At 71.2% G+C, this 57671-nt stretch carries 50 protein-coding genes and 1 other RNA gene (2 of these 51 cut by a window edge); 30 read left to right on the top strand and 21 right to left on the bottom strand.

The genetic code is table 11. The features are described from left to right. The 8 genes from IU476_RS29625 to IU476_RS29590 all read left to right on the top strand — a co-directional run. Positions 1-580: the 3' end of an AAA family ATPase gene (locus tag IU476_RS29625; RefSeq protein ID WP_195105583.1), read on the top strand. It extends 911 nt beyond the left edge of the window; only the last 580 of its 1491 coding nucleotides appear in the window; its start codon lies beyond the left edge, outside the window; it ends in the stop codon at positions 578-580. Next, on the top strand, positions 577-2100 hold the full coding sequence (gene eccD / locus IU476_RS29620) for a type VII secretion integral membrane protein EccD (RefSeq protein ID WP_324194416.1): 1524 nt from the start codon (positions 577-579) through the stop codon (positions 2098-2100). The genes IU476_RS29625 and eccD overlap by 4 nt, the downstream gene beginning before the upstream one ends. Then, complete coding sequence (mycP, locus tag IU476_RS29615) at positions 2100-3458, top strand: type VII secretion-associated serine protease mycosin (protein ID WP_195105582.1); 1359 nt, start codon at positions 2100-2102, stop codon at positions 3456-3458. The genes eccD and mycP overlap by 1 nt, the downstream gene beginning before the upstream one ends. Next, entirely contained in the window at positions 3455-5224 is a 1770-nt protein-coding gene (gene eccE, locus IU476_RS29610) for a type VII secretion protein EccE (protein ID WP_195105581.1), read from the top strand. Before mycP ends, eccE begins: the two co-directional genes overlap by 4 nt. Next, positions 5224-5577 (top strand): helix-turn-helix domain-containing protein, encoded by a 354-nt coding sequence (locus tag IU476_RS29605; RefSeq protein WP_187684188.1) that lies wholly within the window; start codon positions 5224-5226, stop codon positions 5575-5577. Before eccE ends, IU476_RS29605 begins: the two co-directional genes overlap by 1 nt. Positions 5578-5652: 75 nt before the next feature. Further along, the gene (locus tag IU476_RS29600; RefSeq protein WP_195105580.1) at positions 5653-6726 is read left to right on the top strand and encodes a discoidin domain-containing protein; all 1074 of its coding nucleotides are present in this window, start codon (positions 5653-5655) and stop codon (positions 6724-6726) included. Beyond that, complete coding sequence (locus IU476_RS29595) at positions 6723-7481, top strand: hypothetical protein (RefSeq protein ID WP_195105579.1); 759 nt, start codon at positions 6723-6725, stop codon at positions 7479-7481. Before IU476_RS29600 ends, IU476_RS29595 begins: the two co-directional genes overlap by 4 nt. Positions 7482-7622: 141 nt before the next feature. Next, positions 7623-12515, top strand: a complete 4893-nt coding sequence (locus IU476_RS29590) for an NAD-glutamate dehydrogenase (protein ID WP_195105578.1) — start codon at positions 7623-7625, stop codon at positions 12513-12515. Positions 12516-12694: 179 nt separating this feature from the next. On the opposite strand, the gene IU476_RS29585 is transcribed toward IU476_RS29590, so the two are convergent. Continuing rightward, positions 12695-13753: an SPFH domain-containing protein gene (locus IU476_RS29585; RefSeq protein ID WP_195105577.1), complete on the bottom strand. Its 1059-nt coding sequence runs from the start codon at positions 13751-13753 to the stop codon at positions 12695-12697. Between the two features lie 143 nt (positions 13754-13896). On the opposite strand from IU476_RS29585, the gene IU476_RS29580 reads away from it, so the two are divergent. Further along, positions 13897-15426 (top strand): amino acid permease, encoded by a 1530-nt coding sequence (locus IU476_RS29580; RefSeq protein WP_195105576.1) that lies wholly within the window; start codon positions 13897-13899, stop codon positions 15424-15426. A 124-nt stretch (positions 15427-15550) separates the two neighbouring features. Next, positions 15551-17983, top strand: a complete 2433-nt coding sequence (locus tag IU476_RS29575; RefSeq protein ID WP_195105575.1) for a serine/threonine-protein kinase — start codon at positions 15551-15553, stop codon at positions 17981-17983. A 7-nt stretch (positions 17984-17990) separates the two neighbouring features. Here the strand turns inward: IU476_RS29575 and IU476_RS29570 are convergent, their stop codons facing one another. Next, positions 17991-18344: a DUF1707 SHOCT-like domain-containing protein gene (locus IU476_RS29570; RefSeq protein WP_195105574.1), complete on the bottom strand. Its 354-nt coding sequence runs from the start codon at positions 18342-18344 to the stop codon at positions 17991-17993. Positions 18345-18541: 197 nt separating this feature from the next. Between IU476_RS29570 and IU476_RS29565 the strand changes: the two genes are divergently transcribed. Further along, positions 18542-19273, top strand: a complete 732-nt coding sequence (locus IU476_RS29565) for a MerR family transcriptional regulator (RefSeq protein ID WP_195105573.1) — start codon at positions 18542-18544, stop codon at positions 19271-19273. Positions 19274-19537: 264 nt separating this feature from the next. Here the strand turns inward: IU476_RS29565 and IU476_RS29560 are convergent, their stop codons facing one another. Further along, entirely contained in the window at positions 19538-20578 is a 1041-nt protein-coding gene (locus IU476_RS29560) for a lysozyme family protein (RefSeq protein WP_324194412.1), read from the bottom strand. A 294-nt stretch (positions 20579-20872) separates the two neighbouring features. On the opposite strand from IU476_RS29560, the gene IU476_RS29555 reads away from it, so the two are divergent. From IU476_RS29555 to IU476_RS37145, 3 genes are all read left to right on the top strand, one after another. Further along, on the top strand, positions 20873-21415 hold the full coding sequence (locus tag IU476_RS29555; protein WP_195105572.1) for a hypothetical protein: 543 nt from the start codon (positions 20873-20875) through the stop codon (positions 21413-21415). Between the two features lie 125 nt (positions 21416-21540). Next, entirely contained in the window at positions 21541-22107 is a 567-nt protein-coding gene (locus IU476_RS29550; protein WP_324194411.1) for a dihydrofolate reductase family protein, read from the top strand. A gap of 148 nt (positions 22108-22255) precedes the next feature. Beyond that, positions 22256-24754 (top strand): ATP-binding protein, encoded by a 2499-nt coding sequence (locus IU476_RS37145; protein ID WP_195105571.1) that lies wholly within the window; start codon positions 22256-22258, stop codon positions 24752-24754. Between the two features lie 155 nt (positions 24755-24909). On the opposite strand, the gene IU476_RS29540 is transcribed toward IU476_RS37145, so the two are convergent. After that, positions 24910-25359 carry a hypothetical protein gene (locus IU476_RS29540; RefSeq protein WP_195105570.1) on the bottom strand — a complete coding sequence of 150 codons (450 nt, stop codon included), beginning with the start codon at positions 25357-25359 and terminating at the stop codon, positions 24910-24912. A 326-nt stretch (positions 25360-25685) separates the two neighbouring features. On the opposite strand from IU476_RS29540, the gene IU476_RS29535 reads away from it, so the two are divergent. Next, positions 25686-27449 carry a GAF domain-containing sensor histidine kinase gene (locus IU476_RS29535; RefSeq protein ID WP_324194410.1) on the top strand — a complete coding sequence of 588 codons (1764 nt, stop codon included), beginning with the start codon at positions 25686-25688 and terminating at the stop codon, positions 27447-27449. A 16-nt stretch (positions 27450-27465) separates the two neighbouring features. Here IU476_RS29535 and IU476_RS29530 read toward each other — a convergent pair whose 3' ends face one another. Next, the gene (locus IU476_RS29530) at positions 27466-28335 is read right to left on the bottom strand and encodes a DUF302 domain-containing protein (protein WP_195105569.1); all 870 of its coding nucleotides are present in this window, start codon (positions 28333-28335) and stop codon (positions 27466-27468) included. A 215-nt stretch (positions 28336-28550) separates the two neighbouring features. On the opposite strand from IU476_RS29530, the gene IU476_RS29525 reads away from it, so the two are divergent. Next, positions 28551-29324: a sigma 54 modulation/S30EA ribosomal C-terminal domain-containing protein gene (locus IU476_RS29525; RefSeq protein WP_195105568.1), complete on the top strand. Its 774-nt coding sequence runs from the start codon at positions 28551-28553 to the stop codon at positions 29322-29324. Here the strand turns inward: IU476_RS29525 and IU476_RS29520 are convergent. Further along, positions 29282-30130 (bottom strand): sigma 54 modulation/S30EA ribosomal C-terminal domain-containing protein, encoded by an 849-nt coding sequence (locus IU476_RS29520; RefSeq protein WP_195105567.1) that lies wholly within the window; start codon positions 30128-30130, stop codon positions 29282-29284. The two genes, IU476_RS29525 and IU476_RS29520, sit on opposite strands and share 43 nt — an antisense overlap. Positions 30131-30496: 366 nt before the next feature. Between IU476_RS29520 and IU476_RS29515 the strand changes: the two genes are divergently transcribed. The 4 genes from IU476_RS29515 (at position 30497) to IU476_RS29500 (ending at position 34794) form a co-directional block, all read left to right on the top strand. Continuing rightward, on the top strand, positions 30497-30937 hold the full coding sequence (locus tag IU476_RS29515) for a pyridoxamine 5'-phosphate oxidase family protein (RefSeq protein WP_324194409.1): 441 nt from the start codon (positions 30497-30499) through the stop codon (positions 30935-30937). A gap of 165 nt (positions 30938-31102) precedes the next feature. Beyond that, the gene (locus tag IU476_RS29510; protein ID WP_195105566.1) at positions 31103-31999 is read left to right on the top strand and encodes a universal stress protein; all 897 of its coding nucleotides are present in this window, start codon (positions 31103-31105) and stop codon (positions 31997-31999) included. Between the two features lie 87 nt (positions 32000-32086). Next, on the top strand, positions 32087-32881 hold the full coding sequence (locus IU476_RS29505) for a nuclear transport factor 2 family protein (RefSeq protein WP_195105565.1): 795 nt from the start codon (positions 32087-32089) through the stop codon (positions 32879-32881). A gap of 101 nt (positions 32882-32982) precedes the next feature. Beyond that, complete coding sequence (locus IU476_RS29500) at positions 32983-34794, top strand: Eco57I restriction-modification methylase domain-containing protein (protein ID WP_438944084.1); 1812 nt, start codon at positions 32983-32985, stop codon at positions 34792-34794. Between the two features lie 159 nt (positions 34795-34953). On the opposite strand, the gene IU476_RS29495 is transcribed toward IU476_RS29500, so the two are convergent. The 7 genes from IU476_RS29495 to IU476_RS29465 all read right to left on the bottom strand — a co-directional run bounded on the left by IU476_RS29495 (position 34954) and on the right by IU476_RS29465 (position 40620). Then, on the bottom strand, positions 34954-35601 hold the full coding sequence (locus IU476_RS29495) for a TetR/AcrR family transcriptional regulator (RefSeq protein WP_195105563.1): 648 nt from the start codon (positions 35599-35601) through the stop codon (positions 34954-34956). Positions 35602-35724: 123 nt separating this feature from the next. Further along, positions 35725-35904: a hypothetical protein gene (locus IU476_RS29490; RefSeq protein WP_195105562.1), complete on the bottom strand. Its 180-nt coding sequence runs from the start codon at positions 35902-35904 to the stop codon at positions 35725-35727. Between the two features lie 165 nt (positions 35905-36069). After that, a complete protein-coding gene (locus IU476_RS29485; RefSeq protein WP_195105561.1) occupies positions 36070-36585 on the bottom strand; it encodes a gamma carbonic anhydrase family protein in 516 nt (171 codons plus the stop codon). Positions 36586-36640: 55 nt separating this feature from the next. Next, positions 36641-37603: an ABC transporter substrate-binding protein gene (locus IU476_RS29480; protein ID WP_195105560.1), complete on the bottom strand. Its 963-nt coding sequence runs from the start codon at positions 37601-37603 to the stop codon at positions 36641-36643. A 28-nt stretch (positions 37604-37631) separates the two neighbouring features. After that, on the bottom strand, positions 37632-38390 hold the full coding sequence (locus tag IU476_RS29475) for an ABC transporter ATP-binding protein (RefSeq protein WP_195105559.1): 759 nt from the start codon (positions 38388-38390) through the stop codon (positions 37632-37634). A 2-nt stretch (positions 38391-38392) separates the two neighbouring features. After that, positions 38393-39241, bottom strand: a complete 849-nt coding sequence (locus tag IU476_RS29470; RefSeq protein WP_195105558.1) for an ABC transporter permease — start codon at positions 39239-39241, stop codon at positions 38393-38395. Continuing rightward, on the bottom strand, positions 39238-40620 hold the full coding sequence (locus IU476_RS29465) for an aryl-sulfate sulfotransferase (protein ID WP_195105557.1): 1383 nt from the start codon (positions 40618-40620) through the stop codon (positions 39238-39240). The genes IU476_RS29470 and IU476_RS29465 overlap by 4 nt, the downstream gene beginning before the upstream one ends. Before the next feature lie 157 nt (positions 40621-40777). Here IU476_RS29465 and IU476_RS29460 point away from each other — a divergent pair, with 157 nt between their 5' ends. Both IU476_RS29460 and IU476_RS29455 read left to right on the top strand, forming a co-directional pair. Beyond that, positions 40778-41824 (top strand): LacI family DNA-binding transcriptional regulator, encoded by a 1047-nt coding sequence (locus IU476_RS29460; RefSeq protein WP_228824525.1) that lies wholly within the window; start codon positions 40778-40780, stop codon positions 41822-41824. A gap of 190 nt (positions 41825-42014) precedes the next feature. After that, the gene (locus IU476_RS29455) at positions 42015-44129 is read left to right on the top strand and encodes an amylo-alpha-1,6-glucosidase (protein WP_195105556.1); all 2115 of its coding nucleotides are present in this window, start codon (positions 42015-42017) and stop codon (positions 44127-44129) included. Position 44130: 1 nt separating this feature from the next. Here IU476_RS29455 and sigJ read toward each other — a convergent pair whose 3' ends face one another. After that, a complete protein-coding gene (gene sigJ, locus IU476_RS29450; RefSeq protein ID WP_195105555.1) occupies positions 44131-45057 on the bottom strand; it encodes an RNA polymerase sigma factor SigJ in 927 nt (308 codons plus the stop codon). A 111-nt stretch (positions 45058-45168) separates the two neighbouring features. Next, positions 45169-45471, bottom strand: coding sequence for a putative quinol monooxygenase (locus IU476_RS29445; protein ID WP_195105646.1), 303 nt, complete (start codon positions 45469-45471; stop codon positions 45169-45171). Positions 45472-45743: 272 nt separating this feature from the next. Between IU476_RS29445 and IU476_RS29440 the strand changes: the two genes are divergently transcribed. Next, positions 45744-46691 carry a cobalamin biosynthesis protein gene (locus IU476_RS29440; RefSeq protein WP_195105645.1) on the top strand — a complete coding sequence of 316 codons (948 nt, stop codon included), beginning with the start codon at positions 45744-45746 and terminating at the stop codon, positions 46689-46691. A gap of 208 nt (positions 46692-46899) precedes the next feature. Here IU476_RS29440 and IU476_RS29435 read toward each other — a convergent pair whose 3' ends face one another. After that, positions 46900-47781, bottom strand: coding sequence for an SURF1 family cytochrome oxidase biogenesis protein (locus IU476_RS29435; protein ID WP_438944086.1), 882 nt, complete (start codon positions 47779-47781; stop codon positions 46900-46902). 5 nt (positions 47782-47786) lie between these two features. Next, positions 47787-48281 carry a low molecular weight protein-tyrosine-phosphatase gene (locus IU476_RS29430; protein WP_195105553.1) on the bottom strand — a complete coding sequence of 165 codons (495 nt, stop codon included), beginning with the start codon at positions 48279-48281 and terminating at the stop codon, positions 47787-47789. A gap of 361 nt (positions 48282-48642) precedes the next feature. On the opposite strand from IU476_RS29430, the gene cobC reads away from it, so the two are divergent. The 3 genes from cobC to IU476_RS29415 all read left to right on the top strand — a co-directional run bounded on the left by cobC (position 48643) and on the right by IU476_RS29415 (position 51481). Continuing rightward, on the top strand, positions 48643-49710 hold the full coding sequence (gene cobC / locus IU476_RS29425) for an Rv2231c family histidinol phosphate aminotransferase CobC (RefSeq protein WP_195105552.1): 1068 nt from the start codon (positions 48643-48645) through the stop codon (positions 49708-49710). A gap of 159 nt (positions 49711-49869) precedes the next feature. Next, complete coding sequence (locus IU476_RS29420) at positions 49870-51009, top strand: Nif3-like dinuclear metal center hexameric protein (RefSeq protein ID WP_324194406.1); 1140 nt, start codon at positions 49870-49872, stop codon at positions 51007-51009. A 49-nt stretch (positions 51010-51058) separates the two neighbouring features. Next, positions 51059-51481: an SgcJ/EcaC family oxidoreductase gene (locus IU476_RS29415; RefSeq protein WP_195105551.1), complete on the top strand. Its 423-nt coding sequence runs from the start codon at positions 51059-51061 to the stop codon at positions 51479-51481. Between the two features lie 6 nt (positions 51482-51487). On the opposite strand, the gene IU476_RS29410 is transcribed toward IU476_RS29415, so the two are convergent. Beyond that, positions 51488-51922: an OsmC family protein gene (locus tag IU476_RS29410; RefSeq protein WP_195105550.1), complete on the bottom strand. Its 435-nt coding sequence runs from the start codon at positions 51920-51922 to the stop codon at positions 51488-51490. Positions 51923-52100: 178 nt separating this feature from the next. Here IU476_RS29410 and IU476_RS29405 point away from each other — a divergent pair, with 178 nt between their 5' ends. Then, a complete protein-coding gene (locus IU476_RS29405; RefSeq protein WP_195105549.1) occupies positions 52101-52838 on the top strand; it encodes a zinc ribbon domain-containing protein in 738 nt (245 codons plus the stop codon). Positions 52839-52981: 143 nt separating this feature from the next. After that, positions 52982-54100: a bifunctional RNase H/acid phosphatase gene (locus IU476_RS29400; RefSeq protein ID WP_195105548.1), complete on the top strand. Its 1119-nt coding sequence runs from the start codon at positions 52982-52984 to the stop codon at positions 54098-54100. A 67-nt stretch (positions 54101-54167) separates the two neighbouring features. Here IU476_RS29400 and IU476_RS36410 read toward each other — a convergent pair whose 3' ends face one another. Together IU476_RS36410 and IU476_RS29390 are read right to left on the bottom strand one after the other, a co-directional pair. Then, positions 54168-54650, bottom strand: coding sequence for a GNAT family N-acetyltransferase (locus IU476_RS36410; RefSeq protein WP_195105547.1), 483 nt, complete (start codon positions 54648-54650; stop codon positions 54168-54170). A 4-nt stretch (positions 54651-54654) separates the two neighbouring features. Then, entirely contained in the window at positions 54655-55542 is an 888-nt protein-coding gene (locus IU476_RS29390; RefSeq protein WP_195105546.1) for an alpha/beta hydrolase, read from the bottom strand. Between the two features lie 266 nt (positions 55543-55808). Between IU476_RS29390 and rnpB the strand changes: the two genes are divergently transcribed. Continuing rightward, positions 55809-56215: RNase P RNA component class A (rnpB, locus tag IU476_RS29385), an RNA gene on the top strand. 275 nt (positions 56216-56490) lie between these two features. Further along, positions 56491-57189: a phosphoribosylanthranilate isomerase gene (locus IU476_RS29380; RefSeq protein WP_195105545.1), complete on the top strand. Its 699-nt coding sequence runs from the start codon at positions 56491-56493 to the stop codon at positions 57187-57189. Here IU476_RS29380 and IU476_RS37140 read toward each other — a convergent pair. Then, on the bottom strand, positions 57128-57671 hold the 3' portion of the coding sequence (locus IU476_RS37140) for an EamA family transporter (protein ID WP_195105544.1). 323 nt of this gene lie beyond the right edge of the window; only the last 544 of its 867 coding nucleotides appear in the window; the start codon falls outside the window, past its right edge; the stop codon is at positions 57128-57130. The genes IU476_RS29380 and IU476_RS37140 overlap by 62 nt on opposite strands.

Below are 57671 nucleotides of genomic sequence, written 5' to 3'. Positions count from 1 at the left end.
CGCGCCGAATCTCGAGGCGTTCTCGGCGGTGCACTCGTTCACCTCGATCAACGAAGCCGATCTGTCGGTGCTCGCCTCGCCGTGGTCCACCGAGGCCGTCGAGGCCCTGTCGGGTGCGGAGTACGCGAACGCGGTCTCGGTGCTGCGCAAGCACTACAACCTGGTGATGGTCGACTGCGGCACCGGCGTGCTGGACTCGATCACCGGCACGGTCCTGCAGACCAGCGATGCCGTCGTGGTGGTGACGCCCCCGACGGTGGGCGGTGTGAAGGGCGCGGTCGCCACCCTGAACTGGTTCGCGGCGCACGGCCTGCAGCACCTGATCGCGAACTCGGTGGTCGTGATCGTGCACCCGCAGGCCGCCAAGCCGATGGTCGAGGTCGCGCAGATCGAGAAGCTGTTCGCGACCGCGCAGCGGCCGACGTTCCAGCTGCCCTACGACGACCACCTGGCCGAGGGCGGCGAGGTCGACCTGCGGTTGCTGGAGAGCGACACGGCACTGGCGCTGGAGGAGCTGGCCGCGGCGCTCGGTGACGGATTCCCGGGGCAGGTCGCCACGGGTCGTGGAGGACGGTTGTGAGTACAGCGGTGGCCGGGGCGGCGGCGACGACCGCCGCGGCATCGGCGGAGGTGGCGCGGGCCCGCATCGCGGTGATGGTGGCCACGTACCAGGTGGACGTGGTGGTGCCGACGAAGTTCACCATCGAGACGTTCATCGACGATCTGCTGGGTGTGCTGCAACGCGCGATCCGGGACGAGACCGTCGATTTCGCGCCGCCCAGCGGCCAGTGGAGCCTGGCCCGGCCCGGCGAGCCGCCGATTCCGCGCTGGCGCAGCCTCGCCGACCACGACGTCATCGACGGCACGGTGCTGATGCTGGCGCCCGTCGAATCCTCGGAGATGTTCACGCCGGTCGTCGAGGACATCACCGACGCGCTGGCCCTGATCAACGAGCGCGAGTTCAGTGAGTTCGATCCGCGCACCGTCGCGATCACCGGCGTGTCCGCGCTGGGTGTCGGCGCGGTGGCCGCGGCCGGTCTGCTGTCCTGGTCGTGGATGCGCTCCGGCTCGCTCGTGTGGTGCGGGCTGCCGGCGCTGCTGCTCGGATTGGTGTGCTGGATCGGCGGTTTCGCGCTGCGCCGGAGTGCCCAGGGCGCGGTGGTCTGCCTCGGGTTGGTGCTGTCCGCGCTGCCGCTGCTGTTCGCCGGCGGCGCGATGCTGGTGCCGGCCTCCTACAGCGAACCGGGTCCGTTCGCGGCCGCCAACTTCGCGGCCGGCGCGGTCGTCGCCGGCACGGCCGCGGTGCTGACACTGCGGCTGACCAGGGTGAGCACCACGGTGCTGACAGCGGTCCTGGTGATCACCCTCGCCGTCGCGGTGGCGGCGGTGCCGATGGCCTTCTTCGAGGTGTCGGAACGGCACATGACCGGCGGCGCGGTCTTCGTCGGACTGCTCCTGCTGAGCGGCGCGGCGCGGCTGGCCGTGATCGCCGCGCGGATCCGGCCGCCGGACCTGCCCGACCCGGGCACCGAGGTGTCGCCCGGCACGCTGACCGACATCTTCGACGCCGAGACCGTCACCGCCGAGGACCCGGGCCCCGACCGCACCGAGGACGATCGGCGCCGGTCGCTGCGCATCGAGGACCGCGCCCGGCTGGCGGTGACCAGCCTGCGCGGCCTGATCATCGGGTCGGCCACGGTGCTGTCGGTCTCGACCGTGCTGGCGGCGGCCGCGAGTCCCGGCGGCATCCGCGAGATCGTGCTGGGCGCCGCGGTCGCCGGGATTCTGGTGCTGCGCGCCCGCTGGCATCCCGACCGGGTCCAGGCCGTCGCGCTCGCCGTCGGTTCGGCGGTGACCGTGGTCGGAGTGGGCGCGGTGGAAGTGGGCGCGTACGCCACCCCGCCGGCGCGGCTGGTCGTCGTGGCCGTACTGATCGCGGCCGCCGTGGCCGCCTGTGTGGCCGCGCTGCAACTGCCGGGCAAGCGGCTGTCCCCGGTCACCCGCCGGATGATCGACCTGGTCGAGTTCGCCCTGATCCTGGTCATTCCGGTGCTGGCCTTCTGGATCATGGGCATCTACACCGCCATGCGAGGGATCTGATGAAGTTTGCCGGCATCGGTGTCCGGAGCTGCGCGGCACTGATCGCCGGGGCGGTGCTCGCCGTCGCGGCCGGACCGGCCGCGGCGCTGCAACCGCCCGAAATAGTGGTCGGCGCGGCGCCGCCGGACGGCACGCCGGGACCGGAGCTCCCGATGAAGCAGGAACAGGGCTGCGTGGCCACCGGCCTGCTCCCCAACAGCGACATCACCCAGGCGCCGCCGCCGGAGACCTCGCTGGACCTGGCGCGGGCCCGGGCGCTGAGCCGCGGCGCGGGCGTCACCGTGGCGGTGCTGGACACCGGCGTGACGCCGAACCCCAGGCTGCCCAACCTGATCGGCGGCGGCGACTACGTGCAGACCACCGACGGCCTGGCCGACTGCGACGCGCACGGCACCCTGGTCGCGGGCATCATCGGCGCGGCCTCGGATCCGGCGGACAAGTTCCTCGGTGTCGCGCCGGAGGCCACCATTCTCTCGATCCGGTACCGCTCGAACGCATTTCGCCCGGAGCGGCCGGACAACTCGCAGCCGGAGAATCAGTCGGCGCTCGAGATCCGGACGCTGGCGCGGGCGATCACGCACGCGGCGAACCTGGGCGCGGGGGTTATCACGGTCGGTCTGCCGGTCTGCATCAAGGCGGACGCCCGCGTGGACCAGTCCATGCTGGCGGCGGCCGTCGGCTACGCCGTGCACGTGCGCGGCGCGCTCATCGTGGCGGGCGCGGGCAACACGAGCGGCACCAGCTGCAACCAGAATCCCGACATCGATCCCGGCCGCCCCAACGACCCGCGCAATTGGCGTGACGTCGAGACGATCTCGACGCCCGGCTGGTTCGCGCCCGACGTCTTGACGGTCGGGTTCACCACGGCCTCGGGCACGCCGATGTCGGGTTCGCTGATGGGCCCGTGGGTCGGCATCGCCGCCCCGGGCGCCGGAATCGAATCGCTCGGGCCCGGCGGCACGAACCTCATCAACGGCGTCGGATCGGACGGCAAGCTGGTACCGGTGGGCGGCGCGTCCTTCGCGGCGGCCTACGTCAGCGGCGTCGCGGCCCTGCTGCGCTCGCGCTTCCCGACCGAGACACCGGCCGAGATCATGGCGCGGCTGCAGGTGAGCGCGCACGCGCCGGCGCGCGGCGTCGACAATCTCTCCGGCGCCGGCATGCTGGATCCGCTGGGCGCACTGAGCTACCGGACACCCCCGAAGGCCCCCGAGGACCTGTACCGGCGTGCCACGCTGGTGCTCCCGCCGCCGCCGCGGCCGCGTGACCTCAAGCCGCTGGTGGTGGCGGCGGCGATCGCGATCGGCACGGTCCTGCTGGGCGTGGGTGTGGACGGTGTACTGCGGAGGCGTCGGTGAGTTTTCCCAGTGTTCGGGTCGGCGGAGTCGAACGCGGTCCGTTCGCCACGCTGGTGGTCGGAGGTGGTCCGGTGCTGGCCGGTTTGTCCACGCACACCCCGTGGTGGGTGCTCGCCGTGGCGGTCTGTGTCCTGGTGGCCGCGGTCACCGTCCGTTTCGGGCAGCGCACGGCGGTGCGCTGGCTGCTGGACTGGGTGGCGTTCCGGACCGGCCGCGCCGCGCGGGCGCGCCGGCGTGAACAACCCTGGAACGTGCGCGACGTGCAGGTGGCCGCCGGGGTGTGCGGCGTGCACGAGGACGGCGCGACCCTGGTCGCGATGATCCAGCTCGCCCCCGACCTGGACCTGCCGACGGTCATCGCCGAGCAGACCATCTACACCGAGGACACCATCGGCCTCGATGCCCTGCTGCCGCTGCTCGACCAGTACGGCATCGGCGTTGACATCGATATCGTCACCACGGGCCAGCGGGTCCGCCCGGGCGGCAGCTACAGCATGCTCTACGACCAGTTGCTCGGCTCGCATCCCGTGGTCGGCAACCGGATGTCGTGGCTGGTGGTCCGCCTGGACCAGGAACGAAATCTGCACGCGCTGACCCGGCGCGGGCCGTGCGAGGTGGTCGCGCCCAAGGCCTTGGCCAGCGCGGCGCACCGGATCGCGACCCGGCTGCGCGAGCGCGGGATCAACGCCCAGCCGCTGCCGGCCGACGCCCTGTGGCAGGCGGCCCGGCTGCTGCACGCCGGCGTCGAACTGTCGGATCTGCGGGAGAAGTGGAACCACCTGGAATCGTCGGTGGCCAGCCGCAGCATCAGCAGTTTCATGATCGACTGGAGCCGCCTCGGCGACACCGGCCTGGACGACTGCTGGTCGTGGAATCGCGGCCGCACCACCGTGGTGGTGAGCCTGGCCGGCGGCGCGGTGGGCGCGCGCGGCCTGGTGCGCTACGTCGGCCCGGCCGTCACCAGCGCGCCGGTCGACTATCTGCTGCCGCTGGGCGGCCGGCAGTCCGCCGCGCTGCTCGCCTCGCTGCCCACCGGCACGTCGGTGCGGGAGGTGCCGGCCGACGAGCAGGGCCGCGACGTCGCCGCCGAGGACGTGCTGAGCGGTCTCACCATGGCCATCGGACCGAACGGGCAGATCCTGGGTTCGATCAGCGGCCAGCCCCGCCACACCCTGGCCCTGCCGCTGTTCGACCCGTCGCTGTACAACCCGCAGCGGCGCACCATCGACGTGCGCGCCGATCTTCCGGTCGCGCAGCAGATCGTGTTGCGCGCCATGGTCGTCGGGGCCGACGTCGAGGTGTACTCGGCGCGGCCGCAGCGCTGGGAGCAGCTGGTGTCGGCGGTCGGGGACCCGACCTCGCTGCGCCTGGTCTCCGACCAGCCCGGCACCGGGGAACCGCCGGAGTCGTCGGCGACGGTGGCGGTGTTCGACCAGGTGCCGCCGCGCGCCTCGGCCGCGCCCACCACCGTGACCATCAGCGATCCGGGTCAGCCGCGCCGCCGGGCCGCGGATCTGGCCATCGATCAGGTGAGCGCGTCGGCAGTCGACGTGGGCATCCCGATGCGCACGGTCCGGGTGGATCTCATCGAGCCGCGCGGCGAAACCAGATACTTCGACTACCTGGATCAGAGCGGCCCGCCGGCCGCGCCGGAATCGCCGATCGCGGCGCCGGGCAACGGATACGGTCCGGTGCCGCCGGTATTGCCGCCAGGTGACCGGCCGGTAGGCGGAGGCGAAGTAGGCCGGGAAGAAATGGGTCGGTAATGTTTATCGGCGTGGTAGCGGACTCCCAGTCGGAAGGCGATGCTCGGCACGAACCGGACGGGGAGGGTGCGCTCACGCCACGGCAGGCGGCGGCCGCCATCTTTTCCCGGCGATTGTCGGAGCTGATCTCGGAATCGGTGGTGTCGACCGAGGACGGTTCGACGCGGTCGTTGACGCTCTACTCCCTGGCGCAACACCTGGAATTGGCGTATCCGGACGTGCCCGTCTCGCAGTCGGGCCTGTACCGGTTGATCCACGGCGAAGCCATCCCGCGGCTCGATCTGATTATCGCGCTGGCCCGGGTTTTCGATGTGCCGCCCGAATATTTCATCACCGCGGAAAGCAATTCCTGACCTCGCGGGATTGTTCTCACCGGCGGGAAGATCGACGCCGCCGAGGGTGCGGCCGGGACGGATACCATCCTGTTCATGCCCGCCGAGGACCCGGGAGATGTGTTTCTTCGCCACCGCACCGCGGTTCTGGACGCTCTGCTCGCCGATCCCGCGCTGGAGCCTTCCGGGGTAGCCGCGGCGGGTGCGGTGTCGGCTCCCGAGAGCGCGGGCGAGTCACTCTCCGTCGACCACGAATTCTCCGCCGAGCCGGTCGCCGAAACGCTGGTGGGCGAACCTGATTCGGGTCCCGCCGCCAAGCGCCGGGCGAATACCGGCCCCAAGGCCAGTGATCGCATTCTCGCCCTGCTGAACGGCCAGTCGCCGGACGCGGCGGGCGGCCTGGAGTTCACCGCCGACCATTCCGAGGCCGCGGCGGCACGGCTGCGCACGGCCGAGAACGCCGAGCAGCGAGCCGAACCCGTCGCGCCCGCGCAGCCGGAGAAGGCGGCCGCGTCCCGGCCGGGGAGCGTCGGCGAACTCGGCCGGACCGCGGTCGTCTACCTGAAGCGCCCGAAGATCGCGCTGGCGGTGGCCGGCGTGCTGGTGCTGCTGCTGATCCTGGTGTTCGTCACCAGCGGCGGCGAGGACAAGCCGAGCCAGAACGTGGTGGTCACGCAGGCCTCGGGCGGCACGCCGCTGCCGACGTCGGCGGCGCCCGCCACGCCCGCGAGCGCGCCCATCCAGGTGCGCTCGGCGCAGGCGCACTGCCCGCAGGGCAGCAGCGACGCCATGGACGCCTTCTCGGGGGAGTCGGGCAAGGCGTGGAAGTGCGTGCGCGCCTACCGCGTCGACGGCCAGGTGCTGACCATCGATCTGGGCAAGACCTATCAGGTGGATTCGATCGGCATCGTGCCCGGCTTCGACTCCGTCGGCACCGACGGCACCGACCAGTGGAGCAAGTACCGCACGGTCAGCCGCGTCTCCTACCGCTTCGACGACAGCAACGCCACCACCTACACCCAGCAGACCCTCGACCAGCGCAACGTCGTCACCACGGAGATCAAACCGGCGGTGACCGCCTCGAAGATCACGGTGACCCTGCTCGAGTCCAAGGGTGACCCGTCCGCCAACACCACCGCCGTCTCCTCGATTGTGATCACCGGACATTGACCCTGCCGCACCTGATCTGCCAGTACTGTTCGCACCGCAACGCCGGTGCGGAAGCCCGCTGCGCGCACTGCGGCGCACCGCTGTCCGGCGAGCCGCAACCGGCCGCGCGGCCCGCGATGTCGGAGGCGGGCCGGTTGCTCAACGGCGCCGAGCACGTGGCCGCCGACGTGGCGAAGACCGCCGAGAGCGCGGGCAAGGAACTCACCTCCGACGCCGCGAAGATCATCACCGAACGGCTGGCGTCGATGTCGTGGCGCACGGCGGCGGCCATCCTGGTGGCGATGGTGATCGGGGCCCTGCTGCTCATGCATTCCTGCGGCGGTACTCCGGAGCTGCCATCGATGGGCCAACTCGGCGGGGGAGCGGGCGCGCTCGGCGGCGGCTCGTCCTCGGGCGCGGGGCTGCCCGATCCGCTGCGCGGTGCGGCGTCCTGCCGCTCGGCCGATCCGTCCGGGACCACCGAATCCTGTGTGGTCGAGGCGAGTTCGACGCTGCTCGCGGGCGGTATCACGGGCGGTCGCGCGCTGACCGTGTCGGTGCAGCGCGAGCAGTCGAATCGCTTGCCGGACACCATCGCCCGCTGGCGCGCGGCCGGCGCGACGACCGTCGCCGACGGCACCGTCTTCGCGGCGGTCGGTCCGTCCGGCACGGTGTGGTACGCCGACAGCGCCAGCGGCCTGCGCCTCGAGACGAGCGCCTTCTCCAACCAGTCGGGCGCGCGCACCTTCCTGCAACGCTCCGGCCTCCTGCGCTGAGCCGTAACCCCTGTTCCTGCTGGTGGGGACAGCGATTCGCGACCCGAATGTTACAATTTATAACGTACCGCTAAGTAACGTGCCAATCTTTGGTAGACAGATCGGGTCGGCGGGAATTCGCGTCAGGGAAGGCTCAGAGGAATGGTGGCGACCACCCAGCAAACGGTCTCGTGGAAGCGTTTCCGTGACAATCCGACCGATCTGGAGGCGATCTACTTCCGCTGGATCCAGCCCGGCGCCGCGACGCCGGCGATCAGCGATCGCGCCCAGCAGATCTACCGGCAGCATCTCGAACTGGCCGCGATGCGGCGGCCCGGCCGGATCATGGCGCGGGTCTATCGCGCCGGGGACGGATTCGGCCCCGCGATCCAGATCGTCAACGACGACATGCCGCTGCTGGTCGACTCGGTGACGTCCGCGCTGCGCCGGCTCGGCGCGCCGGTCACCGAGGTGGTCCACCCGGTCTTCGACGTGCTGCGCGACAGCCGCGGCCGGCTGCGCGCCCTGGCCCCCGCCGAGGGGGACGGCACCGGCGTGCCCGGGCGCGACGGGCAGGCGGTCCGCGAGTCCTGGATGCACGTGCAGCTGGGCGCCGAGGTAGACGACGAGCTGATCACCCGGATCGAGGCCGCCCTGCCGCGGCTGCTCGAGACCATCCGCCAGGTCGACGACGACGCCCCGGCCATGGTGCGGACCATGCTCGGCCTGGCCAACCGGCTCGACCACGCCTCCGAGTGGCTGCCCGATTCCGAGGTCGCCGAGAGCGCCCGGCTGCTGCGCTGGCTCGCCGACGGCCACTTCACCCTGCTGGGCTACGGCTACTACCAATTCCCCACCACCGCACCGAGTTCGGCACAGCCGGAGCCGGACAAGGTGCCCGGCACCGCGCTCGGCGTACTGCGCGGCGAGTCCGGCGCGCAGATCGCCGTGCCCGCCTTCGACGGCGACAATTCGGTGCTGCGGCTGGCGAACGGGTCGGCGGACGCGGTGATGCCGGGCTCCCCGGACGTCTACTTCGTCAGCGTCGGCGACTACGGCGACGGCGACCCGCGCCTGCACTCGGGCGAGGAGCAGCTCGAAAGGCCCAAGGGCGCACACGTTTTCGTCGGCATGTTCACCGTGGCCGGTTCGCACGAGAACATTCTCGACATCCCGGTCATCTCGCGGCGCGTGCACCAGGTGATCGAGTGGGCGGGCTTCGGCCTCAACTCGTTCTCCGGGCAGGCGCTGCTGGAGATGCTGCAGACCTTCCCGCGGGTGGAGCTGTTCTCCACCGACGCGCGGCGGCTGTTCGAAACCGTCTCCGCCGTCATGAATTTGGGCCTGCGCCGCCAGGTGCGACTGTTCATCCGCCGCGACGGTCGCAGCGGCGCGGTCTACTGCCTGGTCTACATGCCGCGCGACCGGTACAGCACCGAGGTCCGGTTGCGCATGGCCGACGTGCTGCGCGCCGAGTTCGACGCCGAGCAGCTCGCCTACTCCGCGCGGGCCACCGAATCCGAGCTCGCCGTCGTGTATTTCACGGTGCACCGCCGCCCCGGCGCGGACCCGGCCGACATCTCCGAGTCCAACCGCGAGCGCATTCAGGAACTGCTCTTCGCCACCACCCTGACCTGGTCGGACCGCCTGGTGGCGGAGGCGGCCGGGGTGACGACGGTGCCCGCCGCCCGGGTCCGGGAGTACGCCGACGCGTTCCCGCCCGGCTACCAGCAGGAGCACGAGCCCGCCCGCGCGCTGGCCGACCTGCAACGCCTGGACGGCCTGGCCGACGGCGAGATCGAGACGAATCTCTACCGGCGCGCCGACGCCGCCGACGACCAGTGGCGCTTCACGCTCTACGTGGCGGGCGCCGAGGTCTCGCTGAGCCGCATCCTGCCGCTGCTGCACAGCCTCGGCGTCGAGGTGGTGGAGGAGCGGCCCTACGGCCTGGCCATCCCGGGCGGGGTCCGGCGCTGGATCTACGACTTCGGCCTGCGGATTCCGGCCGCGCGCGGCGGTTCCGGCGCGCCCGCGAGTTCCGAGGACGGCCTGCGCCGGCGGTTCGCGGACGCGGTCGCGGCGATGTGGTTCGGCCGCACCGAGATCGACGGCCTCAACGAACTGGTGCTGCGTGCCGGGCTGAGCTGGCGGCAGGTGTCGATGCTGCGCGCCTACGCCAAGTACCTGCAGCAGGTCGGCTTCGCCTACACCTTCGCCAACATCACCCGCGTGCTGCTGACGCAGCCGACCACGGCCCGCGCCTTCGCCGAACTGTTCGAGGCCTACTTCGATCCCGACGGCGTCGGCGCGGTGGCCTCCGCGCGGGCGGCCGCGGCGGCGGAGCGGTTGCAGGCCGAGATCGACGCGGTCGTGAGCCTGGACACCGACCGGATCCTGCGCGCCATTCTCGGCCTGGTGACGGCGACGCTGCGCACGAACTACTACCGCACCGACGCCGACGGCGCGCCGCGCGAGTACCTGTCGTTCAAGTTCGACCCGCACTCGATCACCGAATTGCCCAGGCCCAAGCCGCAATTCGAGATCTTCGTGTACTCCCCGCGGGTCGAGGGCGTGCATCTGCGGTTCGGTGCCGTCGCGCGCGGCGGTTTGCGGTGGTCGGACCGGCTGGAGGATTTCCGCACCGAGATTCTCGGCTTGGTGAAGGCGCAGGCGGTGAAGAACGCGGTGATCGTGCCGGTGGGCGCGAAGGGCGGCTTCGTCGTCAAGCACCCGCCCGCGGCGACCGGTGACGCGACCGCGGATCGCCAAGCGCTGCAGGCCGAAGGCATCGCCTGCTACCGGACCTTCATCTCCGGACTGCTGGACGTGACCGACAATGTCGAGCGCACGTCGGGCGAGGTGATTCCGCCGGAGCGGGTGGTGCGTCGTGATGGTGACGATACGTATTTGGTGGTGGCGGCGGATAAGGGGACGGCGACGTTCTCGGATATCGCGAACGAGGTGGCGCAGTCCTACGGGTTCTGGTTGGGTGATGCGTTCGCGTCGGGTGGTTCGGTGGGGTATGACCACAAGGCGATGGGGATCACGGCCAAGGGTGCGTGGGAGTCGGTGAAGCGGCATTTCGCGGAGATGGATGTCGATACGCAGTCGCAGGAGTTTTCTGTGGTGGGTGTCGGTGATATGTCGGGGGATGTGTTCGGTAACGGGATGTTGTTGTCGGAGCACATTCGGTTGGTGGCGGCGTTCGATCATCGGCATATTTTTTTGGATCCGGATCCTGATGCGGCGCGGTCGTTCGTGGAGCGGCGGCGGATGTTCGAGTTGCCGCGGTCGTCGTGGCGTGATTACGACGCCTCGCTGATCAGTAAGGGCGGCGGCGTCTACGACCGCGGGGCCAAGTCGGTTCCGGTCTCGCCCGAGGTGCGCGCCCTGCTCGGACTCGACCCCAGCACCACCACCCTGTCCCCGCCGGAGCTCATCAAAGCCATCCTGCTGGCTCCGGTGGATCTGCTGTGGAACGGCGGTATCGGCACCTATATCAAGGCGAGTACCGAGTCGAACGCGGATGTCGGTGACAAGTCGAACGACGCGGTGCGGGTGGACGCGAACAAGTTGCGGGTCAAGGTGATCGGCGAGGGCGGCAACCTCGGCGCCACCGCGCTCGGCCGAGTCGAGTTCTGCCGCAACGGCGGCCGGATGAACACCGACGCGCTGGACAACTCGGCGGGCGTGGACTGCTCCGACCACGAGGTCAACATCAAGGTGCTGGTCGACAGCCTGGTGTCGGCGGGCGAACTGTCCGCCGCCGAACGCGGGCCGCTGCTGGCCTCGATGACCGACGAGGTCTCCGAACTGGTACTGCGGGACAACATTTCGCAGAACTTCCGGATGGGCCAGTCGCGGGCGCACGCCGCGCCCATGCTCGAGGTGCACCGGCGGATGATCGCCGAGCTGGAGAGCCGCCGCGGCGTCGACCGCACCCTCGAGGCGCTGCCCTCCGACGCGGAGATCGACCGGCGCGCCGCGGCCGGCACCGGGCTCACCTCGCCGGAGCTGGCCAATCTCCTTGCGCACGTGAAGCTCTCGCTCAAGGACGACCTGCTGGCCGGAAACCTGTTGGACCAGGCCGCCTTCGAGACGCTGCTGCCGACCTACTTCCCGGCTCCGCTGCGGGACCGGTTCGAGGCCGCCATCAAGCGGCATCCGCTGCGGCGGCAGATCCTGGCCACCATGGTCGTCAACGACATGGTCGACCTCGGCGGCACCACCTACGCGTTCCGGCTCGCCGAGGAGATCGGCGCCACCACCGAGGACGCCGTGCGCGCCTACACCGCCGCGGTGGAGATCTTCGACCTGCGCTCGCTGTGGCAGCGGATCCGGACCGCGACGCTGCCCACCGCGGTGCGCGACGAGTTGGAACTGGAGACCAAGCGCACCCTGGACCGCGCCTCGCGCTGGCTGCTGATCAACCGCCCGCAGCCGCTGGCCATCGGCGCCGGGATCGCGCGCTACCGCGACGGTGTCCGCGCCCTGGCCGACGCCGTGCCCGCCTGGCGGCCCGGCCCGGTCGCCGACGATGTGCTGCAACGGTCGCAGGGACCGATCGAACGCGGCGCGCCGCGCGAGCTCGCGGAGGAGGTGTACCTGCTCATCCACCGCTTCACGCTGCTGGACGTGCTCGACATCGCCGACATCTGCGGCCGCGACGCCACCGAGGTCGCCGCGCTGTACTACACGCTCGACACGCATTTCGAGATCCAGCGCCTGCTCACCGCCGTCGCCCGGCTCGACCGCGGCGACCGGTGGCGCACGCTGGCCCGGCTCGCGGTGCGCGACGACCTGTACGACTCGCTGCGCGCGCTGACGGTCGACGTGCTCACCACCACCGAGCCGCTGGAGAGCACCGAGGAGAAGATCGCCTACTGGGAGTCGACCAACCGCTCCCGCCTGGTCCGCGCCCGCGGCGCCCTGGCCGAGATCGACGCCACGGGCAGCTACGACCTCGCCACCCTCTCGGTGGCGGCCCGCCAGGTCCGCAGCATGGTCAGCAGCGGCGAACCCGTCACCGCCGCCAAACCCGCTGCCGCCGAATAGGTTCCAGGGAATAGCCGAGCCGGACCCGACCTGACGCTACAGGCCGGGTCCGGCTCAGCCGTTGCAAGAAGGCGCATCCGAGCCGCAGCGCAGTGCGAGATCGTGCCTGACGCGGGATCGGTTCGGTGGCCGCAAACCTTGTGGCCCAGTGGTTCCGGGCCGGAGTCGGGCCCCCGCGCTCAAGCCTCCGCGGGAGTGCCGCAGGCGGTGCAGAATTGGGCGTTCGCGAGGAGTTCGGCGCCGCAGCCGCCGCAGAAGCGCTGGCTCAGGCGGCCGCCGCAGTTCATGCAGAACTTCGCGTGCGCCGGGTTCGCGGTGTGGCAGGCGGGGCAGCCGACCTGGCCCGCCTCCAGCGCGGCGCCGTTCTGCGCCGGGGCCTGCGGTGTGGTCTGGCTCGCCGTGTGTGCCTGAATGGCGTTGAGGCCCAAGGCCGCCCCCAGCATCCCCGCGCCGGTGTCGCCGCCGGGCCGCGACAGGCCCGCGCTCGCGCCGAGCGCCAGTTCGCCGGCCGCGTACCGCTGGAAGTCGCCGGTCAGCCGGATGTAGGTGACGTCCTTGGCCAGCCGCTTGAGCCGATCGGCGTCCTCGGGCGCGAGGGTGATGTCGAAATTGCCCATCCGCGCGATTCGCAGGCCGTACTCGTAGAGGGTCAGATTGGTCTGCCGCAGCACCGCGTCCTCGATCGGCCGCAGGTGCGCCGGCAGCCCCAGGATCGGCCACTCGCCCCGCGAAATACCCTGCGTCACAGCCACTTTCATCGACTTCATGAGTAGCTCGGCACTCCAGGACTGCACCCCGGCGGGGCTGGCCAGGTCCGCCGTGCCCGCCAGCGAGGTGATCAGCTCGGCCGGGTCCCGCACCGACAGCGCGAATTCGCCGAAGGCCCGCAGTGTCACGATCTGCTCACTGACCGGATCGGCGATATCCGCCAGCCGGCCACCGAACTTGATCCCCGAGAACTCCCGGGTGGAGACGAAATACAGTTCGGCGCGGTAGAAGTTGTTGCCGCTCAGCGAGTCGACGAGCGCACCCAGGACGGGGAGTTCCTGCGCGTCGATCCGGTGCCGCCCCGGCCCGAGCGCGGCGACGACCTGCCCGGTGCGTACGAACAGCGCCACCTCGTCGGCGTTGACGATGGCCCGGGTGAAGCGGCGGATGTTGACATCTGGCCACTTGTAGACGAGTTGATTCTTGCGTTCCTCGGGGACCGCGATGAATTCCCGTTCGAACCATGCCATAACTACGCTCCATCAGGCGATTCAACAGCTAGCGTACCGATATGTGACGAACCGATCAACGAACGGTGTTCCTCTATTGATAGTGCCGTTGTTTGACGGTACATTGGCGGAGGTATGACGGGCGTCACGGGAAAGGCCAGGCGATGACGACAGTTCGACCGCCCTCCGAGGCGTCGGCCGACGCGCTGGCCGCCGAGGACGCCGGCTACCACAAGGCACTGCGGCCGCGTCAGCTCCAGATGATCGCCATCGGCGGGGCCATCGGCACCGGACTGTTCCTCGGCGCGGCCGGCCGACTGCACACGGCGGGCCCCGGCCTGTTCCTGGTGTACGCGATCTGCGGAATCTTCGTGTTCTTCATCCTGCGGGCGCTCGGCGAGCTGGTGCTGCATCGGCCCTCCTCGGGATCGTTCGTCTCCTACGCCCGCGAGTTCTACGGCGAGAAACTGGCCTTCGGTGTCGGATGGATGTATTTCTTCCACTGGTGTATGACCGGGATCGTAGACATCACGGCCATCGCCACGTATGTCCATTACTGGGGAGGCACCCGCAGTATCCCGCAGTGGGCGATCGCGCTGGTCGCGCTGGCGCTGGTGGTCGGCATCAATCTGATCTCGGTGCGCTGGTTCGGCGAGCTGGAATTCTGGGCCGCGCTGATCAAGGTGGTCGCGCTGGTGACCTTCCTGATCGTCGGCGTGGTCTTCCTCGCCGGGCGCTTCACCCTCGACGGTGAGCACACCGGCCCGTCGGTGATCGCCGACCACGGCGGGCTGTTCCCGACCGGCCTGCTGCCGTTGATCACCGTTACCACCGGCGTCGTATTCGCCTATGCCGCGGTCGAATTGGTGGGTACCGCGGCCGGCGAGGCCGAGAATCCCGAGAAGATCATGCCGCGCGCGATCAACTCGGTCATCGCCCGCATCGCGCTGTTCTACGTCGGGTCGCTGGTGCTGCTGGGCCTGCTGCTGCCCTACACCTCGTTCACCTCGGGGGAGAGCCCGTTCGTCACCTTCTTCGACAAGCTCGGCATCGGCGGCGCGGGCTCGATCATGAACCTGGTCGTGCTCACCGCGGCCTTCTCCAGCCTGAACGCCGGCCTGTACTCCACCGGCCGCATCCTGCGCTCGATGTCGATGAACGGCAGCGCGCCGGGCCTCGCCTCGCGGATGTCGAAATCCGGCGTGCCGTATGTGGGCATCCTCGCCACCGGGGCGATCGCGCTGATCGGCGTAGGCCTCAACGCCGTGGTGCCGGACAAGGCCTTCGAGATCGTGTTGAACATGTCGGCGCTGGGCACCATCACCGCGTGGACGGCGATCGTGCTGTGCCAGCTGCAACTGTGGCGGTGGTCGCGCGACGGGCGGGCGGAGCGGCCGTCGTTCCGGCTGATCGGCGCGCCCTACACCTCGATCGCGACGCTGATCTTCCTGGCCGCGGTCGTGGTGCTGATGGCCGCCAGCGACGACGACGTGCAGCGCGGCGCGGTGCTGGCCATGGTGTGCGTCATGCTGCCCGGCCTGATCGCCGGCTGGTTCCTGGCGCGGCGGCGGGTGCTGCGCGTCGCCGCCGAGCGGCAGGGCTACACCGGCCAGTTCCCGGTGCTGGCCGAGCGGCCGCTGCAGGTCGAGGCGGCGGAGACCACCACCGCGACCGACAAGCCGGACACCGAATAGCCCGACGGTCGCCCCGCTCGCCGGGGCGGCTCTCTTCCCACCGAGGGGAATGGCCTATGTCACCCGCAGCGAACGGCGGACCAGAATGAGGGCGCGATTCATCCGCGGGTTCGGGAGGCTCCTCATGTCGGAACGGTCCGGGACGTCCGACCATCCGCTGCCGCACCCCTGGGCCAACCGGCGCATGCGCGGCACGGAGATACCGGTCAAGGGGCATCCCTGGTCGGTCGGGCGCCAGGTCGACCCAGCGCAGCGCTTCGGCGGGCCCCGCACCGGCAAGCTGGTCTCCGAAACCGCACCGGCCGAGGTCTTCTCGCGGGCCGTGGCGCCGCCGACCCAGCGCTCCGGCCCGGCGACGGCGCGCGAGGAGAGGTCCGACACCGAGGCCGAACTGCGGTTGCTGGCCGAGGCCGAATCCGGCTCGGGCCGCAGCGCCCGCTCGCGCCCGAGCCCGCGCCGGCTCGGCGAGGGCATGGTCGAGATGCCCAAGGTGGCGTCGGTGGACCCGCGCTCGGCGGTGCTGGCCACGCCCGAGGTGACCGAGGCCAAGCGGTTCTGCTGGAAGTGCGAGGCGCCGGTGGGCCGCTCGGTCGACGGGCAACCCGGCGCGGTGTCCGGCGTCTGCGCGAAGTGCAACTCCCCGTTCAACTTCCGGCCGCTGCTGGAGCCGGGGGAGTTGGTCGCCGGGCAGTACGAGGTGCAGGGCTGTCTGGCGCACGGCGGGCTGGGCTGGATCTATCTGGCCGTCGACCGCAACGTCAGCGACCGCTGGGTGGTGCTGAAGGGCCTGCAGAACCCGCTCGACTTCGAGGCGCACGTGGTGGCGCTGGCGGAGCGGCAGTTCCTGTCCGAGGTGGCCTACCCGGGCATCGTCAAGATCCACAACTTCGTCAAGCACAAGTCCCGCCGCGACGTCGACGACGGCTACATCGTCATGGAGTACGTCGGCGGGCAGTCGCTGAAGAAGGTGCTCGACGAGCGCGCGCCGGACCGGATCCCGATCGCCGAGGCCATCGCCTACATCATGGAAGTGCTTCCGGCACTGGACTATCTGCACTCGTTCGGCTTGGCGTACAACGACCTCAAGCCCGACAACATCATGGTGAGCGAGGACGAGGTCAAGCTCATCGACCTGGGCGCGGTCGCGGCGATGGAGTCCTACGGCAGCATCTACGGCACGCCCGGCTACCAGGCGCCGGAGATCACCGACACGGGGCCGACCGTCGTCTCCGACATCTACACCGTCGGCCGGACGCTCGCCGCACTCGTGCTCGACCTGCCGCGCGACAAGACCGGCCACTTCCTGCCGGGCATCCCCGCGCCGGAGGACGATCCGCTGCTGGCCGCGCACCCCGCGCTGTACCGGCTGCTGTGCCGCGCGACCCACCCCGAACCGAAACGCCGTTTCCCGTCCACCTATTCGATGTACTGCCAGCTCACCGGCGTGCTGCGGATGGTGATGGCCTGCGAGACCGGTCGCGAGTATCCCCAGGCGTCGGTCGAATTCGGTTCCCTGCGCGGTGATTTCGGCATCGACACGGTGATCGGGCAGACCGACGGCATGGTGGACGGCACCGAGCCGATGCCGACCCTGGAGGCCGACCGGGTGTGCGCGGCGCTGCCGGTGCCGCTCATCGACAGCGAGGACCCCAGCGCCGACCTGCTGTCCACGCTGCTGCACGGCGAACCGCGGCACGCCCTGGACACGCTGCGGCGCACCCGCGACCGGATCGCCGCCGGGACCATCGCCGAACCCGCGTCCTTCCAGCTCGAGGGCACGCTCACCGCGGTGCGCGCGCACCTCGAACTCGGCGAGATCATGCCCGCGCTGCGGCTGCTGGCCGATCTGCGCCCGAAGTACGAGGCGGACTGGCGGCTGGAGTGGTACTCCGGCATCGCCGCGCTGCTGGACAGCCGCTTCGAGCGCGCCTACCGCAGCTTCGACGCGGTCCATTCGATGCTGCCGGGGGAGATCGCCCCCGCGCTGGCGCTGGCCGCCACCGCCGAACTCGTGTTGCAGCACCTGAGCGAATCGGGCGACGTCGAGTTCTGGCACCGCGCCGCCGCCGACTACTACCGGCGGGTGTGGCGGACCAATCACGGTGTCGTGAGCGCCGCCTTCGGCCTGGCCCGCCGGCTGGCCGCCGACGGCGAGATCACCGAGGCCGTCGCCGTGCTCGACGAGGTCCCCGCCGAATCGCGGCATCACAGCGTGGCGCATCTGACGGGTTCGCTGCTGCTGGTGTCGCGGCCGGTCGCCGACGTCACCGAGGAGGATCTGGCCGAGGCGGCCGCGCGGCTGGAGGCGTTGCCGGACGCGCCGCGGGCCCTGCAATTGCGGGTGGTCGTGGTGGGCGCGGCGCTGGAGTGGCTACGGGCCGGCGGTCGGCCGCGCGACCCGGACGCCGAACTGCTGGGCTTCCCGCTCACCGTGCCGGGACTGCGCCGGGGCGTCGAGGCGTGCCTGCGCGACCTGGCCCGCACCGCGTCCGACCGGATGCACCGCTACCGCCTGGTCGATCTGGCGAACCAGGTGCGGCCGCGGACACGCTGGTAGCGCGTCGTCACCGCGCCCGCAGCGCGACGCGGGCGATCAGCGGCAGCGCGGCCAGTAGCACCAGCCACCACCAGTTCCCGGTCACCCAGGCGCAGACGACGGCGAAGACCAGCACGGCGGCGGTGCCCGTCACCAGTCGCGGCAGCACGCCGGCGACGTGCTCGGCGGGCGCCTGTGCCGCGATCGGGAGATCCAGGAATACCTCGGCCAGTTCGGCTTTCGTGGTCGCCGCGGCGGCGGCGGTGCTGCGTTCGTCGAATTCCGCGAGCGACAATCGGCCGGAGCCGAGGTGCGCGGAGAGTTCGCGCAATGCGCGTTCCCGGTCGGCCGCCATCAGCCGTGAATCCGGAATTTCTGTCATATCGAGCAGGATAGCCCCGAGTCGTTCGCTCCCGAATCACGTGAATATCCACGACCGGGAAGGAAATTCCCGGGGGACGCCGCGCCCGCGGAGCGCTCCGGCAGCGCACCCGGCGCGGCCGTCCGGCGACGATACTCTGTGGTAGCTCACTGCCAGCTGCGACGGTCTTCCCTGTTTCGGTGTGGTTTCCTTGAAGTATGACAGCCGGTACCGAGTACACGATCGATGAGCTGGCGCGTGCCGCCGGCACGACCGTGCGCAGCCTACGGGTGTATCACGAGCGGGGGGTGCTGCCTCCGCCCCAGGTGAAGGGGAGGACGGGGTTCTACGGGCCGGACCATCTGAACCGGGTCCGCGTGATCAGTCGGTTGTTGAATCGGGGGATCAAACTCAACGGCATCAAGGAGTTGCTGGAAGCCTGGGACCGCGGTGACGACCTCGGCGATATTCTCGGCGTAGCGGACAATTCGGACGCGGAGTCGGCCGAGCCGGCGGGCGACACGCTCACCGCGACCGAACTCGAGCAGCGCTATTCCGAGGTGCCGCAAGGCCTTTCCCGGATCGTCGCACTGGGGGTGTACGAACCGGTCGACGCCTCGACCTACCGGGTGCGCAATCACAAGGTCCTCGACGCCGCCGAGCGGTTCGCCGCCGCCGGTGTGCCGCCGGACGCGATCATCGACGAGCTGGAGCGGTTGCGGGCCGATTGCGAGCGCATCGCCCGCCGCTTCGTGGACCTGTTCGAGCGCACCACCTGGGCCGACTTCCGCCGCTCCGAGCGCGGCACGACGGATCTGGCCAAACTGGCGGCCGGCGTGTCGGCGACGCGGGTCTGCCCCGAGCAGGCGGCGGGGGAGTTCATCAGCCGCTCGGTCGCCCGCTACCTGGACCAGGACACCGAGCTGGCCGAGGTCGCGCCCGGCGCCTGACCTGCGCCGATGCTTCCCAAGCTTGGGAACGAGATCGATTGTGCGCCAGGTAGTCTCGCAAGTGCGCGCGGCGGCGGCCGCGGACCGGAGTCGCCACCGGTCCGGGTGTCAGGCGGCGCGTGCGTGCCGCGGCGGCGCACCGGTCGTGTGCCCGGTCGGCGCGTCGGGACAACGCGCCGCACCGTCGACTGTTTCCCCGTGGCCGGCCCCGCCCTCGACCCTGGCTTTACTCATACCCTCGCCAAGGTTGGGGGCGGGTCTGTGTCAGTAACCCTTGGGTGAGGCGTTCGGATTCGCCTGCTGGACGTTGGCCGCCAGATTCGACCCGTCGCGCGAGACGTCGTAGCGGTGCATCACGTAATTCATGCTCGCCGCGATATTCGCGGTCGGGTCGGTGATGACATTCGAGGTGCCCTGCACGTGGTACGCCTCGAAAGTGGAGGGAATGGTTTGGGTCAGGCCCTGTGAAGGGTGGCCGGCCGTGGCGTTCGAATCGGTCAGATTTATCGCGCCGGCATTAGCGGTGACCCGGCCCGAGGAGTCCATACTTCCGGATTCGCGGGAAATAAGCGTCAGATAGCCCCTGGTCCAGTTCTCGACCGCCACCGGATCGGTGATCCCGAGCGCCTTCAGGGCTTCCTTGATGTGGGCCCGCAGTTGCTCGTCGTTGAGCATATTCTTTTCGGTGCTGCCGGACACGCTGCTCACACGCTGCGTATAGCCGCCGTCGTAGCCGCCGGAACTGTTGTGCGGTACCCGTGCGGCGGCCGGGGCATAGCCGCCGCCGGTGGTCCCCGAATGCTGCGGCATACCCACCGACTGGTTGGTCAAGCGCTGGTGGGCGTCGTTGACCGTCGACTCGGTTTCCTCGACGACTCCGTCGATGGCGACGATCGCCGAGTACTGACGCTGCAACTTATAGGCCAGGGTGTCGTTCTCGGAGATTTTGACGTCGTCCAGAATTTTCTGGATCTTGCCTTCCATGGCCTTGACGTCGCGATAGGCCTGATCCGAGATGCCGGCCGATTTCTTGGCGATATCCGCGACATGCTTGTCGAGGTCGTTGAGATGGTCCAGGTATTCCTGTTTCCGCTTCTGGTCATCCTTGAGCTGGGCGGCCATCGCGCCGGTGATGTCCTCGGACTTGTCCAGCTTGTCGAGCTCCTTGGTGTCGATGGACGACAAGTCGGCGGAGCCGTTCCCGAGCGCTTTCAGGACCTTGTTGAGCACGTTTTCGGTATGCGTGACATAGGCCGCGAGAATCGGGGCATTCGCGGGCGCTTTCAGCTTGATCTCGTCAGGCACCGCTCACCGTCCGCTGCGCCATGCCAGGTCTCCGTAATCCGTGCCGCTGCTGGAAGATTTCGTCCGCCGACATCCTGTTCGGTGGTCTTCGCAGCATAAACCGGCCGTTGCCGGGCACCGCCGCACTTCTTCCCGTGCCTGGGAACGGGTTTCTCCGCGCCGACCGGCCGCCCGCCATGTGTTCCCAGTAATGGCAACAACTCTACCTCTTCTATGTGCCGTTAGATAACGGTACATTACTTCGTGTGTCGATGTGTTCCACTCGGCATGCGAAGACGAACGGAGACCACGTCGATGATCACCAGCAGGGAACCTCGTAGCGCGCAGCAGTGTCCGACCCGCGGCGTCCGGACCCGGGTGGCGGCCGCGGCCGCCGTGGTGGTCGCCGCGAGTGGACTCGGGCTCGCGGTGGCGGGCCCGGCCTCGGCGCAGCTGCCCGGCGCGCCGTGCCTGTGGGCGGACGCCGCCTATCCGCAGGGTGAGACGGTCTACGCGGGCGGCTGGGCCTTCACCTGCGCGACCGATTTCCTGGGCACCGCGCGGTGGAACCGCGGCGGCATCGCCCAGCATCGCAGCACGGTCGACAACCCCGGCGCCGCGACCAACCCGGCCGGCCGGTTCAGTCCCGGCGCCCGCCAGCCCGGCACCGCCTACACCGACTACTGTGTCGGTGACCAGCTGATCGAGGGCACCGAGGACGTCTACGAGGCCGTCCCGGTGGGCGGCGGATTGTATTGGCGCGCAGCCGGTCCGGTGTCCCAGTGGCGCTTCGACGGCGCGCGGCCCGAGCCGTCGTGGCGCTCGTCGAGCTCCTGCCGCGAGGGATCGCTGCTCTGAGCCGCCGCGGCACGCCGAATCTACTTAGGTAGCTTCCATCCAGAATTACCGATGCGCACTACCGGTGACAGGGTCGAGAATCCCTTTTTCGCACCGTGCCGGCAGATGGGTATGTGATGGGAAGCGTGACGCTCTGGATGCAGATGTCACTCGACGGTTTCGCGGAGGGACCGGATCAGCAAGTGCACTGGCCGGTCGTCGACGAGGAACTCTGCGCGTCGTTCCTCGACGAACTGCGAGCCGCCGATCTGTTCCTCTACGGGCGCAAGACCTTCGAGATCATGTCGGCGTTCTGGCCGACGGCGGACGTCGACCCCGCCATCTCGCCGTTCTACGTGGATTTCGCGCGCTGCTGGAAGACCACCCCGAAGCTGGTCTTCTCGCGCACGCTGCGCGGGGCGGACTGGAACACCCGGGTGGTGGCCGACGGCATCGTCGAGGAGATCGCCGCGCTGCGGGACCGGCCGGACTGCGACATGGTGCTGTTCGGCGGACTGCAGGCCGCCTCGCTGTTCATGGCGCACGATCTCATCGACGAGTACCGGCTGTTCGTCCATCCGCTGCTGCTCGGCGGTGGGATCCCGCTGTTCCCGACGGCCATGGACCGGGCCGGACTGCAACTGGTCGACGTGATGACCTTCGACAGCGCGGTCGTACAGGTGCACTATCAGCAAGCGGCTTCCGTATCGTGACGATGCCGCCCCGCGGCGTGGCCGCCCCTACCGGCCGGTAGCGAAAACGCCAGGGGCGTAGTGCCGGTCATGGTGCGTGACCTGGTACGTATGAACCGAAAAGCCGCGAGAGCCCGAGCCGAGTAGGTTAGTTTCTTTCATTATGTCCGTGGTACCGGTACCTGGCGCCGTCATCCCAGCAACCGCGAGCGAATTCGTCGGCCGGCAGGCCGATGTGGAGCGCGTGCGCGCGCTGGTGGCCGGAGGCGCGCGGCTGATCACGCTGATCGGTCCGGGCGGCATCGGCAAGACGCGGCTGGCGGCCGAGGCGCTGCGCAGCGCGCACCGCACCCTGCACGCGCCGGTCTACTGGGTCGGGTTGGCCGAACTCGGGCCCGAATCGGTGACCGAGGATCTGATCCGCTCGGCCATCCGCATAGACGCCGCGGGCCGCGCCACCCGGGAGGCGCCGGCCGCCGGCGACCGCCCGGACACGCGAAAAGTACTGGTGCTGGACAACTGTGAGCACGTGCTGGCCGGGGTGGGCGGCATCATCGCCCCCCTGCTGCAGGACCCGGAGCTGACGATCCTGGCCACCAGCCGGGAGCCGATCGGCTGGGTCGACGAGTACATCCTGCCGGTGCCGCCGCTGTCGGCGGCCCATTCGATCACGCTGTTCCGCCAGCGCGCCGAGCTCACCGGCCGGCCGATCGCCGACGATCCCGCGCAACTCGACCTCGCCGCGCAGATCTGCCGGCACGTCGACCACAACCCGCTGTTCATCCGGCTCGCCGCGGCCCGGCTGCGGCAGCGGCCGCCGGCCCTGGTGCTGCGCGAACTGACCGGCGACGCCGACGACAAGCGCCTGCAGTGGACGCACGGCGCCCGCGCGGGCGCCGAACCGCGCCATCGCGGGGTCTACGACGTCATCGCCTGGTCCTACGCGCTGTGCGGGCCCGAGGAACAGTTGCTGCTCGAGCGGCTGTCGGTGTTCGCCGCGGGCTGCGAGACCGACGACGAGCAGGCGCTGCGCAACGCGATCGACCTCGACGCCGTGGTCACGGTGTGCGCCGACGACCAACTGCCGGCCGACACCATCGAGCCGCTGCTCGAGCAGCTGTCGGAGCGTTCGCTGCTGTCGGAGTACCTGACCGCCACGGCGGTGCGGTGGTACGTGGTGGAGAGCGTGCGGGTGTTCGCCAACGACCGGCTGCGCGGCCGCGCCGGCGGCGACGCGGCCCGCACCGCCGCCCGGCACCGGCGCTACTTCCGCGACAAGGTTGTTGCGGGACAGTCGATCTGGCACACACCGGAGGCCCAGGCCTGGCACGATCGGGTGCGCTCGGGCTGGGACAACATCCTGCTCGCGATCGAGACCGGCCTGACCGACCCGATCGAGGCGGTGGTGGCGCTGGAGACGGCGACCGGCCTGCTGTCGATGTGGATTCCCTACGCCACCCACGGCGGTCCCGCCCTCACCCGCCTCACGGCGCTGGCCGTGGAGGCCACCCGCGACGCCGACCCGCGCCCCGACGAACTGCGGGTGCGGGCGCTGGCCCTGCTCGGCTGGGTCGCGTTGTGGCAGGGCCGGATCGCCGAGACCGCACGCCTGCTCGACGAGTGCGCCGCCACCTACCTGCCGCCCGAGCAGCTGCCCACCTGGCGCGACGTCGCCGAGGAGGACCTCGGCCTGCCCGCCCCGGTGGAGTGGATCCGCGGGCTCGAGCTGATCCTCGTGCACACCGATCCCCGGGCCATCCCGGTGCTCGAGCGCGCCCGCCGCAAGGGCGCCGCCGAGGGCGATGTGGTGGGGGAGGAGCTGAGCAGCGTATTCGTCGGGCTGGCCGCCGCTTTCGTGGGGACCGAGCAGGTGGCGCTGGAGACCACGAGCCGTCTGCTCGAACGCTCGGACGCCAACGGCTCGCTGCTGTCGCAGGGGTGGGCGCGGCTGGCCCGAGCGGTCGCGCTGGTCACCTACGGCGATCTCGGCGAGGCCGCGGCCACGGCACGCAGCGTGCTGACCGACCATCTCATCGACGGCGATATCTGGACGGTGAGCTGGGCGATCGGCGCCCGGATCATGGTCGCGGGCCGCACCCTGGTGGAGGCCGCGATCGCCGGCGACGAGGCCACCCGCGAGGCGTCGGCCATCGAGATCGCGCGGCTGGTCGGCGCTTTCGAGACCTGTCACCGGGCGATGGGGTCGGTGTTCGAGACGGTGCCGATGATCACCGGCGAACTGGGCAAGGCCGCGGACGTCGCGACCATGGTCCTCGGCGAGCGGACCTACGCGGCGGCGCGCGCCGAGGGCACCCGCGTCACACCGGAATTCGAGGCGCTGCGCCGCTACGTGCTCGACGGCGCGGCCGCCGCCGCGCCGCCGGACGAACCGGAACCCGCACCCGAGCAACCGATTCCGCCCGTGGCGCGGTGGGAGATGCTGTCACAGGCCGAGCGCGAGGTGGCCGTGCTCGCCGCGGCGGGCTGGCCCAACAGCGCCATCGCGCACCGGCGCAGCAGTTCGGTGCGCACGGTCGACGCCCAGGTCGCGAGCATCCGGCAGAAGCTGATGACCCCCAGCCGCAAGGGCATCATCGACCACATCCCCGACGACCTGGCCGACCGCGTGCGCCGCGAGGCCGAACGCCGGCCCCGGCGGCGCCGGTAACACCTGCCCGTCGCCGGCGTGAGATCCCCGATGCCGCAAGCGAATTCATCGGCCGCTATGCGCGCCGGAGAGTTACGGGCGGAGCGGGTCCCGGCCGAGACGCGGCAGTGGCCCGGCGGCTGCGCACACCGGGCCACTGTGTCGTCGGAGCAGGGTCAGCGGGAGCTGCCGCAGCGGGCGGCGGCGTCGGCCACGCAGCCGTGGCTGCCCGCGCTGTCCTCGGCCTGGCTCTGCGGCGCGGCGTCCGCGCGGGGCGCGAACCAGCCGTAGTACTGGCGCTCGAACACGGCGTTCGCGGTGCCGTCGACGCTGTCGGCCAGGCCCGGGCGGAGCTGCGTGGCGGGATCGCTCGGATGCTTCGGGTAGCCCGCCCGCGCCGTGGCGTCGTTGCCGCCCGCGCGGCCGGTGCCGGTGCCGTTGGTGTTCGCGTCGTGACTGCTGTGCGTGCCGCCGGAGCGGCTCTCGCTGTGACTGTCGCTGTGACCCGAGGACGAACCGCCCGGCGCGGCGAACGCCTGCGGCGCCAGCGCGGCCGGCCCGACGGCCAGGGCGGCGGTGATCATGGCGGTGGCGACCAGTTTATGGGCGGTATGCGAGGTGGTCATGAGGCGAATCCTTCGTGCTGTCGGCGATGGCCCCGGCCGACAGAGCCATTAGTTGACGCATCTATCGTGCCGTTGTCCAACGATACATTGATTGAGGGGCCGTCCACTAGAGGGAAATTCTTCCCCGTGTTGGGAAGCGTTGATCGGCGATCGCCGGGCCGCCGATGTATAGCCGCCGGTCGAAGGCTCGACGCGCGGCAGGGCCGCTGTCCTAGACTGGAAGCCGGTTGTCGACAACCCGAGTCCCGAAGCGTGGCTCTTGATCACGGGCGGACGGTTATGGGTCGAGTACGGGTGCAATCGCAGTCGAGGGACGAGGCGTCGTGGTGCCGCAGGATCGACAGCGAGCCGCTGCCGCCGAGATGATCGACGGACCGGAAGCGGGGCGCTACTCGGTACGGGGCGCCCTGTCACAGCTGCGGCTGCGCGAACTGCTGGCCGAGATCCGCGAGCGGATCGACCAGATCATCGACGTGCGCGACCGGATGGACGCGCTGGTCGAGGCCATGTTCGCGGTCACCGCCGGCCTGGAGCTGGAGGAAACCCTGCGCACCATCGTGCACACCGCGATCACGCTGGTCGACGCCCGCTACGGCGCGCTGGGCGTGCGCGGCGAGGGCCACGAACTGTCCCGGTTCGTGTACGAGGGCATCGACGACACGACCCGCACCCGGATCGGCGCGCTGCCGCGCGGGCACGGGGTGCTCGGGCTGCTGTTCGACCAGCCCAAGCCGATTCGGCTGGAATGCCTCGCCGACCACCCGGCCTCGGTCGGCTTCCCGCCCGGCCACCCGCCGATGCGCAGCTTCCTCGGCGTCCCGGTGCGGGTGCGCGAGTCGGTCTTCGGGAACCTGTACCTCACCGAGAAGGCCGGCGGCGGGCAGTTCACCGAGGACGACGAGGTGATGGTACAGGCGCTGGCCGCCGCGGCCGGCATCGCCATCGAGAACGCCCGGCTGTACCAGGAGGCGCGCACCCGGCAGGCCTGGATCGAGGCGACCCGGGACCTGACGACGGAGTTCCTGGCCGATACCGCGCCGGAGCGGGTATTCGCGCACCTGGTCAACCATGTCCGGCGGCTGACTCGCTCGGACCGGGTGTTCCTGGCGGTGGCCGCCGAGCCGGACCGGTTGCCCGAAGAGGTGACCGAACTCGACATCGTGTACTCGGTCGGCTGCGGCGCGGAGCCGGGCGAGCACCTCGCGCTCGCGGGCACCGCGGCCCGCGACGCCTTCGCCGGCCGCCGCGGACTGTGTTTCGACGACGCCGCCGAGGCCGGGCTGGGCGCCGAGGTCGGTGTCGGCGCCGGTCCCCTGCTGATGCTCCCGCTGTACACCCCGGACGCCTCGCTGGGACTGCTGGTCACGGCGCGACCGAGCGACAACGGACCCTACGACGACGAAATCCTGGAATTGGCCGAGGCTTTCGCGGCCCAGGCGGCGCTGGCGATGCAACTCGCCGACGCCCAGCGGCGGATGCGGACGATGGACGTGCTCGCCGAGCGCGACCGGATCGCCCGGGATCTGCACGACCACGTGATCCAGCGGCTGTTCGCGGTCGGGCTCATGCTGCAGGGCACGGTGCCGCGCAGCCGCCGCGCGGACGTGCGGGAGCGGATCTCCGGGGCCGTCGACGATCTGCAGTCGGTGGTGCAGGAGATCCGCACGTCGATCTTCGACCTGCACGTGGCCGAGGCCGGCCACCACGGACTGCGGCAGCGGATCGAGCAGGCGGTGCGGCAGCACACCGCGGAATCGGGGCTCGAGACGTCGGTGCGGATCGCCGGGCCGCTGTCTGTGGTCCCGGGCTGGCTGGCCGACGACGCGGAGGCGGTGGTGCGCGAAGCGGTCAGCAACGCGGTCCGCCATTCCAGCGCGGAGACGCTGGCCGTCGAGGTGAGCGTGGGCGACGAACTGATCGTCTCCGTGGTCGACGACGGTCGCGGCGTCCCGGACGGTGTCACCCCCAGCGGCCTGGACAATATGGCCCGCCGCGCCGAGCAGGCCGGTGGAACGTGCACGGTCGCAACGGTTTTCACCACCGGCGACCGCCCAGGAACCCGGGTCCGCTGGTGTGTGCCGCTGCCGTGAGCGCGGCGCGGTCCGGCTACTCCGGTGCGGTGCGCAGCGCGTCCAGCACGGCGGTCAGCAGGCCGCGGGCCTCCTCGGCGACCGGCCGCAGTTCCTCCTGGCCGCTCACGCGCACCAGCAGGTCGGGGTCGGCGCTCTGCACCAGCGTGCCGGTGTCGTCGGCGCGGACCACGACCTGCCAGGGCAGCAGCAGGCCGGCGGTCCGGTCGGCGGCCAGGGCCCGCGCGGTGAGCAGGGGATTGTCGAGGCCGAGGAGTACGTAGTCCTCGATCCGCTCGCCGAGCGCCGCGCGCAGCCCGGCCCGCACATCGATCTCGGAGAGCACCTCGAATCCATAGCGCCCCACCGTTTTCCGGACCAGGTCCAAGGTCGCCGCGAACGGCCGGTCCAGCCGGACGGTGACGGCCGGCGAGGGGACCACGGGCAGGCGGATCTCGGTGATCAACTGGTGCGGCCGGCTCACCTCGTCCGGTCCGACGAGATAGACCTCGGTCGGCGGCCCGCTCGGGCGGTACCCGGCCTCGCGCACCCAGGCCCGCAGCGCGCGGTAGGCGGCGTCGAGGTCGGCGTAGCTGCCGCGATGGCAGGTCCGGGCCACCCGCATGCCGGGGACGACGAGCACCTCCGCGCCGGAGCTCGGACTCAGCGTGGGCGCCGGTTCGACCGGCACCCCGAAGTCGACCACGACCGCGTGGTCGGCGAACTGCTCGTCGAAGAAGGTGATGCCGGACGCGCCGCTGGCGGTCAGCCCCGCGCGCCGCACCGTCCCCGCCAATTCCCGCATCCCCGCGGCGATGTCCTCGCCGAGCCGGTCCGGCCGGACCTCGCGCGGCAGGCGCAGCACGGCTTGCGGCGCGACCTCGCACACGTCCACGCGATACGCCATGGCATCCTCCTGAGTCGATCCGCCGCGGCGGTCCGAGTCCGAGCCTGCACCGCCGCCGCGGCGGAGTCGAGAGACGAAAGACCCTGGAGGACGGGCACATCTGATTACCTCGGCATCTCACGATCATGCCGCGCACCGGCGAGGATGGGGGTGACACCGGTAGTTCTCCAGTCGGGGACGAGTGGCCACGGCGGCTTCCGGGACGGGCGCACACGATGACGGAATCGGATCCGCGAGTCTCGACCGGCCGGCACGTGTCCGCCGCGGCGGCCGACTACGCGCGCGAAAAGGTCACGCGGACACTGCGTTCCGCGCGCGGGCCGGTGCTGTCGGCGCGGGTGCGGCTGACCCGCTACCGCGATCCCGCGCTCGAGCGGCCCGTGGTGGCGCAGGCGAACGCCAATGTCGGTGGCCGCGACGTGCGGGTGCAGGTGACCGCGCCGGGCGACCGGGAGGCCACCGACCTGCTCACCGCGCGCCTGCACACCCGGCTCGGCCGGCTGCGGCAGCACCGCCGGGCGCCGTGGGCCGAGTGGCCCGACCTGATCCCGCACGAGCGCCGCGCCGCCGCGCTGCCGTACTTCCCGCGCTCGGAGGTGGAGCGGGAAGTGGTGCGGTACAAGACCTTTCCCCTCGGCGCCGCGACCTACGACCAGGCCGTCTTCGATATGGAGATGATGGACTACGGCTTCCGGCTGTTCGTCGAATCCGGGACCGACAGCGTCCTGTACCGGACCGGCGCGGGCTATCGCCTCGCCCAGGTGACGCCGCGGGGCGAGGGAGCGGCGGACGGCCCGGTGTGCCCGGCGCGCAGCCCGGCCGCGGCGCCCGTGCTGGACGTGGAGGGCGCGATCGTGCGACTGGAACTGACCGGCTGGCCGTTCGTCTTCTTCCGCGATCGCGCCTCGCGCCGCGGCTGCGTGCTCTACCACCGTTACGACGGGCACTACGGGTTGATCGTGCCCCGGTCGTCCGAGACGGCGCGGTGACGGCCGGGCGCGGCGGATTCGCTTCGCCGAGTGGGTGTTTCGCCGCCGTGGGCGGGAGTGATCAGGCCCAGGTCGGCGTCGTAGCGGCGGTACAGCAGGTGGCCGCGGTCGCTGGCCGGGTCGGTGAAGAACAGGAACGGCATGCCGTACGAGCACAGGTGGTCGACGGCCTGGTCGGCGGTGAGCGCGGGGGCGGGGTGCGGATCGACCGAGTACACCGGCGCGGCGCCGGGCCCGCCGACGGTTCGCGGTGAACGGGTGCGGTACTGGTGGGCCAGACGCAGGCCGGTCGGGCCCGCCCGGTAGACGACCGCGTCGGCGCCGGTGCCCGCGTGGGTGAACAGGTGCGCGTCGTAGTCCAAGGCGTCCATGGCCGCCACCGCGGCCGATGGGTCGGTGGTGCGCAGCGCGAAGGCCTTGCGGCGGGCGAGGTCGCCCGGCACCGGCACGGCCAGCGGCGGGCGGCTCGGATCGGGCCACGGCCGCCGCGTGCTGCCGGCCGCGGTCTCGAGCTGCCGTTCCAGCCGCACCACCGCGGGCATGATGTCACCGCGGCCGCGGGTCATGGTCTGCATCCGCACGGGTCGGTCCGCGACGGTGAGATTCACCTGCACCAGCATCGGCCCGGTGTCGCAGTTGGCGCCGGACACCCGGATCCGGGCCCCGCCGCCGAGGTGCGAGCGCGCCAGCAGCCGCCCGACCGCGCCGGCGAGCCGCTCACCCTCCAGCCTGGGCACCTGGCCGCGGACCAGCACGACGACGTCGGGAAACTCCTCGGACCACCACGTTGCGGACGTGCGTCGCATCGCACGACCTCCCCTCGCTCCTCGACACCGACCCGGGTTGCGCAGCACCACAGTGCAATCCGCGCGGGTGTCGCTGTAGGGCCGAAGGTCCCTCGTGCGCTGCGGCGGCCGACGTCCGAAGGTCCATTCATGGGACCTATGGCCCTACAGCCCTGGTCGGCGCAATGATGAGATGACCGAGTTGCGTCCGGTCATCATGAGGAAAGCAGGTCGGTGTCGGTGAGGACGGCGGAGCTGCGCGGGGAGGTCGGCACGGGGGTGTCGGTTCGCTGGGTCGTGGTCGGTCGGTGCGCGCGGCGACATCCCGGTGGTGCGGCGACACGGGCGCGGGTGGCCGGCGGCGACGCCGGAGAACGGTAGGACGTCGTGGCCGACGTCACCGACGGTGGCCGTACCGTCGTGCACCTGGACCGTGCCGAATCGATGCGGCTGCTGGCGGCGGCCGTGGTGGGGCGGGTCGTGTTCACCCGCAACGCATTACCGGCGATCCGGCCGGTGAATCATCTGGTCGAGGACGGCAGCGTGGTACTCCGCACCCGGTTCACCGCCCAGCTGACCTCCGAGATGCGCGGCCGCTCACCCGTGGTGGTGGCGTACGAGGCCGACGACATCGACCCGGTGCGGCGGGTGGGCTGGTCGGTCGTGGTGGTGGGGTTCGCGCGCCCGGTCACCGACCCCGTGCTCGTCGCCCGCTACGAACTGCTGCTGCAGTCGTGGGTCGACGGGTCGACCGACGCCGTGGTCGTGATCGAGCCGGAGATCGTCACCGGCGTCCGCCTCGTCGAACCGCCCTGTCGCGCCGACTGATTGGACCGGCACGCCGAGCACGGCCGGACGACCCGGCGACGGATGACCTTCGGCCGTGCCGATGCCGACCGCCCGCCGCGAGGCTGGAGAACGCGGCGCGTGCGGGATGATCGAGACGAGCGGATATCCGTCGCGACGACGAATCGGAACCCTGAGGAGCGAGCGATGACCGACCTTTCCGGCACCCCGGCCGACCCGAACCCGCCCATCGTGGCGGCGGTCGACGGTTCGGCCGAGTCCTACCACGCCGCCGCCTGGGCGGCCGCCGACGCCGCACTGCACGGCTGCGACCTGCACCTGATCACCTCGGTGTCGCTGCCGATCGGGTTCGGCCCGGTGCCGGTGCTCAGCGAGAACGACCTCGCCCGGCTGCACGACGACGCCGAGCGGAACCTGGCCGAGGCACAGCGCGCGGCCCGGGCCGCCGCGCCCGGCGACACGCCCGCGATCGGCACCGAGGTGGTCACCGAGCCGATCATCCCGGTGCTGGTCGACCGTTCCCGCCACGCCCGCCTGCTGGTGGTCGGCAGCCGCGGTCTGGGCGCGTTCCGCCGCGAGCTGCTCGGCTCGGTGAGCACGGCCGTGACCCGGCACGCGCACTGCCCCGTCGCGGTGGTGCGGGCGGCGGCGACCGACCCGGCGACGGCGGGCAAGCCGGTGCTGGTCGGCGTCGACGGCAGCGAGAACAGCGTGCCCGCGATCGAGCTGGCCTTCGCGGAGGCGTCGCGGCGCAAGGTCGGCCTGGTGGCCCTGCACGCGTGGACGGACATCAGCGCCGGCCTGGACGTGTCGATCAGCGGCTGGGACGCGATCCACGACTCCGAGGACGCGGTACTGGCCGAGGCCCTGGCAGGGCACGCCGAGCGCTACCCGGAGGTCGAGGTCCGCCGAATCCTGGTCCGGGACCGCCCCGTTCGCTCGCTGCTGGAGGAGTCCGAGCACGCGCAACTGCTCGTGGTCGGCAGCCACGGCCGCGGCGGTTTCACCGGCATGCTGCTGGGTTCCACCAGCGCGGCACTGGTGCAGTCGGCGGAATGCCCGGTCGTGGTGGTCCGGCGGTAAAGAATATTGGCGGGTCAGCTGTCCGGAACTAGAACGCGTTATAGGTTGGTGGGGGTGCCCGATCGTTCCGACGCGTTAAGGGGAGTCATGTCCGCCACCGCATCCGCTGCCGAGCTGCTGGCGACCGTCGAGCGGTCGCCGCAGGCCGTCGCCGCCCACGACCGGGGTGCGTGGGTGGCGCTGTTCGCGGGCGATGCTCTGGTGGCGGATCCGGTCGGCGCGCGACCGCACCGCGGGACCGCGGCGATCGAACGGTTCTACGACACCTTCATCGCGCCCAACGGGATCGCCTTCCGGGTGGCGCACGACGTGGTCTGCGGCATGACCGTCTACCGCGACCTGGTCATCGAGACGACCATGTCGACCGGCGTGACCCTGCGGGTGCCCATGCACCTGCGCTATGACCTCGTGCAGGCGGGCGACGAGCTGCGGATCCGGGAGTTGCGCGCGCACTGGGAGCTGCCCGTGATGGTCGGCCAGCTGCTGGTCGCGGGGGTGCCGGGACTGCTCGCCGCGGCGAAACTGGCACCGCAGCTGCTCGGCAACCAAGGTCTCGGCGGCGCGCTGGGGTTCGCCCGCGGCTTCGTGCGGGTCGGCGCGGGCGGGCGGCGCGCGGCCACGGCGCTGCTGGCGGCCGCGAGCCGCGGTGACGGCTCCGCGTTCCGGGCGGCGCTGGCGCTGGACGCCACCCTCACTTGGTGCGGCACCCCCGTCGGCATCGAGGGCTTCCTCGCCCACGCCACCGCACTGCGCGTCGAAAAGCCCATCACCGCAGGCCGTTTCGTCACCGCGACCGTCCACACCCGCACGGCCCGCGGCATCGCCGAACTCGAGATCGGCCGCGGCAACCATGTGGCGGCCGCACGCATCTATGTGAGGTAGAAGGACCGCGCAGTTCGGCCGACGTCCCTTGTTTCTTTCGAGTTCAGTGCGGTTTTCTCGGTTGCGCACGGTGTGCCGCGGGGGCGGGCACAATGCGCGGTATGGCGGGCCGGGGTCAGGGATCGGCCGACCGGCGGGCGGGTGCGGGGTCCGGCGGGGCGGGCGCGCGCAAACGGCACGGCCGGCACTACACGCCCGAGCGGCTGGCGCGATTCTTGGCCGAGCGGGTGGCCGAGCACGTCGTCGACCGGGATGAGCTGCGGGTGCTGGATCCGGCCTGCGGCGACGGCGAATTGCTGCTGGCGATGCGCGAAGTGCTGGCGCGGCGCTTTCCGCGAACCACGGTGCGGCTGACCGGATTCGACCTCGACGCGGACGCCGTGCGGGTGGCGCGGCGGCGGGCGAGCGGGCCGGGCATCGAGTGGCACGCCGAGGACTTTCTCTGTGCCGCCGAGGAATTGGCGTCGGGCAGCTTCGATGCCATGATCACCAATCCGCCATATGTCCGCACGCAGCAGTTGGGTACCGCGGCGGCCCGGTTGCTGGCGCTGCGGTTCGGACTCAGCGGGCGCATCGACCTGACGCACCCCTTCGTGGCGAGCATGCCGCGCCTGCTGTGCCCCGGCGGCGTGCTGGGCCTGTTGTGCGCCAACCGTTTTCTCACCACCAAGGCGGGCACCAACCTGCGCGCCCTGCTGCGCACCGAGCTGACGCCCGTGGAGCTGTACGACCTCGGCGACACCCGCCTGTTCGAGGCGGCCGTCCTGCCCGCCGTCACCATCGCCGTCCGCGCCCGCCCGCTCGCGCCCTGCCGCTACGTCTCGGCCTACGAACTCGACACCGCCCACCCGACCGCCACCGACCTGTTCACCGCACTCACCGCCCCCACCGGCACCGTAGTCACCCACGCGGGCCGCACGATCGCCGTCGAAGTAGGCACTCTCGCCGACGCCGGCCGACCGCTCCCCGACGCGGCACCACTCCAGCCCACCCCTGCCCCGCTTCCGCCCGGCGCGGCACCACTCCAGCCCATCCCTGCCCCGCCCTCGCCCGGCGCGGAAGTCGTTGTCGCTCCGGCTGTGTCCCGTGCGGAAGCTCCTACCGCGGTGGATCCCGCTGTCCCCTGGCGCATGTCGTGTCCGGCGGTCGACGGGTGGTTGCGGCGGGTGGGGGAGGGGACCTGGCGGACGTTCGGGGAGGTGGCGCGGATTCGGGTGGGTATCAAGACGACCGCGGACCGGGTCTTCATCTCCGATCGGTGGGAGGAGCGGGACCCGCGGCCGGAGGCGGAGCTGCTGCTCGACCTGCTCACGCACCACGATGTGGAGCCGTGGCGGATCACGCGTGCCCGCCCGACCCGGGTGCTGTATCCCTACGACGTCTCCCGGCCTCGCCGCACCCCGGTGGATCTCGCCGGATTCCCCGCGGCCGCAGCGTATCTGGCCGAGCACAAGGACGTCCTGGCCGCCCGCGGGTACGTCGTCGCCGGCGGGCGCGAGTGGTTCGAGATCTGGGTGCCGCAGCGCCCGCACCTGTGGTCGCGGCCGAAACTGGTGTTCCCCGACATCAGCGTGCGCCCGCGCTTCGCGCTCGACCGCAGCGGCGCCGTCGTCAACGGCGACTGCTACTGGATCTCGCTACCCGACATCGGCGACGACACCCTCGCGTATCTCCTGATGGGCGTGGCCAATTCGACGCTGGGCCTGCGCTTCTACGACGCGGTGTGCGGCAACCGCCTCTACGCGGGACGGCGGCGCTGGATCACCCAGTACGTCGCCCGCCTCCCCGTGCCGGACCCGGCCCGCCCCGCCGCCACGGCCCTGGCGGAACTGGTGCGCGCGTGCGTCGACGGAGCCCCACCCCCCGAACCCGGCCTCCTCGACGAGCACGTCACCGCGGCCTTCCGCCTCTGACGCTCAGCACGTAAGCCCCACTCGCCATGGGCATGTCGGGCCAGCCCCGGCAGTCGGCTGCGCGGCACGCCCACCATGGCAGGTCGGGACGTCTGCGCCCCGGCGGTCAGTTGCGCGGCACGGCTGCCATGGGCAGGTCGGGACGTCTGCGTGCGGCAGTCAGGTGCGTGGCACGCCCACCATGGGCATCAGTGTGCGGCGGGCGAATTCGCGTGCGGCCTGCTGGTCGCCGACCGGGATCAGGCCGTCGGGCGTCAGTGCCAGCGACTGCGCCAGCCGCGCCATGATCTCCGCGACCAGGTCGGCGTCGAACTCCAGCGCCGGATTGGTCTTCTGCAACTCGCGCAGTTTGTCCGCCAGGTAGGCGCGCCCGACCGCGAGGATCGGGCCCGCGTCGGTGGTCAGCCGCGGCAGGATCAGATCCGGTTCGGTGCGCAGCAGCCGCCGCAGCAACTCGTTGCGCGCCAGCAGCGTGATGAACGCGACGAATACCTCCACCAGCTGCTCCTCGGCGGCCGTCGCCGGTTCCGCGGCGGTCGCGCCGGTGATCTCGGCGACGCGCTTGTCGATCTCGGCGACGAACCGCTGCGCCTCGCGCACGCCCACCGCCTCGATCAGATCGTTCTTCGATTCGAAGCGGCGGTACAGCGTGGCGGGGCTGATGCCGGCGCGGCGCGCGATCTCGCCCATGCTGGTGCGCTTGATCCCGAAATCGAGAAACGCCGACAGCGCGCTCTCCAGCAATTGCTCGCCGTCGGCTCGCGGCTTCTCGAGGATGCGCGCCAGGATGGGGGGAACGGAGGGCATCGAATCTCCAGTCGATCGGACGCAGTGTCACTTCGGATGCGGCGGGGTGGCGTTCATTATCTCATCGGAACGCGCCCGCGACCGCAGCGTGGCGTGTCGACACCCGCCCGGACCCCGCGACGATCAGCGCAGATTCAGCGCCGTCATCTCCTGCTCGATCGCGTTGGCAGCGAAATCTATTCCGCTGGAACGTAATTCGTGTACCCGACGCTGTAGTGCCTCGATACCCCCGGGCTGGGCCGCGATATCGGCCACACTGATCCGCCCGGTCGGTCGGTGCATACCGGACTGCTCGTACGCCACCGTTGAACCTCCTGCTTGCCCACGTGGCGAGCCCGTCGTCCGAACGTGACTCGCCTCGCGTAGCGAGCCGTCGGCAGCTATCTCTCGGCTGTCGTCCGAACCCCGGGCACGCTGGCCAAATGCTAGCAAGAGGAGGAGATGGTCACCTGACCAATGTGCGCTGTCTCACACCTCGACGCCGTCGCGGTGGGTGGTGGTGTTGTGCCGGTACACCGCCGCGTTGAGGCGGATGCGGTCCCGTTCGGCCTCGCCGAGTTCGCGGCGCACCTTCCCGGGCACCCCCGCCACCAGCGATCCGGGCGGAATTTGCGCTCCCTCGGGGATGAGCGCGTTGGCCGCGATCAGGCTGCCCGCGCCGATCACCGCGCCGTTCAGCACGGTGGCGCCCATCCCGACCAGCACGTCGTCACCGACCGTGCAGCCGTGCAGAATCGCGTTGTGCCCCACCGAGACTCCGGTGCCGACGGTCAGCGGGAAGCCGGGGTCGGCGTGCAGCACGCACCCGTCCTGGATGTTGGATCCCGCGCCGACGGCGATCTCCTCCAGGTCGCCCCGGATCACCGCCGAGTACCAGACGCTCACCTCGGCGGCGAGCCGCACCCGCCCGATGACCGTCGCGTTCGGCGCCACCCACGCGCTGTCCGCGATCTCCGGCGCGTGCTCACCCAACTGAATCCTCATAAGCACCGAACATAGCCCGTCGCGTCGCGGGGGTCGGTGGGCGGTGCCGTTGCGCTCACCCGGCGTGCGGCAGGTATCGGCTGTCGAGGGTCGTGGCGTAGTCGGGGAGTTGGGTGGAGCGGTCGACGGAGCCCTGTTCCTTCGCCCAATTCGCCAGTGCCGTCAGGTTTCCGGCCAGGTCCGGCTGCAACCGCAGGGTGAAGTCGAATTCGGGGAGGATCCGCGCGAGCAGGTCGGGGGCGAGCTGGGTGGCCTCGGCGACGGCCGCGACCGCGTCGGCGGACCGGGCGGTGAGCTGGGCTCCCGCCTCGTCGAGCGCGGTGAAGAACGCCGCGAGCGCCGCGGACTTCCGGCTGGTCGCGGTGTCGGTCGCCAGGTAGAGGCTGTGCTGGTGGTACGACCCGCCGGGCAGCGCGACGGCGTCGTCGCCCAGGGCCGCCACCACCTGGGCCTGGTACGGCTGGAAGATGGCGACGGCGTCGACGTTGCGCTGGGTGGCCGCGGTGACCGTCGCCTGCGGGGCCACCTGCACCAGGTCGGCGCGAATCTTGTTGTCCGCCAAGGTGGTCGCGGCGAAGTACGCCGCACTGGTGCCGAGCGGGGTGCCGATGGTCCGGCCCGCGAGCTGTGCGGCGGTGGTGATCCCCGCGCTGCGCCGGGCGACGATGCGCGAGCCCTCCCACCGCGAGCCGTCGCCGACGACCCGCAGCGACGGCGAGCGGGCCAGCGTGGCCGCGGCGGGCACGTCGGCGGCGGTGGTGACGTCGACCTGATGCGCGGCCAGCGCCTGCAACGCCTCCACGCCGGAGGGGAAGTTCACCACCTTCACCCGCACGCCGTGCTTGTCGAACGTGCCCGCGCGCTGGGCGACCGGAATCTGCGCCCAGGACGGGTCGACGACGAAGCCGACGGTGAGGGTGGCGGGGTCACTGCTGTCCGAGTTGCCGCACGCGGCAAGGGAAGTCGCCAAGGCGCCGACGGCGAGGACGGCGGCGAGCAGCCGGGCAGGTCTTTTCACGGTGATCTCTCTTCGTTACGGGGCGGGGTTACCGAGGGTCGGGGTCGATGCCCAGTTCGTGGTGCAGGCGGCGGCGCAGGTCGCTGTAGCCGGGCTGGTCGGCGAGCGTCCCGGCGGGCCGCGGGCGGCTGAGCGGATTGGTGAGGTGGGTCGCGATGCGGCCTTCGCGCAGCACGCCGATGCTGTCGGACAGGCGGATCGCCTCGTCGACGTCGTGGGTGACGAAGACGACGGTGCGGCCGAGCCGGGTCCACAGGTCGATGACCAGGTCCTGCATCTTCAGCCGGGTCAGCGCGTCGAGCGCGGCGAACGGTTCGTCCATGAGCATGATCGCGGGCTCCCCGGCGAGCAGCCGCGCGAGGCCGACCCGCTGGCGCATGCCGCCGGAGAGCCGATTCGGCCGCTGCTCGCCGACCGCCGCGGGCAGCCCCACCAGCTCGAGCAGTTCCGCGATGCGGCCTGGCCGGTCCCGGCGCGGAACCCCGTGTGCGCGTAGGGCGAAGGCGATATTGTCGGCGACGCTCATCCACGGGAACAGCACGTCGCGCTGGAAGGCCACGCCGCGGCGCGGATCCGGCGCGGTCACCGGCGCGCCGTCGTCGAGGACCGCGCCGGCCGTCGGCGCGACGAGCCCCGCGAGACAGTGCAGCAGCGTGGATTTGCCGCTGCCCGAGGCCCCGACGAGGACGAGGAAGGAGCCGTCGGGCACCTCCAGGCTGATGTCCCGGAGCGTCGGCGCGGGCGCGCCGGGATACCGCACCACCAGGTCTTGTGTCGCGATAGGCATGGTCAGTGCTCCTCTCGGGCCCACCGGGTGAGCGGCGCGGTGAGCGCCGCCAGCGCCAGATCGCAAGCCGCCCCGAGTATTCCGAGCACGATCAGGCAGAAGACGAGGCGATCGGCCTGCGAGAACAGCTGCGCCTGGTAGATCCGGTAGCCGAGACCCGCTGTGGTGCCGGTCATCTCGGCGACGACGATCAGGACGAAGGCCATCGCCGCGCCGACGCGCAGCCCGGCGGCGACATCGGGAATCGCCTCGGGAACGACGATGCGCGTCAGGGTCTGCACGCGCCCCGCGCCCAGGCAGCGGGCCGCTCGCAGGAAATCGGCCGGGGTACTGGCGAATCCGGCGTGACTGTTGATCCACACCGGCACGAACACGCCCAGCGCGATGACGAGGGTCTTGCTGTTCTCGCCCAGTCCGAACCACAGGATCGCCAGTGGCACCAGCCCGATCGTGGGTACGGGGGACAGCAGCCGCAGCACCGGCTGCAACAGCCGCCGCCCCGCCCAGGTGCTCGCGGTCAGCAGCGCGGCCGCGATCCCCGCGAGCGACCCGAGCACGAATCCCACCAGCGCGCGCCGCAGGCTGGCGGTCACATCCGGGACCAGCAGCCCGTCGGCCCACAGCGTGCGCCCGGCGCGCGCGATCTTCGGCACGCTCGGGAACAGCTCGGCGGGAAAGTGCCCGGTGGCCGCCACGAGGCTCCACAGCGCACCGGCCAGTACGAGGCCCGCGAGGGTGCCGCCCACCGCGCCCCACCCGCCGCGCGTCCGCGGCCCCCGCCACCGGCGGCGCTCGGTGTCGGGCGGGGAATCCGTTGCGGCCGTGCCGATTCGCACGCTGGATGTCGTCATGGCGTCGCGCTCCCCGGTGCGCCGGTGTGCCGGGAGTCGGCCGCTGTGCTCGGCGGGCGGATGCCGGTCGCTCGCGTGTCGACCGGTGCGGGCGGCGTCCGCGGCGGGCCGACGGGCACCCAGTCGAAGGGCACGGCTTGGGCGCGGTAGACCAGGGAGGTCTCGGTGGCGCGGTCGACGCCCGGCACCCGCGGTTCGCGGACCTCCGGCTCACCGGCGACGCCGAGGCCCACGTACGGCGAGTGGTACTCCCAGACCACCCGTCCCTCGGCGGTGACCTGGAACAGCCGTCCCGTCATGCCCTCGGTGACGAGCGTGTTGCCGTTCGGCAGGCGCTGCGCGTTGCTCACGAAGGAGCTGAAGAACGTCCACGAGGGCAGCCCGGAATCCTCGGCCGTGTACTGCCAGACGATCTGCTCGGTCGCCGGATCGATCTCCAGCACCCGCGAACCCGCGTAGATGCCCAGCGGCGCAGGCGGATACCCCGCGCCGCCCTGATTGTCGAAGACGAGGATATTGCCCGCGCCGGGCAGCCCCTCGGCGATGAGGTGCGGATTGTGTTGCCCGGAAAGCTGATCCAGCGGGCGCGGCACCTTGTGCACGTTGATCCGCTGGTGCTGCGCGCCGGGCTCCTCCTCGAAGTAGGGACCGAGCTTCCACACGATCGCGCCGGTGCCTCGGTCGATCAGCGCGACGATATTCGCCTTGCGGTAGCTGATCAGGATGTTGTCCGGATGGAAGACGCCGTCCGGGTCCGCGCGGTGCCGGTGGTTGGGGCCGAGGGTCTTGGCGCTGTTGATCTCCAGGTAGCCCCACGGGTCGTCGGGGTCGCGAGCCACGGTGCGGCGCAGCGCGTCCCAGCCCGCCGCCGAGAACCCGAGCTCGTCGAGATGGTCGCCGGCGCGCCACTCCCAGACGAGTTCGCCCTCGGGTGTGACCTCGTAGAGGCCCTGGTCGCCCACGACCGCGTCGCCCAGTGCGGGTACCACGCGCGGAATCGTCACCAGCAGTAGGCGATTCCCGTTCGGCAGCAGTTCCCAGTCGTGGTTCTGGCGCGCCGCGCCGCCCGGCGCCTGCCGTCCCCACTCCCACACCGGCTCGCCCGACCAGGACAGCTGCCCGACCGTGCGGTTGGCGTAGATCCCGCCGCGGGGGTCATCACCCGCCGACAGCTGCACCCCGACGTCGCCGAGCCGCCCGCCGTTGAGCGCGGGATCGAGAATGCGCGGCGGCACACCGGCATACGGCCACTCGCGGTGGACCGCGCCGTTCAGATCGATGAGCCGGGTGACGCCGTCGCCTCCCGAATAGAGGACGTAGCTGTGGTGTGCCGACTCGGGATCGAAGTAGGTGACACCGGTCGGTCGTACGAAGGCCATGCGATTCACTCCACCAATCGGATGTTGCGACCGGGGGTCGCGGAGGTTACCAATCTAATCGATTTGCGTACCCTCTGAGCTGCGCATACGGTGAGAGAATCAGCATGGTTCGAATCCTTGCCGGACCGGTGTGCGAGCGATGAGGATGGGGCCGATCATGACTGCCAAGCGGGTGACGCTGGCCGATGTGGCGCGCCGGGCCGGGACGTCCACGGCCGTGGTGAGCTATGTCCTCAACGACGGACCGCGCCCGGTCTCCGAGGCGCTGCGGGCGCGCGTCGTCGCCGCCCTGGACGAACTCGACTACCGGCCGGACCGCATCGCCCGCGCGCTGCGCCGGCCGCGCCGCTGGCGGCAGATCGGGCTGCTCGTTCCCGATCTGACCCTGCCGTTGTTCGGGGCGCTGGTCGGCCGCGTCGAGGTCGAGGCGCGCGGTCGCGACCATCTGACGCTGATCGGCAACACCGGTTACGACCCGGAGCGGGAGATCGAATTCGTCCGCGCCTTCGCCGATTCCGGCATCGACGGCCTGATCGTGGTGGGCAGCGCCAGCGGTCCCGCCACCGCCGCGCTGTGCCGCCAGGAACGCATTCCGGTGGTCTGGGTGCACAACAACCGGGGGACCGTCGACGCGCCCGTGATCGGGGCCGACCACGTGCGGGCGGGCGCGCTGGCCACCGAACACCTGGTCGCCGCGCACGGCCGCGCCGATGTGGTGTTCGTCGGCGGGTTCACCGCGCGCGACGTCCAGCACGGCGACCGCGAAACCGTCGCGCAGCGCTACGAGGGCTACGTCTCGGTCGTCGGCCGGTCGGCGGCGCGCGCGATCCGCACCGACCTCACGCCCGCGGGCGCCTACCACGCCGTCACCGCACACCTGGCCGCCGCGGGCGCCCCGCAGGGCATGGTCGTCGGCACCTACGGCCAGGCCGCCGCCGCGTTGCGCGCCGTCACCGACAGCGGCGTCCGCGTCCCGCAGGATCTCGCGCTGGTCGGCTTCGACGGCGACGCCGCCAACACCTACGCCCGCCCGACCCTCACCACCGTCCAGCAACCTATCGACGTCATCGCCCGCCACGCCCTGGATGCCGCCCTGCTCACCTCGGCCGCCGCCCGCAACCCCCTCGACGTTTCCCTGCGCCCCGGCGAAACCTGTGGGTGCGGTGCGGGAGTCGCGCCTTCCGCTCCGGCAACGATGGGGTAACAACCCGGGGCGTCGAACCCGGCGGTCTTGAGCGGGGTAGGGGTTTCTGACAGCGTGGTCTGCGCACCCGTGTGTGTTCGGTTCTCGATGGTTGTCGGATCGCGCTCTTCCCACCTCAGCGACGAGGAGTCAAGGCGATGTGTCTCGTGCCGTTTCCTGCAGTCACCCGCACCGCGCCGGACGTGCGCGCATGAGCGGGCCGTCGGTGTTCAACGCCGGGCAGCCGATGCCGATCATCGGCGGGGGCGGCGGCGTGGTGACGATGGTCGAGGCCAGCACCTTCTGCCTGTCCGATCCGCTGGGCGACATCAACGCCGGCACCTCGCAGGGACTGTTCTATCGCGACGCCCGGGTCGTCTCGCGCTGGGAGCTGCGGCTCGACGGGCACCGGCCCGAGCAGTTGTCGGTGATGATGTCGGAGGCCTTCCGCGCCCGGTTCGTGCTGCGCAAACCGGCCCGGCAGGGCGTGGCCGACAGCACGGTGCTGGTGTTGCGCCGCCGCATGATCGGCGACGGGATGCGCGAGATCATCGCCGTGTACAACCTCGGCGACGAGGACACCGCGATGACCGTGTCGATCACCGTGGACGCCGACTTCGCCGACCTGTTCGCGGTCAAGGCCGGGCAGGTGCACGGCGGGGGCTGCGAACTCACCGCCGCCGACGGCGAACTGCACCTGTCCGATCGCGACGACCCCGGCCGCGGCCTGACCATCAGCGCCGAGGGCAACCCGGCCACCCAGCCCGGCACGCTCACCTGGCGGGTCGTCGTGCCGCGGCGCGGGCACTGGCAGACCATCGTGCGCTGCCGCCCGATCATCGGCCACCGCGCCGTCGAGGCGACCTTCAGCGACGACGACCAGGACAGCCCCACCTATCGCATGAAGCAGTGGCGCGCGACGGCCACCAGCCTCACCGCAGGCGACCCCGGCCTGACCTCGATCCTGCAACGCACCGAGGGCGATCTGGGCGCGCTGCGCATCGACGACCAGGGCGGCGACGCCCCGACCTACGTGGCCGCGGGCGCACCCTGGTTCATGACGCTGTTCGGCCGCGACAGCCTGCTCACCTCGTGGATGGCGCTGCTACTGGATTCCGATCTGGCGCTCGGCACGCTGCAACAGCTGGCGGCGCTGCAGGGCACCCACGTCGACCCGATCACGGAGGAGGAACCGGGCCGCATCATGCACGAGATGCGGCACGGCCCCGCCGGCGACGAAGTGCTCGGCGGCACCGTGTATTACGGCACCGTCGACGCGACGCCGCTGTTCGTCATGCTGCTGGCCGAATGCTGGCGGTGGGGCGCGGAGGAACCGGTGGTCAAGGCGCTGCTGCCGGCCGCCGACGCCGCGCTCACCTGGATCGACTCCTACGGCGACACCGACGGCGACGGCTTCGTCGAATACCGCCGCAAAACCGAACAGGGCCTGGCCAATCAGGGCTGGAAGGACAGCTGGGACGCGATCTCCTTCGCCGACGGCCACCTAGCCGACCCGCCGATCGCGCTGTGCGAGGTGCAGGGGTACGTCTACGCCGCGCGGCTGGGCCGGGCCGACATCGCCGACGCGTTCGGCGACACCGAGACCGCCACCCGCCTGCGCACCCAGGCCGCGGAACTCAAGGCGCACTTCGACGAGGCGTTCTGGCTGCCCCAATCCGGCTGGTACGCCATGGCTCTGGACGCGCACAAGAATCCGGTGGACGCGCTGTCGAGCAATGTCGCGCACTGCCTGTGGACCGGGATCGTGCCCGACGAGCGCGCCGCGGTGCTCATCGAACGGCTCGCGGAGACCGGGATGGACAGCGGCTTCGGGCTGCGCACGCTCGCGGAATCCATGGGCCGCTACAACCCGATGAGCTACCACAACGGCTCGGTGTGGCCGCACGACACCGCGATCGCCGTCGCCGGTCTGCTGCGCTACCACCACATTCCGGGCGCGACCGAGCTGGCCGAGCGGCTGGCGGGCGGCCTGCTCGAGGCGATCCTGGCGTTCGGGGCGCGGCCGCCGGAGTTGTTCTGCGGCTTCACCCGCAAGGACTTTCCCGCGCCGGTGCCCTACCCGACCTCGTGCTCCCCGCAGGCCTGGTCCAGCGCCGCGCCACTACTGCTGATGCGCTCCTACCTGGGCCTGCAACCCGACGTCCCGAACCGCACGCTGGCCATCGCGCCGCGCCTGCCCGACCGCGCGGGCCGGGTGCGGCTCGCCGACCTGCGGCTGGGCTCGGCCACGGTCACCATTCAGGCGCGGGGGACCACGGTGAAGGTCGACGGACTGCCGAGCGACTGGCAGCTCCGCCAGTCCTGACTCACAGGTACCAGTCGGGCCCGCCGTCCGGCAGATCGCGCAGCTTGTCGGGGTTGCGCACCACGTTGATGCCGGTGATCCGGCCGTCGTCGAGGACGAACGAGAAGACGCCGACGTGGGTGCCGTCGAACACCATCAGTCCCGGAACGCCGTTGACCAGCACGTGCCGGCCCCACGCGCCGGTGCCCGCCCGGTACCAGCCGAGGAACATCTTCGCGACCAGCTCGGCGCCTTGCACCGGCTGCCGGATCGCGGGCACCTTGCCGCCGCCGTCGGCCGTGAGCACGACCTTGTCGTCGAGGACGCCCAGCAGCGCACTCAGATCACCGGAGCGCCAGGCCAGCGCGAACGCCGACACGGCCTTCTCGTGCTCGGCGCGGGAGGCGGGGAAACGCGGCGTGGCCTCTTCGACGTGTCTGCGTGCGCGCGAAGCCAATTGGCGCACGGCCGCCGGGGTGCGGCCGACCACCTCGGCGACCTCCGGGCCGGACATGCCGAACACGTCCTGCAGCACGAATGCGGTGCGCTCGGCGGGTGACAGCGACTCCAGGACCACCAGCAGCGCGGTGGTGACGCGCTCGTCCTGGGTGACGCGGTCGGCGGGATCGTCCATGGTGGTGACCTCCGGTTCGGGCAGCCAGTCCCCGACGTACTGTTCGCGCCGGGCGCGGGCGGAGCCCAGCTGGTCCAGGGCCAGCCGGCCGGTGACCGTGGTCAGCCACGCGCGCAGATTGTCGATCCGCTCGTCGTCGGAACGGGTCTCGTGCCACCGCTGCAACCGCAGCCACGCCTCCTGCACCACGTCGTCGGCGTCGCTGAGACTGCCGAGCGTGCTGTAGGCCAGCCGCCGCAGATACTGCCGGTGCTCCTCGAACCGCCGCGCCAACTCCGCCCGGTCGATCGCACCGGCACATCCCTCAGTGGTCACGCTGCCTTCCTTCCGTCCGCCCGAGCTTATCGGTGGTTATCGGAGTGACGACGTGGCGGCGCGGAGTGTGACATCCGGCCCCTCGGCCGCGTGAGTGCGTGCAGTCGGGCTTCATTCCTCGTCTCGGCCGAACAATGCCCCCACGGCGGCGATGTCGTACTCCTCCACGGACACGGTGAGCATCGCCGGGCGTTGTTCGTCGTCGACGACGCTGCCGCGGTGTGTCTCGAGGGCTGTTCGAGATTCCCAGCGCTCGAAGATATTGATGCGGGCGGGGTCGATCAGATCGGGCGAGATCGCAATGTCGAGGCAGCCCGGCGCCCGGCGCGCCTGCTCGACGATGCTCTCGCAGCCGGCGAGGTAGGCCTCGCGCTGCCGGGGCTCGACGGTGATGTGCCCCGCGACGATCACCATGGATGTGCTCATGTTCCGACGTCCTCTCGCCCGACCGGTCGCTTCCATGATCTAGACGCCCAGGTCCGGGGAAACTCATCGGTGAGCAGAGGTGTCCACAAGCCGGGCCGATTCGGAGGTCTGCACACGCGTGGATGACCTGCCTGCCGGTGTCCGCAGGACGCCGGGCCTGTCGGTGTGCGGAACACGGACAGCAGCGGCATTGTCGGGCTTCGAACCGTGCGCCCGGATGGGTCGGGATGCGCTGTCGCGGTTACCCTCGGCCGGTGCGTATGGGTGTTGCCAGGGCGATCGGGTTGGTGGCGGGGTTCGGGCTGGATCGGCTGCTGGGCGATCCGCGGCGGTGGCATCCGGTGGCGGGGTTCGGGACGGTCGCGGGGTGGCTGGAGTCGGTGACGTATCGGGATCGGCGTGCCGCCGGAGTTCTGCACGAGGCAGTGCTGGTCGGCGGCGTGGTGGTGGCCGCGGTGGGGGTGGAGCGTGCGACGAAGACCCGGTCTCGTGTGGTGGTGACGGCGTTGGCGACGTGGGTTGCGTTGGGCGGTACCACGTTGGCGCGGACGGGGCGGGAGATGGCGGGGTACTTGGAAGTGGGGGAGGTTGGGGAGGCGCGGCGGTTGTTGCCGTCGCTGTGCGGGCGGGATCCGGAAATGCTGGATGCCGACGGGCTGGCTCGGGCGACGGTGGAGTCGTTGGCGGAGAACACCTCCGATGCGGCGGTGGCGCCGCTGTTCTGGGGTGCGGTCGCGGGTGTGCCGGGGCTGCTCGGGTATCGGGCGGTGAACACCCTCGACGCCATGGTCGGGTACCGCAACGACCGCTACCGCCGGTTCGGTTGGGCCGCAGCGCGTGTCGACGACCTCGCCAACCTGATCCCCGCGCGGTTGACCGGCGCACTGACCGTGCTGCTCGCGCCACTCGCGGGCGGCCGCCCCGCCGACGCCCTCCGCGCCTGGCGCCGCGACGCCGCCGCCCACCCCAGCCCCAACGCGGGCGTCGCCGAAGCCGCGATGGCCGGCGCCCTAGGCATCCGCCTCGGCGGTCCCACCGCCTACCCCCACGGCACCGAACTCCGCCCCACCCTCGGCGACGGCCCCGCACCCCGAGTCTCCGACCTCCGCCGCACGGTCCGCATGTCCGAACTGGTCCAGCTCACCGCCGCTCTCACCACCGCGGCCCTCGCCCTGTCCCGCGACCGTCGACCGTCTCGCCTCCGGTAGCCCATCGCCCGACACCGCGGTGATAGCCAATAGCCCTATCGCCCGACACCAGGGTGACAGCCAATAGCCCCATCACCCGACACGGGAGTGATAGCCCCCATCACCCGACACCGCGGTGACCAGGACCGAACTCCGGCTCCCTGAACTCGCCGACACGCTGGCCGGTCTACGGCGAGGCCGCCGTTTCCGGGTCGAATCGGCGGACTGCTCAGCGGTGGGTGTTGCCGTAACGGTCGGCCAGGCGGGCGGCGTTGGAATTCGGGGCCGTGTCGGCAGGGGAATCGGGGGTGGGTTTCGGGACGGGATCGCTTGTGGGAGTGGGAGGTTCGGGTGGGGTGGCGCGTTCTCGGCGGCGTTCGCGTAGTTCGGCCCAGACGAAGTAGCCGAGGCCGAGGGGAGCCATGATGCCGAAGGCGATCCACTGGAGGCCGTAGGAGAGGTAGGGACCGGCGTCGAGTTGGGGAAGGGCTGGCGGGGTGAAGGCGCCCGGTTGGCCCTCGGTGAGCTGAAGGTAGCCGGCGTCGGGCGGGATGGCGTCGACCGGGCTGCCCAGCACGGTCGAAAGTTGCGCGGTGTCAACGGAATACACCTGGCGGCAGCCGTCCTGCGTCATCGGGTCCTTGCCGGGGATGACGCCCTCGGACCGACGCACCCGGCCCTCGATCCGCTGCGGGCCGGTCGGCGGTTCCGCGAGGGGCGGGATGCGCACCCCGTCCGCGGCCGACACCAGGCCGCGGTCGATCAGCAGGGTGCGGCCGTCGTCGAGCCGGAAGGTGGCGAGCACCCCGAAGGCCGGCTTGTCCTCGAGTCGCTGCAACCGCTCGACCACCATCGAACCGGGCACGTAGCTGCCGGTCGCGACCACCCGCCGCCACTCGGTGTCCTTGGCCCCGGGATCGTTCAGCAGCGTGGCGACGTCGACCGGCGCGGCGTTCACCGAGGCCGCGATGAGGTCGTTGCGATGCGAGGTGCTGTTGTTCTTGCCCAGCTGCCAGGGCGCCAGCACCGTGAAGCACAGATACGCGAACGCCACCACGACCACGGCGAGGATCAGCCAGCTGGGTCGCAGCAGGAAAGTGATCCGGCGCAGCACGTTCATCGGCCGGGGCTGCTCTCGCCGAGTTGTTCGCAGACCCAGTCGAGCAGGCCCGGGACGGCCGCCTCGATCTGTTCGCGGACGAGTTCGAATTCGGCATCGTCACCGTAGTACGGGTCCGGCACGTCGTGGTCGTCGGCGTGCGGGTCGAAGCTGCGCAGCAGTCGCCGCCGGGCCGAGGGGACGCCGAGCGCCGCGAGTTCGCGTTCGTGCGTACCGGCGAGGGCGACGACCAGGTCGGCGTCGAGGTGGTCGGCCCCGATCATGGCCGCGACGTGGCCGATCGGGTACTCGTGCCGGCGCAGCAGCGCGGTGGTGCGCGGATCCGCGTCCGACCCGACGTGCCAGGCGGTGGTCCCGGCGCTGCTCACCCGCACGCGGTCGGCGAGCCCCGCGCGCTCGAGGTGCGCGGCGAAGATCTTCTCGGCCATCGGTGACCGGCAGATGTTGCCGGTACAGATGAAGGTCACATGCAGCTCGCCCACGCCAGCCATTCTGTCCGGTCCGCACCTGCCCCGGCCACGTAGGGTGGGTGGCTGTGCCACAGGACACCCCGCCCCGCCGTGCGACCGCCGCCGCCCCGCCGCGCGCCGGCGCTGTCACGACCGGGCGTACCTGGGCGCATGCGTGGCGCGCGGCTGCGACGGAGGTGTGCGGCGGCAGTGCGTTCGGGGGCGCACCCACGCTTATGCGTCGTGCGATTGTGGGGCTGTCGGGTGGCGGTGCCGTTGTCCTCGGGTGGTGGTGAGGTTGAGTTCAGGCTTCGTGGCAGCAGGGGGTTCGGGTTCGGGCTTCGTGGCAGCGGGGGGTTCGAGTTCGGGCTTCGTGGCAGCGGGGGGTTCGAGTTCGGGCTTCATGGCAGCGGAGGGTGCGAGTTCGGGCTTCGTCGCAGCGGAGAGTGGTGAGCGGGCGAAGTTGCGGCATCACGGGGATGTCGAGGTGCGGGCCGGGATGCTCGATTTCGCGGTGAATGTGCAGGGTGGAGCGCCGCCCGGATGGTTGCGGGAGCGGCTGGCGAAGCGGCTGGGGGACCTCGGCAGATATCCGAACGCGGAGGAGGAGCGGGTCGCACGGGCGGCCGTTGCGGCGCGGCACGGGCGGGACCCGGAGGAGGTGTTGCTGCTGGCGGGGGCCGCGGAGGGGTTCGCGATGCTGCCGCGACTGACGCCGGGGCTCGCCGCAGTGATCCATCCGTCGTTCACCGAACCCGAACTGGCGCTGCGGGAGGCGGGTGTGCCGGTCGCCCGGGTAGTGCTGGAACCGCCCTACGAGCTGGCTTCCGCGCTGGTACCGGAGGCGGCCGACCTGGTGGTCGTCGGCAACCCGACCAACCCGACCTCGGTGCTGCACCCGGTGACGGCAATTCACGCTCTCCGGCGGCCGGGCCGTCTCGTCGTGGTGGACGAGGCGTTCGCCGACGCGGTCCCCGGGGAGGTGGAATCGCTTGCGGGACAAGCGCTGCCGGACGTCCTCGTCCTGCGCAGCCTCACCAAGACCTGGGCCCTGGCGGGCCTACGCTGCGGCTACTTCCTCGGCGCGCCGGACGTGCTGGCCCGCCTCGGCCACGGCCGCGCCCACTGGCCTTTGGGCACCTTGCAACTGGAAGCCGTTGCGGCGACGGCCGATCCGGCGGCGCTCGCCGAAACCCGTTCCCGCGCCGAGCACATCGCCGCCGACCGCGCCGCGATGATCCCGCGCCTGCGCGCCCTCGGCATCGAGGTACACGAACCCGCCGAGGCCCCGTTCCTGCTGATCCGCGTCCCGGACGGCGAACTGCTCCGCAAACGCCTGGCAGACAGGGGCATCGCCGTCCGCCGCGGCGACACCTTCCCCGGCCTGGACTCCCACCATCTGCGCCTGGCCGTCCGCGGCCCAGCGGAAGTCGACCGCCTCGTCGCCGCGATCGAGGAGATCGGCCTGTGACGCGATGGACGGACACCACCCTGGCCCCACCACCGCGCCAGGTGCAGCCGTGGCCAGGGCGCGACGCAGGGATCGCTCACGGATTCAGCGGGCGGAGTAGAGATGAATGCCCCGTGGGCGGTGTGGCGGGGTGACAGTGACTGGAGCTGAGGAGGTTCGGTGACGGGAACGGGAGCGGTGGTGCTGGCCGAGGTGATCGCGGCGCTGGATGCGGCGTATCCGCCGCGGCTGGCCGAGTCGTGGGATTCGGTGGGGCTGGTGTGCGGTGATCCCGGGGAGCGGGTGTCGCGGGTGTTGTTCGCCGTGGACGCGACGGCCGCGGTGGTGGACGAGGCGATCGACTGGGGCGCAGAGGTTCTGGTGGTGCACCATCCGCTGCTGCTGCGCGGCGTGGACACCGTGGCGGCGAGCACACCGAAGGGCGCGCTGCTGCACCGGCTGATCCGCAGCGGCTGCGCGTTGTTCACCGCGCACACCAACGCCGACTCCGCCGACCCGGGCGTCTCCGATGCCCTGGCCCACACGCTGGGACTCACCGTCACCGGCCCGCTCGAGCCCAAACCCGAAGCGCCCGTGGACCTATGGTCGGTGCAGGTGCCGCGTGCGCAGACCGAGACCGTGCTCGCGGCGCTGTTCGCGGCCGGTGCGGGCGCCGGTGGCCACTACCGCGACTGCTGCTGGCAGGTGCCGGGCACGGGACAGTTCCGTCCGCTGGAGGGCGCGAATCCTACTGTCGGCGAGGTAGGTTCGCTGACCCGTGTCGAGGAGGACCGCGTCGAGGTGGTGGCCCCGCCGTCCGCGCGATCCGCCGTGCTGGCCGCCCTGCGCGCGGCGCACCCCTACGAGTCACCGGCCTTCCACGTCACCGAGGCCGCCGACCTCCCGTCCGCGCGCGGCCTGGGCCGGGTGGGGGAGTTGCCCCGTCCGGAATCGTTGCGCGCCTTCACCGCTCGCGTGCGCGCGGCGCTCCCCGGCACGGCCTGGGGCGTGCGCGCGGCCGGTGATCCCGACCGCACCATCCGCTCGGTCGCGGTCTGCGGCGGCGCCGGGGACTCGTTCCTGCGCACCGTCGCCCGCCTCGGCGTCGACGCCTACGTCACCGCGGACCTGCGCCACCACCCCGCCGACGAACACCTGCGCGCCGGCGGCCCGGCCCTCATCGACGCCGCCCACTGGGCCACCGAATTCCCCTGGTGCGCCCAGGCCGCAGATGTCGTCCGAAAAGCCCTCCCCACCTTGGAAACCCGCGTCTCCACCCGCCGCACCGACCCGTGGACCCTAGGCGCGGCCGACGACTGACGCGCGCCGCCCTTGACTTCAACCAACATTGAGGTTCGAGGATGGTCGCATGGACGCCGACGACGAACAACGCATCCGCGACACCCTCGCGACGCACACCGATCTGTGGATCAGGCACGAGATGCGGAGGTGGAGTGAGTACTTCACCGAGGACTGCGACTTCATCACGCACCGGGGCCTCTGGTGGCGCACCCGGACGGAGAACGTCGCGGGACATGTCGATGTCCCGGAATCGGTTCTCGCGCAGAAGAAGAACTATTCCCAGGAAGTCGTGAAAATCAGCGAGATCGCGCCGGGAGTCGCGCTGGTGCACACCGAATGGCGCTGGCCCGGTCACGTCCTGCCGCACGCGCCCGCCGCCGACCGGCGCGGGTTCATCACCCTGGTGCTGGTCGAGCGCGGCGGCGCGTGGCTGATCCGGGCCGCGCACAACACCCGGCTGAACGGACTCGACGACTTCGAGGCCGCCTGACCCGGCTCAGGTGGTGATGGTGGGCTCGTGGTCGACGGGGAAGTTCACGGAATTGGCGATGAAGCAACGCTTGTGGGCCGCGGCGTGCAGGTCGCGGGCGGTGTCGTGGTGCGCCGGGTCGGTGATCGTGACGTGCGGCCGCAGGGTGACGCGCACGAAGCGCTCGTCGTTCATGGTGCCCTCGGCCGCGTCCCGATAGTCGGTGACGACGATGCCCGCCTCGGTGCACAGGTGCAGGTACCACAGCATGTGGCATTCCGACAGCGACGCGACCAGCAGCAGCTCCGGATTCCAGTGCGTGGCGTCGCCGCGCCCGACCACCGGGTCGGCGCTGCCGGGCAGCGGCTCCCGGCCCGGCGCGAGCACCTGGTGATTGCGGGAGTAGGACCGATAGCCCGTGGTGGCCCCGCTCCAGACCACTTCCACCTCGTAACTGTGCATGCCACGAGCCTGCCACAGCGCCCGATCGGGCCGCCCCGGGTCTCCGCCGCCTCCCCGGACCGGTGGGGTTGGGACGAAACGAGTCGCCGGCGGAGTACGGTTGAACTCCGGTGCCGGACGCCCGACCGGGCCACCGCTGCCGCCGAACCGTCCATAGCGTCGAGGAGTAAGTTCCGCGTTGAATGTCGAACCACCGATCCAGGCCAAGCTGCTCGACCTCGCCGCCGTCGATGCCGAGCTGACGCGGATCGAGCACCGCCGCAAGGTGCTGCCCGAGCAGCAGGAGGTCCAGCGGCTGGAGACGGAGCGCAGCACGCGCAAGGACGCGGCCGTCAAGGTCGAGATCCTGATCGACGACCTGGACCGCGACATCCGCAAGCTGGAGACCGAGATCGACGGCGTCCGCAAACGCGAACAGCGCGACCGGGGCATGCTCGACAGCGGCAGCGTCGGCGCCAAACAACTCTCGGAGCTGCAGCACGAACTCGGCAGCCTGGAACGCCGCCGCACCGTCCTCGAGGACGACCTGCTCGAGGTGATGGAGCGGCGCGAGGCCGCCGTCGCCGACCACCAGCACGCCGGCGCCAACCTGTCCAAGGCCGAGGCCGATCTCGCCGACGCCCAGCGCCGCCGCGACGAGGCCCTCGCCGATCTCGAGGTCGCGAGCGGCCGCTGCGCCACCGACCGGGAGCAGCTGCTCACGGCCTTCCCCGCCGAGCTGCTGGCCATCTACGACAAGCAGCGCGCGCAGCACGGTGTGGGCGCCGCGCTGCTGCAGGCCCGCCGCTGCGGCGCCTGCCGGATCGAACTCGACCGCGGCGAGATCGCCCGGATCGCCAAGACCGACCCGGAGGTCGTGGTGCGCTGCCCCGAATGCGGGGCGATCCTGGTGCGCACCAAGCAATCCGGGTTGTGAACCGCACCGCCCGGTCCCGCCCGGCACGACGTGGCGCTTCCCGATGACCCGGGTGCGCGACGTGGCTCCGCGGCGACCGGGGACGCGGGAGACGGCAGGGTGAACGAGGATCGGGCGCGGCCCGGCGCGGAGGGAGCGCGGTGGTGACACAGGTGATCGTCGAGGCCGACGGTGGTTCGCGGGGCAACCCCGGCCTCGCCGGATACGGCGCGGTGGTGTGGGACGGCGACCACGCGCAAGTGCTGGCCGAGCGCCGGGAGGCGATCGGCATCGCCACCAACAACGTCGCCGAATACCGGGGCCTGATCGCCGGTTTGGCGGCGGCGGCCGAACTCGGCGCCCGCGAGGTCGACGTCCGCATGGACTCCAAACTCGTCGTCGAACAGATGTCGGGCCGCTGGAAGGTCAAGCACGCGGGCATGATTCCGCTCGCGGAACGTGCCCGGCAGCTGGTCGCGGGGTTCGACCGGGTGAGTTTCGAATGGATTCCGCGAGAACGGAACTCGCACGCCGACCGGCTGGCCAACGAGGCGATGGACGACGCGAAGGTGATCGCCGAGGCCCGCGCCGAAACGTCCGATCGGCCCGCGACACAGGCCCGTTCGTCGGATCCGACCGCGACCACCGCCCCCGGCTGGACCGGTGCGCGCGGACGGCCCACCCGGTTTCTGCTGCTCCGGCACGGGCAGACCGAATTGTCGGTGCAGCGGCGGTATTCGGGCCGCGGCAACCCGCCGCTTACCGCGCTGGGCCACGAGCAGGCGGCGGGGGCGGCCAAATACCTTGCGGCGAAGGGAGATATTGCCGCCGTCGTGACCTCCCCGCTGGGCCGGGCGCGCGAGACCGCCGACGCCGTCGCGCAGGCCCTCAACGCGCCCGTCCGGGTCCTGGACACGCTGATCGAGACCGATTTCGGCGAGTGGGAGGGTCTGACCTTTCTCGAAGCGGCGCAACGCGATCCGGGCCTGCACACGCGCTGGCTGGGCGATCCCGGCCTGCCCGCGCCGGGCGGGGAGAGCTTCGCACAGGTGCGCGAGCGCGTGGAGGCGGCCCGCCGCGACATCGTGGCGCTGTATCCCGAACAGAACGTGGTGGTCGTCAGTCACGTGACGCCGATCAAGACGCTGCTGCAGATCGCCCTGGGAGTGGGCCCGTCGCTGCTGTACCGGCTGCACCTGGACTTGGCGTCGCTGTCGATCGCCGAGTTCTACCCGGACGGCGGCGCGTCGGTACGCCTGGTCAACGACACGTCGTACCTGTAAGCGCGGCAACGGGTTACGGGAGCCCGGGGGCGCGCGCCGACCTCCGCGGACAGGCCCACACCCGCGCTCAGAGCGACCGCACCATCTCGTAGTCGACCCGCGGACTATCCAGGGAGCCGGGCCGTTTCCGCCCGGACGGCGCGAAACCCTTACGGAGATACAGCTTCTTGGCGGGACTGTTGCCGTGCGTGACCCACAGGTGCAAGCGCGGATGCCCCGCCTCCCGGGCCCACGCCACCACGGCGTCCACGAGCCGGTCCGACACGCCCGTCCCACGCACGGAGGCGGCGACGAACATCGAAACCAGCGTCGGGACACCGTATTCCAGCAACCCGCCCACACACCCGAGCACGTCACCACCGGACTCGGCGACGAACAGGACCCGCCCGGCAGCCCATTCTCGCCACCGGTCCTCGTCCCATGCCGCCGCGTCCTCGTAGGACAGCGAGAAGGTCCCGGGCGCGGACCCGGCCAGCGCCGCCAGCCGCGCGACCCGGGCGGTCCGCCAGTCCCCGGCGGGCACCCGCCGGACGATCACGCCGTCGCCCACCGGCTCAGGGCCGCAGCACCGACACCAGGAAATCGGCTTGGTCGTAGACGGCCTTCTCGAACCAGTCGTCGAAGTAGATGTCGAAATGACCGATGGGATAACGCTTCACGACGGCGTGCTTGGTGCGCTCGGCGGCCTTCACCGTCGGGCCCACCGGTGCGACCGAGTCGTTGTCGCAGATCGCGTACATCACCGGCACCTTGATGTTCTTGGTGCGGCGCCACGGGGAGTCGAACAGCGTGGAGAGACCGATGCGGGCGGCGACCTTCGGCTGGTACTGCTCGCTCTCCTCGGCCAGCCGGCCGAAGCCCTCGGGCACATCGGCGGCGCTCATCAGCGCGGTGGAGCGTTTGCGGCCCGCCAGCCGCACGCCGATCGGCTTGCGGCGGATCGGGCCGATCAGCACGTCGGTCGCGGCGACCGTGCCGGTCTTGAACAGGCTGATCGGTCCCTTCGCCCGCGCCGAGGCCCAGCCGCTGGTGAACGGGCACTGCGCCACCACGGCGGCCAGATAGTCGTCCTCGTGCGCGATGGAGAGCACGTGCCCGCCGCCGAAAGACGTGCCCCACAGCGCGATTCGCGTCGCGTCGAAGCCGCGCAGGGTGCGGGCGAAGGCGATCGCGGCCCGCCAGTCCTCGCGCTGGCGGCCGATGTGGATGAGCTGGCGCGGCGTCCCGCCGCTGGCGCCGAAGTGTCGATAGTCGAAGACCAGCACGCCCATTCCGGCCGTCGCGAACCGGCGCGCGTACCGGTCGAGACCCATCTCGCGGTCGGCCCCCAGCCCGTGCGCCATGATCACCAGCGGCCGCGGCTTCGGCGGGCCGTCCGGGCGATAGAGCCACGCTGCACACTGTTCGCTTCCCGACGGGAACCCCACCTCGACACGCTCCATGGCGAAATACCGTAACGCCTCGCGAGATCGGCCGCTGACCTGGACCCCTGTCCGGAGCGGTGGGTCCGCGCACCGGCCGCCGCCCCGGGCGTTTCGGGTGTCCGCCCGCGGGTAACAGTAAATGGTCACCCGTGTGCCCGAATCGCGAAAACCGTTCGGCGACAAGCGGTCGGGATCGCGCCGCCGTCTCGCTGATCAGGCCCGATCCGCCGGTAGCGGGGGCCCGTGCACCGGCATCCGGACCGGGGCGGCACAATGACGACAGACGAGTCGGTCGGGCGACCGCGTCGACAGGAACGGGCACCTGTGTGCCGCCGCCTGTCGCCGAGGAAAGTCCGGACTCCACAGAGCAGGGCGGTTGTTAACGGCAACCCGGGGTGACCCGCGGGACAGTGCCACAGAAAACAGACCGCCGGCGCACACGCGCCGGTAAGGGTGAAACGGTGCGGTAAGAGCGCACCAGCGCCCCGGGTGACCGGGGCGGCTCGGTAAACCCCGCCCGGAGCAAGGTCGAAGGTCGCACTCCCCGGAGTGCGGCTGCGCAGGCGTTCGAGGGCTGCTCGCCCGAGCCTGCGGGTGGGCCGCTCGAGGTGCCCGGCGACGGTGCACCCAGATGGATGGTCGCCCCCAGCCTCGGCTGGGACAGGATCCGGCTTACAGGCCGACTCGTCCCCTTCTTCTTCGACGCGGTAGCCGGGCGGGCTGCCGCGGAGAAGTGCGGCCGGGGTGTGATCGGAGCGTGATATCTTCCCGGTCGTGGGGGTATTCATACTGAGGGGGTAGGCATCAACGTCGACGCGGCCGTGCGGTGTGATCCGGCGGCTCCGGCGGCCGGCTGACCACGGCCGTTCCGGCTGATCCGGCGCTCACCCGCCGGCGATGACAAGCGTTCGTTCTCCGGCGTCAGCTCGCCGGATGCGGCACAGACTAGGCAGTATCGTGTGCCGGATGATCAACGTCCGAGCGAAGATCTGCGGTATCCGGAGCGAATCCGATCTCCGGGCCGTGCTGGATGCCGATGCCGATGCGGCCGGATTCATCTCGGGCACAACACATTTCAGTGAGGACGTGCTCTCCGCGGAGCAGGCCCGCGAATTGTCGCGGCTGGTGCCCCCGACGGTGGAGCGGGTGCTGGTCACCCACCTGACCGACGCCGCCGCGGTGCTGCGCCTCGCCGATCGCGTCGAGGTCGACTGCATTCAGCTGCACGGGCTGATCACCCTCGACACCGTGCGCGCGGTGACGGCCGGGGCCGACGGCCGCCGGGTGGTCCGCGCGGTGCACGTCACCGGCCCGGAGGCGGTCGACGCCGCGGTGGCGGCGGCGTCGGAGTGCGACGGCGTGGTGCTCGATTCCCGGTCGGCGCACCGGCTCGGCGGCACCGGGCGCACCCACGACTGGTCGATCAGCGCGCGAATCGTGGAGAAACTGGCCGGTACGGATTTCCCGGTGATGCTGGCGGGCGGGCTGAACCCGCGCAATGTGGCGGCCGCGATCGAGGCGGTGCGGCCGTGCTGGGTCGACGTCAACTCCGGCGTGGACGGCCGCCGCGGCGACAAGGATCCGGCGGCCTGCGCGGCGTTCGTCAGGGCGGCACACGCCGCCGCGTCACCGAACGCTGCTCCAGCCCGACCGCGAGCAGTATGAGCACCCCCGCCCCCGCCGTCGCCGCGGTCAGCCGGGTCTCGGTGCACAGCGCGCCCACCAGCGCCGCCACCACGGCCTCGTTGAGCCCGACGATGCCGGCGGTCGCCGCGTCCAGCCAGCGCAGCGCCTGCCAGTAGAGCGCGAAGCCGGGCCCGAGCAGCAGCGCGCCCACGGCGGCCAGCGCGGCCGTCGTGCGCGGGCCCGGCGGATCGATGATCAGCAACGGACTGCTCGCCGCGCCCGCCACCAGCAGCTGGAGCCCGGCGGAGGTAATCGTGTTGTCCGGCCCCGCTTCTCGCGCGATGAGGCTGACCAGCGCGGCGACACAGGCGGCGCTGCCCAGCGCGAGCAGGCACCCGGCCACCGCCGCCCCGGCCGTGGCCGCGGCCGGGCGGCTGCCGGTCACCAGCCAGATCGCCGCCGCGACCAGGACCAGTTCCAGCACCACCGCCATGGTCGGCGGCCGCCTGCCACGCACCAGC

Source organism: Nocardia blacklockiae (assembly GCF_015477355.1).
Classification (GTDB): domain Bacteria; phylum Actinomycetota; class Actinomycetes; order Mycobacteriales; family Mycobacteriaceae; genus Nocardia; species Nocardia blacklockiae.
This window is presented reverse-complemented; position numbering and strand designations above follow the sequence as displayed.

Bases quoted from the DNA above. Each gene is read 5' to 3' on its own strand.
- IU476_RS29445 (WP_195105646.1), bottom strand. From the start codon at position 45,471: ATGGTGATCGTCGCGGGGCACATCACCGTCGAGCCCCGGCAGCGCGAG.
- IU476_RS29565 (WP_195105573.1), top strand. From the start codon at position 18,542: ATGACAGCCGGTACCGAGTACACGATCGATGAGCTGGCGCGTGCCGCC.
- IU476_RS29390 (WP_195105546.1), bottom strand. From the start codon at position 55,542: ATGGAGCGTGTCGAGGTGGGGTTCCCGTCGGGAAGCGAACAGTGTGCA.
- cobC (WP_195105552.1), top strand. From the start codon at position 48,643: ATGGCAGCGGAGGGTGCGAGTTCGGGCTTCGTCGCAGCGGAGAGTGGT.
- IU476_RS29485 (WP_195105561.1), bottom strand. From the start codon at position 36,585: ATGAGGATTCAGTTGGGTGAGCACGCGCCGGAGATCGCGGACAGCGCG.
- IU476_RS29430 (WP_195105553.1), bottom strand. From the start codon at position 48,281: ATGGCTGGCGTGGGCGAGCTGCATGTGACCTTCATCTGTACCGGCAAC.
- IU476_RS29540 (WP_195105570.1), bottom strand. From the start codon at position 25,359: ATGACCACCTCGCATACCGCCCATAAACTGGTCGCCACCGCCATGATC.
- IU476_RS29460 (WP_228824525.1), top strand. From the start codon at position 40,778: ATGACTGCCAAGCGGGTGACGCTGGCCGATGTGGCGCGCCGGGCCGGG.
- IU476_RS29495 (WP_195105563.1), bottom strand. From the start codon at position 35,601: ATGCCCTCCGTTCCCCCCATCCTGGCGCGCATCCTCGAGAAGCCGCGA.
- IU476_RS29600 (WP_195105580.1), top strand. From the start codon at position 5,653: ATGCCCGCCGAGGACCCGGGAGATGTGTTTCTTCGCCACCGCACCGCG.
- IU476_RS29505 (WP_195105565.1), top strand. From the start codon at position 32,087: ATGTCCGCCACCGCATCCGCTGCCGAGCTGCTGGCGACCGTCGAGCGG.
- IU476_RS29590 (WP_195105578.1), top strand. From the start codon at position 7,623: ATGGTGGCGACCACCCAGCAAACGGTCTCGTGGAAGCGTTTCCGTGAC.
- IU476_RS29415 (WP_195105551.1), top strand. From the start codon at position 51,059: ATGGACGCCGACGACGAACAACGCATCCGCGACACCCTCGCGACGCAC.
- IU476_RS29575 (WP_195105575.1), top strand. From the start codon at position 15,551: ATGTCGGAACGGTCCGGGACGTCCGACCATCCGCTGCCGCACCCCTGG.
- IU476_RS29580 (WP_195105576.1), top strand. From the start codon at position 13,897: ATGACGACAGTTCGACCGCCCTCCGAGGCGTCGGCCGACGCGCTGGCC.
- IU476_RS29410 (WP_195105550.1), bottom strand. From the start codon at position 51,922: ATGCACAGTTACGAGGTGGAAGTGGTCTGGAGCGGGGCCACCACGGGC.
- IU476_RS29585 (WP_195105577.1), bottom strand. From the start codon at position 13,753: ATGGCATGGTTCGAACGGGAATTCATCGCGGTCCCCGAGGAACGCAAG.
- IU476_RS29455 (WP_195105556.1), top strand. From the start codon at position 42,015: ATGAGCGGGCCGTCGGTGTTCAACGCCGGGCAGCCGATGCCGATCATC.
- IU476_RS29380 (WP_195105545.1), top strand. From the start codon at position 56,491: ATGATCAACGTCCGAGCGAAGATCTGCGGTATCCGGAGCGAATCCGAT.
- IU476_RS29605 (WP_187684188.1), top strand. From the start codon at position 5,224: ATGTTTATCGGCGTGGTAGCGGACTCCCAGTCGGAAGGCGATGCTCGG.
- IU476_RS29500 (WP_438944084.1), top strand. From the start codon at position 32,983: ATGGCGGGCCGGGGTCAGGGATCGGCCGACCGGCGGGCGGGTGCGGGG.
- IU476_RS29470 (WP_195105558.1), bottom strand. From the start codon at position 39,241: ATGACGACATCCAGCGTGCGAATCGGCACGGCCGCAACGGATTCCCCG.
- IU476_RS29555 (WP_195105572.1), top strand. From the start codon at position 20,873: ATGATCACCAGCAGGGAACCTCGTAGCGCGCAGCAGTGTCCGACCCGC.
- IU476_RS29525 (WP_195105568.1), top strand. From the start codon at position 28,551: ATGACGGAATCGGATCCGCGAGTCTCGACCGGCCGGCACGTGTCCGCC.
- IU476_RS29475 (WP_195105559.1), bottom strand. From the start codon at position 38,390: ATGCCTATCGCGACACAAGACCTGGTGGTGCGGTATCCCGGCGCGCCC.
- mycP (WP_195105582.1), top strand. From the start codon at position 2,100: ATGAAGTTTGCCGGCATCGGTGTCCGGAGCTGCGCGGCACTGATCGCC.
- IU476_RS29465 (WP_195105557.1), bottom strand. From the start codon at position 40,620: ATGGCCTTCGTACGACCGACCGGTGTCACCTACTTCGATCCCGAGTCG.
- IU476_RS29570 (WP_195105574.1), bottom strand. From the start codon at position 18,344: ATGACAGAAATTCCGGATTCACGGCTGATGGCGGCCGACCGGGAACGC.
- IU476_RS29510 (WP_195105566.1), top strand. From the start codon at position 31,103: ATGACCGACCTTTCCGGCACCCCGGCCGACCCGAACCCGCCCATCGTG.
- IU476_RS29530 (WP_195105569.1), bottom strand. From the start codon at position 28,335: ATGGCGTATCGCGTGGACGTGTGCGAGGTCGCGCCGCAAGCCGTGCTG.
- IU476_RS29440 (WP_195105645.1), top strand. From the start codon at position 45,744: ATGGGTGTTGCCAGGGCGATCGGGTTGGTGGCGGGGTTCGGGCTGGAT.
- IU476_RS29520 (WP_195105567.1), bottom strand. From the start codon at position 30,130: ATGCGACGCACGTCCGCAACGTGGTGGTCCGAGGAGTTTCCCGACGTC.